We start from the raw sequence: 57,671 nt of genomic DNA on the forward strand, positions 1-57,671 counted from the left end.
CTTTTTTCACTGATTCTGCTGAAAAAACCTCATATCCGGATTTTTTCAGTGAAAATGTAATTCCACGATTTAAATTTTCATCATCTTCAACCACGAGTATACCTGGCATAGCATATGCACCTCTCTTTATTAACTATTTTTCCTCTTTGTTACATATTTGTTCTGCCTCAATATCCTCGGTAGTGACTTTCCCTGTAATATCCCTATAGGCTTCTTTTATTCCATTTTTGACCGCCCACTTAATTATAAAATATAATGCAAGTAAGACAATTAGTGCTGTGCCAAAACTAATTCCTAATTCTTCAAACATTTCATTACCTCTGTCAATTCCGATTTATCAGACTCTTTTTAGTTCTTCTGAATCATTTTAAAATGCTTCAATGCCTCCACAATTGCGCTCTCTTTATCTTCTGGACACTGCGGCTGCCTGCTATCTTCATTTTTAGGTAAATTATAATTCTTTCCAACCTCAATTCCACATTTTCTCTTTACCTGTGAGATATACAGATTGGAAACCTTCATGCCGGCATTATGTTCAGCCACATACTTCTTTATCTCATCATATGTTGCCTTAGTCTCTGCAGATGTTATATCCACATTATCAAGTTCAATCGTGACATTAATATAATCATCCGGCTTCTGTTTCAATTGGGACAAAAGAACAACTGTCTCCACATGAAAACTTCCGCCAAACATATCACATGCTCTGACTCTTTTTACCTCATATCCTTTATCCGTAAGCACCTTTACATCCCTTGCAAGCGTTCCCGGGTCACAGCTTACATAAACTATCCTCGACGGTGCCATCTTAACAACTGTATCAATCAGTTTCTCATCACAGCCTTTTCTTGGCGGATCAAGTGTTACTACATCTGCTCTCAGTCTGCCGCCACTCTTTTCATACTGCGTGGGAACAACATCCTCTGCTGCCCCGACAAAAAATTCCGCATTTGTTATATTGTTTAACTTGGCATTCTGCTTTGCGTCCTCTATTGCCTGCGGTACTATCTCAACTCCGCATACTTTCGCTGCCTCTCTCGCCATGAAAAGTGATATTGTTCCTATTCCGCAATACAAATCCCATACCACTTCGCCCTCTTTTATATCTGCAAATTCAAGAGCCGTCTGGTAAAGTTTTTTTGTCTGCTCAGGATTCACCTGATAAAACGAAAGCGGCGATATACGATATTTTATATCACCTATATAGTCCTCTATATATGACTGTCCGTAAAGTGTCTCTACTTTTTCTCCCAAAATAACATTCGTATTTTCACGATTTATATTAACAGTGATGCTCTTTATCTCAAGGTTAATTCCACAATTTTTTATCATTTCAACAAATTCTTCTGAATATGGCAGCTTTTTGGCATTTATAACAAGACATACCATAACTTCACCGGTTGCTTTTCCTACCCTTGTAAGTATATGTCGTACTATCCCTCTGTTCTTCTTTTCGTCATATGCCGTAACATTATATTTCTTCATAAATTCAAGAACAGTTTCTACAATCTGTTTGTTACATTCATGCTGTATAAGGCAGTCCGTCTGAGGTATAATGCTGTGTGTTCTTCCCGCATAAAACCCTGCAACAGGATTACCGTCTTTATCATACCCAACCGGAAATTGTGCTTTATTTCTGTAATGAACAGGTTTGTCCATCCTAAGAATAGGCTCCATTATTATCGGAGTCTTGCTTTCAGCAGTGTTTTCTGCATTTTGCTGTTCTTCCGCATTTTTATATTTCCTATATTTCTCCTCTGTGTAAACAGGAACACCGCCTATTCTTCTAAGACAGTTAGCTACTTTCTCTTCTTTCCATGAAAGCTGCTTTTCGTATGAACAATGCTGCAGCTGGCATCCTCCGCACTGCCTTGCCACCGGACATTCAGACTCAACTCTGTATTCAGACGGCTCTATTATTTCAAGCATTCTCGCATATCCGTAATTTTTCTTCGTTTTCATAACTTTAACTCTTACTTTGTCTCCGATAAGAGCATCTTTTACAAAAAGTGTGTATCCGTCAATCTTACCTATTCCCTCCCCTGTACTGCCAAGGTCGGTAATCTCAAGCTCGAACTCGTCATTCTTATTACACACAAATTTTTTTTCCTTATTCATAATATTTTTTCCTCTATAAAACCTCTTTAAAATATCCGCAAAATATCAACAAAAGCCGACAAACCAATTATAAACAAAATAATCAGCTTCTCAGCTTTTTCTTTTTTAATCATTTTCTCTTTGCCACACTACCTGTACTCTGTCTGATGTTTGAATCGACAAATCTGTTGAAGCCAAGCCACTCCGTTGTCGGATTTGCCTTGTCATATATCTCAGTCATGGTTTCAAGTTTTGCGTCTGTATTGTCCGCAAAATTAAGTGCCATCGCCTCCGCTATAGCAGGCTTTTTCGGTGAACCATATTCAAGTTCTCCATGATGTGCAAGTATGCAGTGGCGAAGTTCTGTTGCAAGCACAGGCGGAAATCCGCTTATCTGGCGTATCTTATTTCCGATTAGTTCAGCTCCTATAAATATATGTCCAAGAAGCTGCCCGTCATCTGTATAATCATTCATCGGAAAATCTGATAATTCAGTGACTTTTCCTATATCATGAAAAATTGCTGCTGTGACAAGCAAATCTCTGTCAAGTATAGGATAATTGTCTGCAAGAAATACGCACATCTTTGTGACTGCAAGTGTATGCTGCAAAAGTCCTCCGATAAATCCATGATGCACCGATTTTGCTGCCGAATGAACTTTAAATTCTTTTACAAATTCCCTGTCATTTATAAAACACTCTTCCGTAAGCTGTCTAAGGTGCGGCTCTTTAATGGTAGCTATAATACCTTTAAGTTCCGAATACATCTCTTCAATATCATACTTTGTTGCAGGAATGTACTCCTTAGGGTCATATTCTCCCTCCTGCGCCTTTCTTATACGATTTATGTTTACCTGACGTGCACCCTGAAATGAAGTAACGGTACCATCCGTCATAATAAAATCCATACTCTCAAATTCTGCTATACCGGCATTTAACTCCCAGACTTTTCCGTCAATAGTTCCGGTTTTGTCCTGAAGAATCAGTGAATAATATGTTTTTCCTGCCTTAGTTTTTAATATCTGTTTGGATTTGCACAAATAAATCCCTGAAAATTTATTTCCCTCTTTATACTCTTCTAAATATGTCATTTTATTCCTCGCCTAACTTTAATACTGCTTTTATCGATTTAGCGACCTTAGCTGCCTCATAAGGTTTTATTATAAAATCTTTTGCCCCTGCTGTAATGGCATCCAAAACTTTTTCCTGATATCCCATTGATGAACACATGATAATCTTTGCATTGTCATCAATTTCCTTTATCCTGCCTACCGCTGTGATTCCATCCATTTTAGGCATCGTAATATCCATAATAACCAAATCCGGCGAATATATTTTATATTTTTCTATGGCATCTTCTCCGTCTCCTGCTTCTATATACTCGAAACCCAAAGCCATATCATCAAGAATCTTTTTTAACGACATACGCACAAATGCCGCATCATCTACTAAAAGTACTTTCATTTATATATATCCTCCTAAATTTCTGCACAATATATTAAATATATTAGCACAAGAGCAGTTTATAAACAATCATTTTCATAACTTTTTCTCAGCTTCAAAAGTGCTGATTTTTCTATTCTCGATATATAAGACCTCGATATTCCGTATTCTGCTGCTATCTCCCTCTGCGTCTTTATATCATATCCCTCTATTCCATATCTCTTTCTGATTATATCCTGCTCACGTCTGCTCAAAACACTTTCTACCTTATCAGTAAGCCTTCTGATTCTCTCATCCTGCGTAATCTTTTCTACAACATCATCATCTTCATATTCTATTACATCTATAAGATTTATTTCATTTCCTTCTTTATCGGAACCGATTGAATCATATAAATACACATTCTTTGAACTTTTCTTTTCCGTCCGGATATACATAAGAATTTCGTTTTCAATACATCTTGCACAATACGTTGCAAGTCTGATTTTTTTTGAACCGTCAAATGAATCAACACCTTTTATCAAACCTATTGTCCCTATTGAAAGCAAATCATCAAGTTCTCTGTCAGATGTATTATATTTTTTCACTATATATGCGACTAAACGCAGGTTTTTTTCAATAAGAAGCTGTCTCGCACTCTTGTCTCCCGCCTGGTATCTTATGATGCATTCTTCCTCTTCTTTTGCACTCATTGGTTTTGGAAAGGATTGCACCGCAAGCACCTCAAAATATTATCATTTATATACTATGCTAAATAACAATACTTTGTGCATGACCACATATTTTTTTCATATCACGTCTTTACAAAATAGTTATAATAATATAACCAATCATTGCAGCTACAATCTGCATTATAATAAATCTGAATACTACCTGTGTATCTGACCATCCCTTATTTTTTCTTGCATGGTCATGAAGCGGTGTTCTCGTATTTACAAGTATTGAAATTTTGAGAAATCTCTTTAAAAATATCTTCACAAGTCCAAGTCCGCCGTCAACTATAAGCACAATTGCAAGTATTATGTAGCTTATAGGATGTCCTGTTTTCATTGCGATAATCGCAATATAAAAACCAAGTGCCCTCGAACCTGCATCCCCCATAAGCATACTGCTAGGCTTTGAATTAAAATACAGATATGCTAAAAGTGTTGCAACAAAAATAAAATCTGCAATTACATAATAACCAAGTTCATTTGCAAATATTACCGTAAATGCTGAAATAACAACACAGCAAAGGCTTCCTGAAAGCCCGTCCACTCCATCTGTACAGTTTGTTACATTGATTGAAACCCAGATAAGAATTATTCCGAGTACAAAATAAACCGGTACCGGAAGCTCAAATACATTACTTCCTATATGGATTGTTGAATTGTTGAAATTTAAAAATGTCCACATTGTAACAATTGACAAAACAAGGTCAATTGCACCTTTTTTATAATCCTGCCACGGTGTCTCTGCGGCATCGTCAAGATATCCGCTTAACATGATTGCAAATAACAATATGCAATATATGATAAACTCTCTTGTTATAGGCATAAAAAGCAATGAGCATATAATAAATGCTATTACAAATGTAAGTCCAACACCTCTTGTTTTTCCTTTTGACAAGGCACCGTTTACTGCAAATTCCCTGCCCTGATCTACCGGAAGAAACGGGAATGGAAATTTAAGACAGATAAATGTCAGCAAAAATGCTGCAAGAATACCTATCATTGTTATCTGATTTGGATTTAAGCAACCGCTTAATATATTGTACATAACTTATTCCTCCATATTCATGCTTATGATTTATTACTGTCCACACCTTTTTTGCACAGTAACTTTGATTTATCATTTTTTTGACGCACAGACAATTATACATCCCACAGACTTTTATTACAAGACCGATTCAGCTTTATTTCTATAAGTTCTTTTTTTCCAAAATATCTACCGTATGTGCTCCCGCACCTACAAGTTCCTGTCTCTCGCAGGTTGCCAGATGATACTCTACAAAAAGCTTAAATGTTTCCTCATCCATCGCATTTAAAACCGGTCTCATCAAATCCGCCTGTCCATCTGCCGAAATAAGCTTTATCCTTTTCAAGTCTGCTGCATCACGCACTTTATCTATATCTTCTATTCTTACATAATCGTACAAATCTTTCGGCTCAGGAATACAGTGAAAATCTTTTGTAACTTTTCCTGCCTCAACCACTTCCTTTATGTGATTTTGTTTAAATCCGTATGTAAGGATGCTGTACTCATTCATGCAATATGCAACAAGTATCTTTCCTCCCGGTTTTGTAACTCTTTTCGCCTCATTTAACGCTTTTATCTTGTCATCAAAACCAAACAGATGATACATCGGTCCAAACAAGAGTGTAACATCAAAGGTATTATCCGCAAGTTTTGAAAGTTTTAATGCATTACCCTGCATCGCTTTTACTGTGCTTTTTTTCGATTTCAGTATTCCAAGATTATATTTGACAAGTTCAACTGCTGTCACATCATGGCCTTCATTTGCAAGTGCAACGGAATATCTTCCCGTTCCTGCACCTATATCAAGTATTTTTACACATTTCCTGTCACCTATACATTCATGAATATATTTCATTGATGTAATAAATTCCACCTGTCCGTGCCGCCTTGTCAGTCTTTTATCCTCATTAAATTTGTTATAATATTTTTCCAAATCTGTCATTTCTTTCACAGATAAACCTCCGTCTGAATATAAATCAATCTGCTTTAAATCTTTCCGTCATTTCTTTAAGTGATATTGCCTGACCGGATAAAACCTCTGTAGACGCAGCCGTCTGTTCTGCTGTTGCTGTATTTGCCTGCACGACATCTGATATATTTTCAATTTCACATTTAATATTATTTGCATTTTTTGTCTGTATTTCATTATCTTTTGAAATTTCTTTAAATGCTCCTGCAATTTTTTCGGAATCATCAACAATATTTTTAAATGTCTCAGAAGTCACAACCGCATATTCCTTTGCACCTGAAATACCATTAAGACATTTTTCGATAAGTCCGGCAGTTTTCTTTGATGCTTCACTGCTTTTTGCTGCCAATGTTCCTATCTCCTGTGCCACAACTGCAAAACCTTTTCCTGTATCTCCTGCACGCGCAGCTTCCACTGAAGCATTAAGTGATAATATATTTGTCTGAAACGCAATTGAATCTATTGTTTTTACAATCTTTTTAATATCCTCAGACATTTCCTCTACTTCTTTCACAACACTTAATAATGCATGCATTTTATCGTCACCATCTTTTATTTCAATGTCAAGATTTAAAAGACTTTCATTTACAACATTGACCTTCTGTGAGTTTCTATTGATACTTTCAACAACATTGTCAACATCTGCAACCAGCTTCTGTAAAGACGCTGCCTGTGCTACTGTTCCATCTGAAACCATGCCTGCCGCCTGTGCAAGCTGTCTTGAACCACCTTCAACATTCACCGACGATGTCTGTATATTTATTATCATATTTTTCAAAATAGACTTAATCGAATTTATTGAAACCGCAAGATTATTAAATTCACCCGGATATTCTTTCATGTCTGCTGCCGTAAGATCATAAGCTGCCATACTTTCAAGTATATAGGCCGCTTCTCCAAGTATTTGCGACAATGTATTTGTTAATGAAGCTGCACTATTCTGAAGAATACCAAGTTCATCTTTTCTTCCTGTTTTCTCTATGTGTTTTGATAAATCTCCATCTGCCATGCCTGAAAGAACATTTTTCACTCTTATGATAGGTCTGCTGATACTTCTTGCTATAAAAGCAGCTGCCAATATTGCTATAATTAACGCAAATATGTCACTTATAACAAGTCTCTTTACAAACATAAGCACCTCTGACTCATATGCCGTTGTCGGAGAAACCATCACCACACGCCAATTATCAGTATTTCCTATTTTAGAATATCCGCAAATATATTTTTTGGAATCAATTTCATAGGTAAAACCTCCATTATCTGAGTTACTGCTGCTTTTTGTCAACTCATCCGGAACATTGCCCATATATTCTTCATTCATAATATATTTTGAATTTTTATGAGCAATCACATTATTTTTTTCATCAAGAATATATGCAAAGCTTCCGTCTCCTACTGATATATGCTTTACCATATCATTCATAAAATCAACATCAATTCTAAAATATACAACTCCAACTATCCTGCCTGATGAAATACGAGGAGCAGCTATACTAAGTCCGTAAGTTCCCGTATATTTGCTCAATGTAACATCTGAAATATTTGTTTTTCCCTGTAAGGCCTTTTTTACATAACTTCTGTCACTGAAATCAGTTCCGTCTTTAATGCTGATTCCTTTTTCATTTAATACATTCCCACTTGTAAAACCATATTGCTTTGCCAGCTGCTCTACCTTGGATACTCTTGCTTCATCCGGAACATTTCCAGTCAGTATCATGTCTTTGCCCGATGCCGCAGCAATATTTTTATAAGTATTTAATAATACCTCCAAATCATCTGATGTTGTCTTTGCTGCCGATTTTGAATTTTTTCTGACAAGTTCAATTGTAGAATTATAACTGTACATGCAAGACTCAGTACCTATTACATATACAAGCAGTATAATTATAATGCTAAATATAATCCCGATTTTAGTGCTTAATTTCATTTATTTATCCCCTTTCTGTACATAAAACATCTGTTTTCTCCCAAACAGTACACTCATTATATCTGTACTTTTCTCTGCATAATTCATTATATAGTAAATAATATTTTATTACAAACAATTTTAAAAATCACACATAATTTAAGTTTCATTTTAAGTTCGTGTTTTATTATGCAGATGTAAACAAAAACAAAGCAAATATTTAAAACAAATATTTTTAAAAGTAAGTAATATGAAAGGTTGTGATTTTTATGAGAAATTGGAAAGGTGTATTAGCAATGGGATTGTCAGCAGCTTTAGTTATCAGTGCTGCACAACTCATTCCTGAACAAAATGTAAAAAGTGCAAATGCTGAAACAATAGATAACTCGAGTGACAATATGACTCCTCCAAGCGGCATGCCGGAAGGAACACCTCCTGCAAAACCGGACGGAGATACAAGCGGAAAACCCAGCGGTTCTGCTCCGGGCGGCTCATCAAGTGCCGTTACAAGTTATGACTCAGTAAACTCCATTACATCTGATACTTCCATCTCAGGTGAAACAATCGAATCGACAGGCACAGATGAAAATGCCATAAACATATCAAACGGTGCCACAGCAACAATTGACAATTCAACAATAACAAGGACTTCATCTTCAAGCACAGGCGGTGATAACTCAAGCTTTTACGGTGTCGGTGCCGCCATCCTCAACACGGAAGGTACAGCAAACATCACAAACAGTACAATAACAACTGATGCTGCCGGAGGTGCAGGTGTATTCTCTTATAACAAAGGTGTAACTTATGTCTCAGATACAACAATAACTACAAACAAAGACACATCAGGCGGAATACATGTAGCAGGCGGCGGTACTTTATATGCATGGGATGTAACAGCAACTACAAGCGGCCAGTCTTCCGCTGCAATAAGAAGTGACAGAGGCGGCGGCACAATGGTAGTTGACGGCGGAACATACACAAGTAACGGTGTTGGTTCTCCTGCTGTTTACAGCACCGCTGATATTGCTGTAAACACTGCAAAACTTACTGCAAACGGTTCAGAAGCCGTATGTATTGAAGGACTTAATTCACTTCGTCTTTTTGATACTTCACTCACAGGAAATATGAGTGATGACAGCCAGAATGACTGTACATGGAATGTAATACTTTATCAGAGTATGTCAGGTGACTCACAGGAAGGAAACAGTACATTTGAGATGAACGGCGGAACACTTACTGCTAAAAATGGCGGCATGTTCTATACAACAAATACAGAGTCTACATTTATTCTTTCAAATGTAAATATTAAATATGCCGATGACAATGATTTCTTCCTCCGCTGCACAGGAAATAACAACCAGAGAGGCTGGGGTACATCGGGCAGCAACGGTGCTGACTGTCTCTTTACCGCCGACTCACAGGAAATGGAAGGCGATGTTATCTGGGATTCAATCAGCAAACTTGATTTCTATATGACAAACGGCAGCACACTCACAGGTGCTCTCATTGATGATGAAACATGTGCAGGTTCAGTCGGAAGCGGTTATGCAAATGTTTATATTTCAAACGACTCTACATGGATAGTAACTAAAGACAGCACTCTTTCAAAACTTTCATGTGAAGGAAAAGTTGCAGATAAAGACGGTAATACTGTCACAATCAAAGGAACTGACGGTACTATATATGTACAGGGAACTTCTTCTGTTACAGTAACAGTATCTGAATACAGCGACAGTGCAGACCTCTCAGGAGCCTCAAAAACAACAAGCTGGTCAGATTATAAAGCAGCCAAATACTCTGACAGTTCTTCTGACAACAGCAACTCTTCTGACAACAGCAACTCTTCAGATAACAGCAGTAATGACAGTGACAGCACTACTTCAACTCCGGCACCTACAGCTACACCTGATGCCACAGAAACACCTTCTGCTACTGCTACACCAACAGATTCAACAGTAACAGTCAAAGCTTCAAAAGTACAGAGTGCTAAGAGAAGCAAAAAACGCACAAAAGCTGTCGTAAAAGTAAAGAGCGTAAATGATATTACAGGTTATCAGATAAGCTATTCAACTTCAAAATCATTTAATACTGCCACAAAAACAGTAAATAGTAAAAAAACTAAAATTACTATTTCCAATTTAACCAAAAAGAATGTATATTATATTAAAGTAAGAACATACAAAACAGTAAACAAAAAGAAATATTACAGTAAATGGAGCTCAGTTAAAAAGCTTAAATAACAGACGCGGAGGACAGATACTATGAAACTATTGCTGGCTGAAGATGAAGTAGAACTTTCAAATGCACTTACAGCGATATTACAACACAATCACTATACGGTTGATGCTGTCTACGACGGACAGGCGGCAATAGAATATCTTTCGGTAGAAGAATATGACGGTGTCATCTTAGACATAATGATGCCAAAAAAAGACGGTATTGAAGTCATAAAAGAGCTCAGAGAGAGCGGGAATAATGTTCCCGTTCTCTTTCTGACTGCAAAATCAGAAATTGATGACAGGGTACTCGGACTTGACCTTGGTGCAGATGATTACCTTACAAAACCATTCGCCATGAAAGAACTGCTTGCAAGAATACGCTCCATAACACGCCGCAAAACAGAAAATGCAAGCACCGTATTAACCTACGGAAACACAAGTCTCGAGCAGACAACTGCTGCCTTGTCAGCTAACGGTTCCGATACTTCCATACGCCTCACAAACAAAGAATTTCAAATGATGGAAATGTTTTTATCGGCACCGGAAACAATTATATCCGTTGACAGACTTTTTGAAAGAATATGGGGATATGAAAGTGATACGGAAACAAATGTTGTTTGGGTAAACATCTCAACACTTAGAAAAAAGCTTACCTCACTTGGTGCCGACATATGTATAAAAGCAATGCGAAATCAAGGCTATATCCTGACAAAAAAATAATATGAAAGGATAATCTATGGTACAAAAACTAAGAAAACGCTTTATACTTGTTGCAATGCTTTCCACACTTATCGTTCTTCTGTCCATGATAGGCGGTATGAACATACTTAATTTTGACAAGTTAAAAAGCCAGGCAGATACAATGACACGCATGATATGCGAAAATGACGGTAAATTCCCACAAAGCAAAAATAATAATGAACCGGCTCCTGCTCCTGACGACAATAAAACTCCACCCGAAAAAAATAATCCGGATAATGCAAACCCACCAAAAATTCCTAACGGACAGATAGATGCCGAAACACCTTTTTCGACAAGATATTTTTCCGTTAAAATAAACAATAAAGGAACAATTACGGACTCTAATCTTGAAAGTATAGCATCAGTGACAACCGATGACCTTGACAGCTACATATCTGCCATAAAATCAAAAAAATCCGACACCGGATTTTACAGACAGTTCCGCTATAAAAAATATACGGCAGACTCATATACACTTTATATTTTCGTAGACTGCAATCAGAGCCTGTCAACCTTTAAAAACACCCTTTTCACAAGCCTTTTAATGTCCGGTATCGGTTTTATTGCGGTTCTCATTCTTGTCATAATATTTTCAAAGATAGTGCTTCGCCCCGTCGTGCAAAGCTATCAGAAACAGCGCCAGTTTATAACAGATGCAGGCCACGAATTAAAAACACCTCTTACAATCATTGATGCCAACATTGAAGTTATAGAAATGGAAAATGGAGAAAGCCAATGGACAAAGAGCATTCAAAACCAGATAGCAAGACTTACAACAATGGTTCAGCAGTTTATCACTCTCTCAAAAATGGAAGAAAAGAACGCGAACTTTCATAAAACCCATCTTCCACTAAATACTATATTGACGGAAAGCCTTGAACCCTTTGAGGTTATATTCTCATCAAAAAATATTGAAATTAACACAGCTCTTGAAAAGGAGGCATTTGTTTCAGGAGACGAAAAACTTGTCAGACAGTTATTTGAGATACTTATAGACAATGTAGCAAAATATGCAACAGAAAACAGTATCTTCAAAATCTCGGTAAAAAGAAAAGGCAGAAAAAATATTATTGTATTTGAAAATGAAAGTGACAACATCTTCGAGGGAAATCTTGATATGCTCTTTGACAGATTTTACAGAACAGACGCGTCAAGAAACTCCTCAACAGGCGGCTCCGGAATAGGTCTTTCCGTTGCCAAAACCATTGTTTCTCTTCACGGCGGTACTATTCACGCCAAAAGCGATGACGGGAAATGCATACAGATTATTATTTCTATGTAATTTTACATTACTATGTAATCTTGCATTACTATGTAATCTTGCATTAAAACCTGCATATACAAAAACACGGCTGTTAAACAAAACTTAGCAGCCGTGTCATTTTTAATCACACCTATTCTCTATGACAGTGTATTTTCCTTTTCAATCACAAACTCATTCATCGTTATGCCATGTGGTCTGTATGCCACTCTTATATAATGCTCTCCCACTCCAATCTTTCCAATAGGCATATCTTTCTCGTCAGCTTTTCCATTTGTTCCCTGGAATGAAAGCGTTCCACGATAATCATTGTCAACGAACAAAGATATAGGTATCTGTGTATATTCATTGTGCTGTGACGTAATATTTATTTTTACACTGTAATTTCCTTCCACTGCATCAACTGCATTGAAATACATTCCGTCATCTTCAAGCATTTTTAATGCAAGCTCATCTGATACAACAAAAGAACCGTTCTCTGCCGCAACTGTCTCCAGTTCACCCTCAGGTCTGTAGCTTGTATCCCACTCAGGTGCGTATTCTTCAAGAGTTACTTTTCCAAGTTTTATCTGCATTGCAAGACTGTTAAGTGCAAATTTAAGTACATTCTTTGCATTTCTCTGGAACTGCCCTCTTGTTATCTTTCCTATCGTATACTCTGCTTTGATATTGTCAAGAGCGTTCTCTCTTTCCGTATCAGGACACACCATAAATATATCATTCTGTGCCTGAACCATTGCCGCCCTGTTTCTTCTGTCCTGTGCTTCTCCTTCCCAGTTTGCAACTGCCCACCAGTCAGTCATTACGATTCCTTCAAATCCCCATTCTTTTCTAAGCACCGTTGTACAAAGGTCATAATTTCCCGATGTCCAAAGACCGTTAAATGGTCCGTATGTAGTCATTACAGAACTGCATCCCGTTTCTTTTACCACTATTTCAAAGCATTTTAGATAAATTTCCCTGAGTGCTCTCTCTGAAATCACGCCCATCGCATCTGCACGGCGAAATTCCTGATTGTTTGCACAAAAATGTTTTACTGTTCCCTCTACGCCCGCTTTATGCAGTCCTCTGAGTTCTGCCGCACATATTTTTCCGGTAAGAATCGTGTCCTCTGAAATATATTCATAATTTCTTCCATTAAGAGGATGCCTGTGTATATTCATTCCCGGTCCTAAAATAGTGTCAATACGGTTATATTTCATCTCTGCGCCAAAATATTCAAAAAGTTCCTCGATAAGTTCATCATTAAATGTAGCACCAAGCAATGTTCCTATCGGAAGTAAAAACGCCTTGGTTCCGCAATCCATTCTTATTCCGGAAGGCCCATCAGCACAGCAAAGTGCAGGTATTTCAAATCTTTCAAGTGAAGGAGTAAGTCCTCCAAATGCGGCAGCAGTTCCGGGCGTCACTTTCATACTGCACATTCCCTCACCTCTCATAAGACACATAAGGTCATCATCTGAAAGCTGTCCTATAAATTTGTCAATATCAATCTTTCCATCCGCAACGTCTTTAAGAGTGTATCCCTCATCACCCGTAAGAGGTATATCCTCCGGCATCTCACTCTCAATTCTCTCAGAAAGATTTACTGTTCTTGTAGGAACTTTTTGAAATTCCATCTCATATAGACCTGAATTTCCTGTATTATCTCCGCTGTCTTTTTCAGAATCATCTGCTTTATCAGCTGAAACCGGATGCATTCTCTCAAATTCTTCTATAGGTGCAAGTGCTTCTTCAAGCTGCTCTATCACCTGAAATTCCTGTGAAAAACTTCCGATATATTCAGCCTCCGCAACATTGTTTCCTGCATATACTTTGTATTCTCCCTCTTCCAGAATAAATGCAGATTTATGACCTGTAATTCCTGAATCGTCATATGACGCAAAATATGATTTAGGACAAGATATTGTAAGTTTCTGGCTATCCTGAGCCGCAAGCTCAACGGTCTTTGCATATCCGACAAAAGTACGTGCAGGTTTTCCAAGTTTTCCCTGTGGTGCTTCGATATAAACCTGTACAACCTCTTTTCCTGAACAATCACCTGTATTTTTTACTGCTGTATCAACAATTACACTGTTTTCATCAACATTTTTAACCGAACCTGTTATCTCAAAATCAGTATATGACATACCAAATCCAAACGGATACATCACTTTATCCGCTGCAGCCGTCTGAAAATACTTATATCCTACATATATATCTTCAACATAATAATTCTTATCAGCATCACCGAAATATGGAGCTGAAGGGTAATCTTCTATATTATAACAGATTGTATCAGTCAGCTTTCCGCTTGGCGCCGTCTTACCCGTAATTACATCAAGAACACCGTTTCCGCCTTCCTGTCCTCCCTGCCATACATACATAACAGCAGATGGTTTATATTCGTCTGTCCACTTCATATCTATGATATTTCCGACATTCAGAAGAACAATACTTTTTTCAAATGTATCTGTAACATTTTTTATAAGTTCTCTCTCTGCCTGTGTCAGATAATAACTTCCCGCATCTGCTTTGTTATCCTGATCTTCTCCTGCTGTTCTTCCTATGATAACAATGGCTGTATCATTTCTTTTTTCAGCCTCACTTATAATCTCCTTTGACAACGGCATTTCCTTTTGTGACCATGGAACACTTCCCCATCCGTTTCCCTCGTCAAAAGGATTTTCTTTAATCCACTTCTCGTAGATTTCAAGAATACCGTCATCTACTTCAATACAGTCACTTTCTTTTAATGCATCAAGAATGCTCACAACATACTTTGTATTTACAAGTCCTCCCGAACCGAGACCGCCCTTGTAATAATAAAATGCACCGATACCAAAAACGGCTGCTTTTGTACCTTTTTTTAGCGGCAGTATCTTTTCGTCATTTTTAAGCAGCACACATCCCTCTGCCGCAGCTCTCCTGGCAACCTGTGCATAATTTTTCTGATTTAATTCAAACATATATTTCCTCCATAATTTTATCTGTAGTGTCCATGATAATATATCTTTGGCAAAAATAAAACCTTAAATTTATTACTTTTTATATATTCATTACCTTATTGTTCTGTTTTATTTAAAATGCTCCCTCATCCAAAAACACAACGCTGTCACCAAGACTGTCGTCAAGAATATCCCATCCCTTTTTATCATTTACTGCAAGGGCACCGGAAATTCCTATTATCGGAAAACGGTCACATAGCTGCTTATAATAATCTGCCATCTCGGAAGATGAACGAAGTACAGATACAGATTTTGTATCAGGTGTTTCCGGCAGCAAATCGTCGAATATTTTATCACTCTCCTGCTCATACATCGAAACAATCGGATAGAAAGCTCTGTCAACACCACTTTCAAATTCAGGCAACTCCCTGTCACACTGGCTTTCCATGCTAAATGCCGGACTATCACAGCATGTCCTGTACTCAACACCCTCACACTGACATCCAACTTCTTTTTCGATATAGTTCTGCCATTTCTCCTCCGTATTTCCCTGAGAATTTATTTTCTCTTTCCTCTTAAATGTTTCCCCTGGAAAATAATACATATCCGATTCTTTCCTGTATAACTTTCCCGCATCCGCATCAAGCATAAACACTATATCCTTCCCTACCTCATATCCACAGCTTTTTATTGCAGCAGTCATCATTTCAAACACATCAAAAATATCATAAAGATAACCTCTTACATCCCTTGTTAAAATTGCATTATTTTCTTCAATAGACGACATTGTCTTATATCTGATTCTTTTCTTAATTTCTGTTACTATTTTTTGCCCCATGTTTAATGCATCAGAATAAGACGTTGCACCTATAGGCATAAAAACTATTTTCGAGAAATCAATGCTGCTCCCAAATATTTTTCCTTTTTTAAATACATCAACAATAGGTATCTTAAAACTTTTATCCGGAAATGCTGCCAAATAATTAAAAGGTATATTTTTCTCGTATTCATCTGTCTTTCTTATTTTAAATGCATTAGTCACAATATTTTCCATATTACCCCTCATTTCTGCATACGTTTTTTGTGCATAAATAATTTATTACCATATTTTATAATTAGGCAGCTGACTTCCCAAAAGAATATATTCCATGTAATCATGTAATACTATTACCGGACACGACAACAAAATCCACAAATTTGTATATAGCAGACATACCTGCCCCTTAAAATTATATTGCTGTCCTGAATAATCCCACACATTTAAATGCATCTGCCTGTTTACTATCATGCCGACAATAAACTCAACTCCCGTTATCATCAATCCGCATATTATCATTTGTCCTATAAGTGAAGCACCGTCACCCAGAATATTTTCAACTGCTCCTACAAGTACAAAACATAAACCGCCTGCAAATAACATGGATATATGTGAATATCCACGATACAAAATTTCTATACCACAATAAAGAAAACCACCTGTCAAAAACATTATCAGATAAACCTGAAAATGATTCATACCTGTTCCCATCATATGAACCTCCTTTGTAATTGCAATAAGTAATATGCTGTCATTTACACCTGTGATACTGTCAGTAACTCAGTAACAATGATTTTTAATTCATGCAGCTTTCTATATGATAGTATGTATTTTTTTATCTAACTTATACTACTATTGAACTACCAAAAATGCAGTATTTTTTTCCATTTCAGTGTGTTAATCTATTATATATAATGATGTTGGGGTCAAAAGGTATTTTGACCCTTGCACCATATAATACAAAAAATACGAATCGAGGGAAAGTATGAACACTGATATATTAAAAAGACTTGATGATGCCATTTCATCTACACTTATAGGTAAATCAGAAAATCCGGATTGTAATGTAGGTGCATCTATATGCATTATAAAAGACGGCAAAGAAGTATATCGAAATGAATACGGTGAAGCCGATAAAGAAAAACACATTCCCATGGAAAAAAATTCTATTTTCAGATGCTATTCCATGACAAAACCGGTTACTTCAGTCGCTGTTATGACCCTTGTCGAAAAAGGACTTATCGCTCTCTCTGACCCTGTAAGCAATTTTATTCCAAGTTTCAAAAATCAAACGGTGCTTACTGAAAAAGGATATGTTCCCGCAAAAAGAGAAGTTGTTATACAGGATCTTCTCAATATGACAGCAGGTCTTACATATCCGGACGCTTCTTTTCCTGCCGGAAAAGCAATGCAGGATATGATTGATAAATATTACGCTGATGTTGAAGCCGGTAAGCCTACATCTACATATGACCTTGCCGTACTGATTGGCGAACAGCCTCTTGAATTTCATCCCGGCGAGGGCTGGCGCTATAGCTTCTGTGCCGATGTTCTCGGTGCCGTAATCGAAGTTATAACAGGCAAAAAATACAGTGATTATCTCAAAGAAACAATATTTAAACCACTTGGCATGGATGATACTGACTTTTTCGTTCCTGAAGAAAAACAAAGCCGTTTTATGCAGAATTATCAGTATATGCCTGAAACTCAAACCATGGAACCATGTACATGGCAGCATTTAGGTCTTACATATATGCACAAAAAGAAACCTCTTTTTGAATCGGGAGGTGCCGGACTTGTCTCAACAATCGACGATTATTCAAAATTTGTAAATATGATGTTAAACAAAGGAACTCTCGGTAATGTACGCATACTTGGAAGAAAAACAGTTGAAATCATGACAAGGAACAATCTCACACCAAAACAGCTTTCAATGTATGATTGGGATACATTGAAAGGATACGGCTACGGAAACCTTATGCGTGTTATGATGGATGTTCCCGCAAGCCAGAGTTTTGGCTCAGAAGGAGAATACGGATGGGACGGATGGCTTGGAAGCTATGTTGCCATGGACCCAAAAGAAAACCTTGCAATAATATATGTCATACAGAAATGCGGCGGCAATGGTTACAGAGATATACAAGTTATACGAGATATTGTGTATTCCGCACTTTAATCATTTCCCACTCGAACTCGGCAAATTCAAACGAAAAAACTATTGACAGTTTATTTGATAATATTATAAAAATTTAAACCAAAATTAAACAGAGAATATGCAGTATAAATAAAATTTATCTTATGCATATTCTCCGTTTTTTATCCCAAATATAATATGAGACTTTTTATCAGACTTTTCCACTCATCATATAGTCAAGAATTCTGCTGGCATCTTCCGGTTCTGATGCTACAATCTCAAGTTCCTTTACATATGTTGTATTCATGAGCTGAGCCATCGCTACAAACTGTGTAAGTTTACTCTTAAGATTGATTCTGTCTCCCTCTGATGATGTAAGCTCCACACGACCTTTGCATTTATCAACTACTTTGAAAAATTCGTTGATATCTGAAATATTTGTTATCTTCATCATTCGCCTCTTTCCTGAACCACTTTATATTAAACAAATCTGCCAAGCGGTTCAAAAATTCAGATTTGCTTAAATTTACCAATTACTTCATTACAGATATTTTATTATATCATATTTATAAAATCAAGCTTTAAGCCCAAAGAATTATTTTCCCTAATTTTTATAATATATTGCCAATTTTTGTAATATGTGCTATATTCAAAATCAATATAGCATGCAGTTTCCATTTAATACTACTGCATATTATACAAACTATATTTCAACCAGAAAACATTGCTTAAAGACATAATTGCAGTTGTATGCGCTTGTTATACAAATACACATTCATACAACACTTGACTAGGAAGGAGAGAGCAACATGAAGGAAACAGGTATAGTAAGGAAATTAGATGAACTCGGCAGAATTACACTGCCAATTGAACTTCGCAGAACTTTAAACATTGCTGAAAGAGATTCTCTTGAAATTTCAGTAAAGGATGATATGATTATCCTGACAAAATATGAACCGGTTGACATATTCAACGGTTCAAAAGATGACCTTATTGAATATTGCGGAAAAAAAGTTTCAAAAAAATCAATTATTGAAATGGCAAATCTGGCAGGTTTAGCACTGTCAAATTGAATACTAACGAGCGGGCATCTGTAACAGATGTCCGTTTTTATAAAGGAGGAACATTTATGCAGCCTGATAAAAAAGACTTGGATTTATTTAAAAAATGGATAGACGAAAGTAATAATATAGTATTCTTCGGCGGTGCCGGTGTCTCTACCGAAAGCGGTATCCCTGATTTCAGAAGTGTAGACGGACTTTATCATCAGAAGTATGATTATCCTCCCGAGACTATTTTAAGTCATTCTTTTTTTATCAGAAATACAAAGGAATTTTACAAGTTTTACAAAGACAAGATGCTTGTTGAAAATGCAAAGCCTAATATAACACATATAAAACTTGCAGAACTTGAAAAATCCGGCAAACTTTCCGCTGTTGTCACCCAAAATATTGACGGTCTTCATCAGGCAGCGGGCAGCACGAAGGTTTATGAGCTTCACGGCTCTACTCTCAGAAATTATTGCGAAAAATGTCACAAATTCTACGACGCAGATTATATCAAAAACAGTCAGGGCGTTCCTCTCTGCGAATGCGGTGGTATCATCAAACCTGATGTGGTTTTGTATGAGGAAGGTCTTGACGATATAACCGTCAGCGCAGCCGTCAATGCCATATCAAATGCCGACATGCTTATTGTAGGCGGTACATCTCTTGCCGTTTATCCGGCAGCCGGTCTTATACAATATTTTAAGGGCAGACATCTGGTACTCATAAACAAATCTTCAACACCTCTTGACAGCAATGCAGATTTGTTGTTACAGTGTGGTCTTGGTGAAGTATTTTCACAAATTTAAACATTACTTATTTAAGATACAAGGAGGAACACTTATGAAACACACATACAGAACAAAAGGAACTTGTTCAACACAGATTGAATTTGATTTAAACGGAGACATTGTATCAAATGTAGAATTTACAGGCGGATGCAATGGAAATCTTCAGGGTATATCATCACTCGTTGACGGTCTTACCGTAGAACAGATTGAAAGTAAACTTAAAGGTATAAGATGTGGTTTTAAACCAACATCCTGTCCGGACCAGCTTGCCGTTGCAGTAAAAGAAGCATACGATAGTGAAAATGCATAAAAATTTTTATCACTGTACCAAATACAAAAATAAGCTATACACAAAATACATGTATAGCTTATTTTTAATTTATAATGTTATAATAGATAATTTACTATTTAACCATCTCTTTTATCTTTGCCTTGTCAGCAGCTGTAACCTTATCTAAACTAAGCACTGCATCAACAAAGTCTGTTACTGAATCATTGAACCAGAATTTTTTAGCCTGCTTTAAAATGTCTGTTCTGTAATCTACTTCACTTCTTACAGGTGTATAATATGTAATGCCTTTCTTTTCTGAGGTAACAAATCCTTTATTTATAAGATTCTTTAAGAAAGTATATACAGTCGTATCTTTATATATAAGACCATAGTCTTCCTTTAACTTCTCCATAACCTGTGCGCATGTAACCTCACTCTTAAGGTCCCAGATACACTTCATAACCGTAAGTTCACACTGTGAAATCTCAGTAGTTCTTCTGTTCATGAATTTAGCCTTCCTTTCGTTATTTTCTCTTTTAAATCACTATTGATATCAAAATCCCATATCGTTTTCATATTACCATAATCTCTTAAAAAAATAAAGCCAAAAATAAATTTTTATACCAAAAAAAGGTAACAGTTCAGCCTTCCGGCTGAACTGTTACTAAACATCTCGTCATCATCACATATACATACTTTGGTCTTTTTTAAATTTGTCAATATGTCCTCCCTCAAAACTACATCTATACCTGTTTGGACCCCAACTAATGCCACGGATTGCTTCATTGCTATCTGCTTTTGCCACTTGCATTATAATATTTATCCAACCTGTTTTTCTTGTCAAAAAGATAATTATATTGTATCATCTCATATTCCTTAATTTTCTCTGCATATTCCCCGGTTGCCTCCGATATTTTGTGCAAATCACCGTTTTTGTCATAAAATCCTGTCGCACTTATCGACGGAATATCATTGTATAAATCAAGAAGGTACCTGTTATAATTACTCATTTTTAAACCGGCTTTTTCAAGCAATATTGATGACAAATAATTTATCGATGTCCTCTCTATATATTTTTCTCCTATATCATAATTTGCCCATATCACAAACGGAACAAGATGTTCTTTCATGCTGTCGCTCTGGTCAAATTGCAGAGGTGTCTTTCCAAACACATCCTGATAAAAAGAATCCGGAAGATGCGGCTGATGGTCTCCAAATAATAAAATAATTGTCGGTTCTTTTACTTTTTTAAAATAATTTACCAGTTCTTTAAACGCATCATCAGACATCTTTATAAGAGAAAGATATTGACTTACCTGAGGCGATGTCTCAAAATTTGTAACCTCAACTTTCTTCTTAAATTTATAACTTGTATCATCATAAGGATTGTGATTTTGCATGGTTACATTGAACAGACATAATGAACTGTCCTTATCTTTATTTTCATATTGTTCCACAATCTTTTCATAGTCGGACTTATCACTAATATAATCTCTTACAAGTACAGAATTTTTAAAATCGTCTATGCTTAAAAATTTGTCAAAATAAAACAAAGGATATACTCTGTTTCTGTTGTAACCTGACGGATTGTACGGATGCATTGCTATGGCTTTTCCATATCCATTCTGCTCTTTTATATTGCTTATAATCGACGGCAGATAATCGTCCATATACTGCAAATAAGGATTTCCCGGCAAAAAAGCTTTGGTGCATCCGGTTAGAAATTCAAATTCGGAATTTGCCGTATATCCGCCATATACAGACGATTCAACATAACCTTTGACAACATTTTTATCCATACTGTCAAAAAAGGGCATAACTTCCCTGTTAGTTCTAAAATTGCCTAACACGCTCAAATCCGAAAACGATTCATTCATTATCATTATAATATTTGGCGACTTTGTATGAGATGTATAATTTATACTATCTTCATTATATTTAGATAATATCTCATCAACTTTTTGTACTGAATAACCGTCAGGCTCCTGTACTCCTGCCTCTCCTGCATTTGCAACAAAATAAAGTATATATCCGTAATCACTTATTCCTATGCTGTGGTCCCACGACAGTGAACTCACATTATTAAAAAATGCGGAGGATGTGTTCAGCCATACGATAAATACTGCCGAAGATAAGATTGCAACAACAGAACCGCACACATCCCTTAGATTTAAATATTTTCTTTTTTTACGAGGCATTACTGCACATACCGCAATGCCGGCAATACAGCTTACTATCCCTGCAAAAAAATAAATATCTATTCCATATTTATATGAACCCGCAACAGTTGCCGCCGTTTTTATAGCATAAATATCCATAAAAACAATGCCATAACCTCTGAAAGAAATAACAAAGTAATTTACAATTCCAATAAGTAATGTGCACACATATGTTATCATAAATGCCGGTTTCATTCTGTGAAACAAGCCTGTCAATATAACATTGACAACACCAAATAAAGCTATATTTTTTATTATAATACCAATATCAAAATCAGTTATCGTCTTTTTAAAAAACAGCTCCATCGTCGAAAACTGCCATACCAATAACGCCAAAAATAATAAAACGATAAGAATTTTTTTTATATCATTTTTAAATCTCTTTTTCCCGATGCTCTCCGAATTAAATTCTCTTTCCGTTACAGACAGATTTTCCCCTTCTTTATCTGCTTGCATTTTTTATTACCTCCCAATCCTTAAAATGCCAGCCGCACAAAAATGTACGACTGGCTTAATTATCTTTGTCTGTGCATAAAGCACTATGCTGTTTAATTTCCAAACGGATTAGAGAAGAAGTTTCCGAATCCGCTGTAATCTCCGTCATCGGAATCATCATTTCCATTTCCCTGATTATAACCGTTGCTTCCGTTGTTATTTCCGTTTCCCTGGTCATAACCATTATTTCCGCTGTTGCTGTCATTATTTGAATTTCCTGAGCTGCTGTTTCCCTGTGACAACCCATTCAAAGACTTTGAACCCTGAAGTTTAACTTTTACTTTCTTTTCTTTATATGTTCCGTCATCACTTCTCTCTAATGTAAGTTCCACTTCAGTTCCCTTACGGTAGCTGTTTGCTTTCTCTTTAAGACTCTCGATACTTCTTACATCCTGATTGTTTATTGCTGTAATTATATCTCCGACTTTAACACCGCCTTTTTCGGCTGCTCCGCCTTCTGATACCTCTGCAACATAGACACCACTTGGAATATTGTAACTGCTTGCTTCACTTCCAACTGTTCTTCCTGAAATTCCGAGATATCCTTTTTCTGAGTCTGATAAAATTTCCTTATCTTTAAGTTCATCTATAATAGGTGTTGCCTGTGAAATAGGTATTGCATAACCTACACCTTCTACTGATGAATCTGCAATCTTAGCTGAATTGATACCAACAACTTCGCCCTTGAGATTTATAAGCGGTCCACCACTGTTACCTGGGTTTATAGCTGCATCTGTCTGAATTGCTTTTATTGAATTTGTTGAACCATCTGTCTCTGAAGTCTCTGTAATCTCTCTGTTTTTTGCACTGATATAACCTACTGTTACAGACTGGCCATATCCTAATGAGTTTCCGATTGCGATTGCCATTTCTCCGACTTTAAGACTGTCAGAATCACCTACGTCAGCAATCTTTATCTTGCCCTTTGTTGATTTTTTTATCTTGCTAAGTTTTACTGCTACTACAGCAAGGTCATTGCTTGAATCTTTACCTTTTACAGATGCCTCATAAACCTGATCGTCGATAAACTGAACTGAAATAGTCTTGGCACCGTCAATAACATGATTGTTTGTTGCAATTAAAAGTTCACTCTTACTCTGTCCTATTATGAAACCTGTACCGCTGCTCTGTGTCTCCTGCTGCTGGCTGTTTCCAAACAGGCTGTAATAGTTAGTTGACTCACTTGTGCATGTAATAGCTACAACTGCAGGCATTGTCTGTTCAACTATTGATGACACATCTGTTGTTCCGCTTACCGCCGCCCCTGTTACAACCTTGTTATTGTTGCTGCTTGTTGTAGTTGTTCCTATCTGCTCACTTGTCGTTACAGAAGGTGTATTTATTCCTAAAACATTGCTTGAAATGTAACATACTCCTTCAAAACATACCGCAGCTATAACGCCAAACAATACCGCACACGCTGCACATACCAAAAGCTTTTTGCAAAATGAACCTTTCTTTTTACCGTCAGGCTTTTTCTCCTGACCCGCATTAAAAGAATATCCATTTTGATTATTATAAGAATTTGTGTTGTTGTATCCTGTATTTGCGTTGTTATCGTATGGATTTGTGCTGTTGTATCCTGTATTTGCGTTGTTATCGTATGGATTTGTGCTGTTGTATCCTGTATTTGCGTTGTTATCATATGGATTTGTTTTCTGCCCACTATCATAACTCTGGCTGTTCTGTGATGCATAATTTTCTGACTGAGAGCCTGCATAATAGTCACCTGAATGTGTTGACTGTGCATTATTCTCACCATCTTTATATGAATAACTGTAAATTGATGAGTCTAAAGTGTTCCCATCTCCTTCCACTGAGTTTCCGTATTCACCTGTATATCCGTCCTGAGACTGATTTTCATCTGTCCCGTTTAAATTATTATTCTCATCCATTATCGGTACCTCCCTTTATATTTTCTCTTACTTGTAAAACAAATTCTAACAGCTTTTTGTGTATAAGTTGTGAAGAAAATATAACTTTTTCATTTCATATATTATAAAAGATTTTATTGTTGCGCAAAATAATCATAACCTATATAATGATTAGAGCACAAACAATGTTGCTATTCACACTTATGATACGAACAGCAACTAAACAATTAACTATTTTATCATAATTTATATGATAAATCCAGTACAACATACTGGCGTGATGTATAATTGACATTTCGCCAAATGACTTATAAAAATTTTCGTTGTACCGTTATTGTTAACACACAAAAGCTACAAGAGATTGAGAGGATGAAAAATTGATTAAAGAAAATCAGCGATTATTAAATATACTGCATATTATTGTTGATGCAGTAATAATATACCTATCATTTAATTTGGCATATGTCCTTAGATTAGATGAATTTAACAGCCCGCTAATCAGATGGCACATTATCGCCCCACCAGCAGGTTATTATAAAGACCTTTCACAATATCAGAACCTGCTCACAATGATAGTACCCTGTTATCTGATTATTTACGGTTTCTGCGGCATGTATGATCCAAAGAGAACTAGCGGACGGCGTGCAGAGCTTTTCTGCCTTATCAAATCAAACTTTTTTGGCATTATCTACTGTCTTGCAGCACTTTATTTTTTCAAACAATGGGATTACGCAAGACTTTTACTTGGTATTTTCGTATGTATAAATATTTTTATTGATTATGCTTTCAGACTTGTTGTTATTTCAATTCTCAGAAAAATGAGAAAAGAGGGCAAAAATCTTAAGCATGTGCTTATTGTCGGATACAGCCGAACAGCAGAAAATTATATAAGACGTCTGAGGCTTCATCCTGAATGGGGTTACAAAATCCACGGCATACTTGATGACAACAAAAAAATAGGTCACGAATACAGAACCGTCAAAGTCGTTGACAGATTAAATTCACTTGAAAAATATCTTTCGTCCAATGAATTTGACGAGATTGTCATCACTCTTAGTATTGATGAGTATTCAAAACTTGAAGGACTTGTTGCCGTATGTGAGAAATCGGGAGTTCACACAAAATTTGCTCCTGATTACAATAATATTATCCCGACAAAACCTTATACTGAAGATTTAGACGGAATTCCTGTCATACATGTACGCCATGTTCCGTTAAGTTCATCATACAATATATTTTTGAAACGTGCAGTAGACATATTCGGTGCTACTGTTGCACTCATTCTTTTTGCCATACCTATGATAATAACTGCTATCATAGTAAAAGTGACTTCACCAGGACCGCTTATATTTAAACAAAAGCGTGTCGGTCTTCACAACAGGGAATTTGATATGTACAAGTTCCGCTCAATGAAAGTGCAGAAAGAAAGCGAAGAAAAGAAAGCATGGACCACCAAGGATGACCCTAGAGTTACTCCTATCGGTAAATTTATGAGAAAGACAAATATCGATGAACTTCCTCAGATATTTAACGTACTGAAAGGAGACATGAGCCTTGTCGGTCCAAGACCTGAAAGACCTTATTTTGTAAATAAATTCAAGGAAGAAATTCCACGATACATGATAAAACATCAGGTACGCCCGGGTATGACAGGATGGGCACAGGTAAACGGTTTCAGAGGTGATACTTCCATAACAGGACGTATTGAATGTGACCTTTATTATGTCGAAAACTGGACACTGGCACTTGATTTCAAGATACTTTTCCTCACGTTTTTCGGACGAAAAGTCAACAAAAATGCATACTAAATATAATTTTTATAAAGCTATTTGTTTCTGAGCAAAAACAAATAGCTTTGATTATTTACTTATACAATATTCTGCTCAGAAATGAGGCTTTATATGAAAATCAGAGGAAAACTTATAATTTCTTTTTTAATTATTGCTATTTTTCCGCTTTGTGCCGGTTTAGTCTGCTTTCATTTAATTGTGCAAAACCAAACCGACATATTATCTTCTTATTACAGTACACAGACGGAAAACAACTATGATTACGGACTTGTCCTAAATCCGGTTCAGCTTCTTTATAAGCTTACATTAAATGATTACAATAAACTTGTAAAAATTGCCGATGAAACTCCCGACAAGCTTCTTGATAAAAATTTTCTGGATGATACTTCACGTTCCATATCGTCTAAGGATTCTTTTATCGTAGTATTTAAAGGAAAGAAAGAATATTACATAGGAAACATGGATTTTTATGATTGTATTTCTACCCTTCCTTCTTTCAGCGAATATTCGCAGGGCAAAAACGACAATATCCTTATAGACCCAAAAAGTTCAACACTTACACGCAGCAAAGATTTCTATTTTTCAGACGGCACCTCAGGGCAGCTTTTTCTTATAACAAAACTCTCAAATCTCATACCAAGATGGGAAAGTTCCGTGAAGGACATAGCAATTGCTTTCACCCTGATTTTGTTTACAACAGCTTGTATTCTTTTACTATGGTTATACCACAGTATTATAAAACCTTTAAATATTCTTCGTATTGCCACGATGCAGATAGGCGAGGGTAATCTTGATAATCCCGTTCATGTAAACTCCTGCGATGAAATCGGTATACTGTGCCGTGATTTTGAAGAAATGCGTATCCGTCTCAAGTCAATGCTTGAAGAACGCATCCAATACGAAAATGATACACGTGAAATGATGAGCAACATATCACACGATTTAAAGACACCTCTCACAGCCATAAAAGGCTATTCCGAGGGACTTATAGACGGCATTGCAAAGACACCTGAGAAACAGCAGAAATATCTTAAAACAATTTATTCAAAAGCAAACGATATGACATATCTTGTAGATGAATTGTCACTCTTCTCAAAAATAGAGCAGAATTCAATTCCATACAATTTTATCACATTTGATATTGCTGAATATCTTGAAAATTATATTGATTCAATATCTTTTGATTACGAAGCAAACAATATGAATGTTTCCTACGAAAATACTGCTCCTGAGGGCATATTGGTATCTGCCGACCCGGAGCAGCTTCGCAGGGTTTTAAATAATATTACAGGAAATGCCCTTAAATACAAAGACAAGGAGCATGGTAATATAAGAATTGCTCTTTCGTATAAACCGCACAAACATAAAAAACCACTTTACAGGCAGATAAACAAAGATGGTACCGATGTCAATCCTCCTGTAAAACCTGAAGAATTTGTGCGTATTGAGATTTCAGATGACGGACCGGGAATTTCAGAAAAAGATCTTCCTAACATATTTGACAGATTTTTCAGAGCCGATGCTTCAAGAAATTCCGCTAAACGTGGAAGTGGTCTTGGACTTGCCATAGTCAAAAAAATCATACTTGACCACGGTGGAAATATATGGGCAAAAAGTACCCCGGGAACCGGAACAAGTATTTACTTTACTCTCAAAGTCAAGGATGACACCCGGTAAAGCAGGAATTTGGTTTGTTAAAAAGTCTAAAAAGCCGGACTATTATATCATCAAAACAGTCCGGTTTTATTTTTTTAATACAACTAAATTACACCTTAAATCTGTAACCTACACCCCAAATCGTCTCAATATACTGAGGTTTCGATGTACTCTCTTCAATCTTCTCTCTTATCTTTTTGATATGCACTGTAACAGTAGCTATATCACCTACAGACTCCATCTCCCATATTTCCTTAAATAACTCTTCCTTAGAATATACATGATTTGGATTTGACGCAAGAAATGTCAAAAGATCAAACTCTTTTGTTGTAAAGTTTTTCTCAACACCATTGATATAAACTCTTCTTGCAGTCTTATCTATTTTAAGTCCTCTTATCTCTATAACATCATTTTCCTGAGTTCCGGAAGAAGTAAGTCTCTTGTAGCGTGCAAGATGTGCCTTTACTCTCGCTATAAGCTCACTCGGACTAAACGGCTTAGTAATATAATCATCTGCACCAAGACCAAGTCCTCTTATCTTGTCAATATCATCCTTCTTTGCCGAAACCATAAGTATCGGTGTATCTTTTTTCTCTCTTATATACTTGCAGATTTCAAAACCGTCCATCCCCGGAAGCATAAGATCCAAAAGGATAAGGTCAAAATCCTCATCAAGAGCGTGAGCCGCACCCGAACTGCCATCTGACTCAATAGCAACCTCAAAATCGCTCAGTTCAAGATAATCCTTTTCAAGCTCTGCAATAGCCGCATCATCCTCGATTATTAAAATTTTACTCATATATGTCACCTTTCTGTCACTGTTAACCACTAGACTAGCCTAATTAAAGTACACCAGCTCATCTTCCGGTTTCTCTGCAAGTACAATTTCCTCCGCATAAAATACAGGACCTTCCTCGCCGTATTCAGCCATAAACTTGTACTCCATGCGTGCTGTCACAGTGACATACTGGCCGCTTTTAATCTGCGACCAATCGTCTGCTTTACACAAAAATCCCATAAACTGTACATCATCTGCACAGCAGGTCATTGCATATCTTCCAAATACCGCAAAACCTTTATCAAGTCCACCCGGTTTCTGAATCATTCCCGTAAGTTTAAGCGTTTTTCCGTCATAATTTTCCTGATGGTCTATCATATCAATATACCAAAGACCAAAATCGCCTTCGCTCACCTCAATAACATCCGCATTTATATCAAACGGCATTTCTTCTTTCATATCATAAAATGCATCGTCTTCCGACTCATATACTATCTGAGCACGAGGATTTACAGCTTTAACACTTCCTCTTATGGCAGATTTCTTTGTATTCTCTACAGTACATCTGTTGACAATTATCATTTCTGCTACTTTGAACTGCTCAACCATAAGTGAAGGCATGTTTTTCATATAAAGTGAGAATGTCTCATCGTTTACAACATCAAGTGTCTGCATTATAACTTCCCTGTCAAAACAGATTTCTTCAAGTTCGTCATAAAATTCAGGAATTTTTGCCGCAGACCACATTCCATTGTACTCAATAATTATTCTGTCCGGTCTGTGCTTCTTTAAGAATTTTTGGATAACTTTTCCGTTAAAAGAGTCCTCATCCTCAATATATTCGCATACAGCACATCCTTTTTTAAGGTCAGCCTCCTCAAATTCTTCCTCACCTTCCTCACATGCAAGAATAAGTGTCTTAATCTTATCATCAAACATGTCGTCAACGATAAGATCTCTTATAAGGCTTGTCTTTCCTGCCTCAAGAAATCCCATGACAACATATACCATCATTTCTTCTTTTTTCTTTCCAAACATATTAATCCTTCCTACATACTAACTGTAAGCTGCACATACCAAATAACACTCTACAAAACTATCAATAAATTTACTTAAGTCGTGCAAGTATATTTAGTTTTGTATCTGTTTATGCTACATGAAAAAGTTCTTTTATTGTAGCTTCGTTAAGATTTGAACCTATTACGCATATTCTTCCTGTATAGTCTGCTGCGCCTCTTCTAAGCTCTGTCTCTTCAGGTACAAGATCAAAATGGAACCACTCTCCCTCATCTGAAGCAACAATTCCTTTAGCACGGAGAACATCACCAAATGATTTGTCGCTTGCAAGTTTTGATATAATGTCCTTAAGTTCTTCCTCTGTAAATTTATGGGCAGTCTCAACTCCCCAGCTTGTAAATACATCATCTGCATGGTGGTGTCCATGGTCATGGTGGTGTCCACAACAACACTCTCCGTCGTGGTCGTGATGATGCTGCTCATGGTCATGTCCGCAGCCACACTCTCCATCGTGGTCGTGATGATGCTCATGGTCATGTCCACAGCCACACTCTCCGTCGTGGTCGTGATGATGATGTTCATGGTCATGTCCGCAGCCACACTCTCCATCGTGGTCGTGATGATGATGCTCCTCGAGAAGTTCTTTTTCAAGAGTATTTACTTTCTCCATTGCCTCAAGTACAATCTTTCCGTCTATCTCATCCCACGGTGTTGTTATAACAGAAGCCTCGTCATTTCTTTCTTTTATCATTGTAAGAACTTTTGCAAGTTTTTCTTCTGATATATTTTGTGTACGGCTTAAAATTATTGTTCCGGCACTCTCAATCTGGTTATTGTAAAACTCACCATAATTCTTCATATACATCTTGCATTTTGATGCATCAACTACAGCTGCCGTACTGTTTATCTTTACATCATCCCCGATATTTTTAACTGCCTTTATAACATCTGAAAGCTTACCTACACCTGAAGGCTCAATGATAACTCTGTCAGGACTGTATTTTTCAAGCACATCTTTAAGTGCATTCCCAAAATCACCTACAAGTGAACAGCATATACAGCCTGAATTCATCTCTGTTATCTGGATACCTGACTCTTTAAGAAATCCACCGTCTATTCCTATCTCACCAAACTCATTTTCAATAATAACAAGTTTTTCACCCTGAAATGCATCTGCTACAAGCTTTTTGATAAGTGTAGTCTTTCCTGCTCCTAAAAATCCTGAGATAATATCAATTTTTGCCATTTTTATAACTTCCTTTCTATATTTTAACCTAAATATCTATAGTAATTACCATGCATATATTTTTTGTGTGGTAATCAGAAATCCGCCTTAGTTGCTTCATACATTGCTATACTTGCAGCTATAGGAAGATTTAAACTGTCTATTCTGGCTGAATGAGGGATAATAACAGACTGCCCTATATTTGAAAATTCATGCGGAAGTCCCGTAGCTTCATTGCCAAATATAAGAGAAAACTTATCCTTGGGACTGACATCATGAAGTTTCATCTTTGCATCAAGCATAAAAGGATACAGCTCCCTGTCACCATATTCTTTCATATATTCATCAAATGAATCAAAATATACAAACTCAGTTGAAAATATCGCTCCCATGGATGCCCTTACCACTTTAGGATCAAATGCATCAACGGCAGGTCTTATTATCGCCATTCGATTCATTCCAAAACCGAGAGCACTTCTCATTATAGTCCCCATATTTCCGGCATTTGAAGGATTTACAAGAACTATATGCGAACTTTCCTTATCAAGCTTTGATTCAAACTTTCTAAATTCGCCTATCACATAACAATTTTCCTTTTGCGATAAAACATTAAAAATCTTGTCCACATATACAACCTCTATATCTGAGTCTTTACAAAGTTTAAGAAGTTTGTCGAGCGTATCTCCCTGCTTCATTGCAGAATGAACATATACCCTGTTTACATACTCTGTTTTAAACTTTAAGAGTTCAAAAGTAAGTGTGATACCCAGTGAATATGACACACTGTCCTCTTTTCTGTATCTTTTATATGTCGCCACCTCATCACTTCCTTTCATCTGGTTTCAAGTAAAAGAGAGGATATAAAAATCCTCTCCCAATTCATCAACATTTCAATATCGTTTCCACATCTGCAGCCTGAAAGCTACCTACTCTTCAATAAATACATTTATTGATAGTTCTCCTATATCAGACGCAAACGGTATGCAAAACATCTGCTTACTGCTTGTCTGATATTCTTTGCCTGTACAATAATCAGGTGTTGTAATATCTATAATAATACTGTTATTGGCAAATACCGTAGCCGCATTGCCCGCAATCATATTTCCAAGCTCTGATATGGCACTCTGCCCTATAGCATCAATCTCAGCAACTGGCATCATCATCATCTTTGATATAACCGCAAGTGCTGTTTCATAGTGGAGATTCAGAACAACTTCACCCTTCAGGGCACCGATAATTCCGAGTTTTATCAAAGAACTATCTTCCTCGTATTTATCATCTTTTATAAAAGGTTTGCCAATCTTCAAGTCAAGCATACAAATATCTTTCATAATCTTACTGACTGAAATGATAAATGGATTTATATGTTCCGCCTTCACTTAATCACCTACCTTTTCTTCGGTCTCATTATATAATTATAACAAATTGCAGTGTTTATGTAAATGAAAAAAAACATGAACTTTTAATAAACGGTAACCATTCAGCCAAAAAATATAAAATACAAAGCCAAACTGCTATATTTTTCCAGCTAACTAATCGTAAAGACATCCCAAAACTTATTACTTATGTCTACTTTTGACTCTGAAAGCCACTCTGCGTATTTTTCTTTAAACATTTTTGTCTGTCTCTCGTTTATAATTTCCTCTTTGCGCGCATATGTCGCATCTTCATCATTGTCATTTACACAATAGATAATATAATATCCTGTCTTTCCCCCTATTACATTACTCATTTTTCCTTTTTTCAAAGAAAATGCAGCATCTATTGCTTCCTTGTCTAATAATTTTGTGTCCTTCCCTATTGTTGCCTCACTTGTGCTGCTGTCAGTATTTGCTTCTGCATAATCCAAAAAACTTTCTGATTTTTTGGCTTCTTTAAGCATCTCTTTAATGCGTTTATATGTTTTCGCCTTATCTGATACTCCCATATTGATTTTTCTGCCATTTTTGTCTGTTCCCTTTGTTATCAGTTCTAAATACTGGATTTTAATCTGTTTTGCCTCGTCATCAGTGACATTTGTATCTGCCGCATCTGTGGCAACATAGAACATTTTATTGGCAAGGATATTGTCCTCAAACATCCTCTGCACATTCTGAACAGTAAGCGCATACTTTTTCTTTTCTTTTTTATCTGCCTTATTGACAAGTTTTTGTGCGTCCTGCAATGCCTGGTCTTTCTCGTCACCGTCAAGCGTAATACCCTGTTTTGCAGCATTCTCACCGATAATCTTAAGCTGGGTAATCATACTAACTATTTCTTTTTTTGCCTTGTCCCCTATATTTGTTTCGTCATCTATCTTATAATTCCATAATGCTTTTCCGAAACTTCCCTCATATTGATTTTTCAGAAGATATGCATAATTCAATACTTCCTCATATTTTACGCCTGTATTTCCAATCTTCATAATGACAGAATTCTGCGTAATATCCCCTGTTTCAAGACGCACACTTTTTACTGTTTTTGTATTATTATCTGATGTCTCAGCACTTTTTCCACATCCCGACAACAAAACTGATGCCGCAAGCATAACGCCCAGTGTACATTTAGTAAATTTATTTTTTATCATATAATCCTCCAATGCTTTTAATAACACATTCAACAATATTAAAAATTTCATCCGCTGTCAACTTTTTTTCGCTTTTTATCATGTTTTTTGACGGCATTCTGTAAAAACTGCCCGATGGTGCGGCTTTTTTATCCTTTTTCATAACATAAAGAAGATACGGTTCTTTGTTTCCGACATACTTTATCTTTCCCTGATATTCGTCAATCAGCTTCTTTAATTTTTCTGCATCAGGCTTCTTTCCGTCATACAGATAATATCTTATGCCATCTTCTTTTTGAATTATACGATTTATATATGCTTTATGTGCATCAGCCTTAAGCAGCGCAACACGCAAAAGATTTTCTGCTGCCACCGGCATGTCACCAAATCTATCAATAAGCTCTTCCTGCATCTCGCTGTATTCTTCGATATTTTCAATTGCGGCTATCCTCTTGTACATGTCAAGCTTCTGATATTCACTTTTTATATAAGTATTCGGAATATATGCATTTACATTTATGTCTATCTCTGTTTCAAATTCCTCTGAAACATCAGTTTCTCCCTTTAAATGTCTTACGGCATCATTGAGCATTTTACAATAAAGGTCATATCCGACTGCTTCCATATGTCCCGACTGTGCTTCACCTAAAAGATTTCCCGCACCTCTTATTTCAAGGTCACGCATTGCTACTTTTATTCCTGAACCAAGTTCAGTAAATTCTTTTATTGCAGCCAGTCTCTTCTCCGCAATCTCTTTCAGTACCTTATCCCGCTTATACATCAGAAATGCATATGAATTTCTGTTTGACCTTCCAACTCTTCCCCTTAACTGGTAAAGCTGTGAAAGTCCCATCTGGTCAGCATTATCAATAATAATGGTATTTACATTTGATATATCAAGACCTGTCTCTATTATTGTCGTTGCTACAAGAACATCAATCTCCCCGTTGATAAATGCCATCATAATTTTTTCAAGCTGTCTCTCGCTCATCTGTCCGTGTGCATATGCAACATTTGCATCGGGTACAAGTTTTTGAATTTCCATAGCCATCCCGTCTATTCCTTTTACCCTGTTGTACACATAAAATATCTGTCCGTTTCTCGCAAGTTCTCTGTTTATTGCCTCCCTGATAACCTCTGAATTGTGTTCCATGACAAAAGTCTGAATAGGCAGTCTGTCAACAGGAGGTTCCTCCAATACACTCATGTCCCTTATTCCTGCAAGGCTCATGTGAAGTGTTCTCGGAATAGGTGTTGCGCTCAACGTAAGCACATCCACATTATCTTTTATCTGCTTTATTTTTTCCTTATGTGCAACCCCAAAACGCTGTTCCTCATCAACTATCAAAAGTCCCAAATCTTTAAAGACAACGTCCTTTGACAATAGCCTATGTGTACCTATGATTATATCTACCTGACCTTTTTTCAATCCCTCAAGCGCCTTTTTCTGCTGGGCGGGCGTCCTGAATCTTGAGAGCATCTCAACTCTTACCGGATAATCTCCAAGTCTCTCTTTAAATGTATTGTAATGCTGCTGTGCAAGTATTGTAGTCGGCACAAGAAAAGCAACCTGTTTTCCGTCATTTGCGGCTTTGAATGCAGCCCTTATGGCAACCTCCGTCTTTCCGTATCCAACATCCCCGCAAATAAGGCGATCCATAATTTTTTCGCTTTCCATGTCTTTCTTTGTCGCATCTATCGCATCGAGCTGATCTGTCGTTTCATCAAACGGAAACAGATCTTCGAATTCCGTCTGCCACACTGTATCTTTTCCAAAACGGTAACCCTGCGTCTGCTGTCTTTTGGCATATAACAGCACAAGTTCCTGTGCGACCTCATTTACGGCATGTTTTACCCTGCTCTTTGTTTTCTTCCACTCGGAAGAATTGAGTTTATTTAATTTCGGCTTCTTAGCAACATCCTGTGCGGCATACTTTTGCAATACATCAAGCCCGGATACAGGTACATACAGGTTTCCGCCGTCACCGTATTCTATCTTGATAAAATCTTTAGTGACATTGTTAACTCTTATTTTTTCTATACCTTTGTAAATTCCAAGTCCATGTTCCTCATGTACTACATAATCGCCTACATTCAATTCGTTAAAGCTTTGTATTGCCTTGCCGTCAAACTTTTTCTGTTTCTTTTTCCTGCGTTTCTGCTTCGCACCGAACATATCACCTTCGGTTATAACCACAAACTTCTGTGCCTTATACTCAAATCCTCTGCGAAGCCAGCCATAACTTGTCATAACCTCACCGGGGGTTATTTCAGCCTCAAGCTTTTCACGATAAAACGCCGGTATCTCATACTCATTTAAATCTTTTGCAAGTCTCTCGGCTCTTATCTTTGAGCCCGACAAAATAAGTACACGGTACTTTCCTTCACGCCATTTCTTTATGTCTTCTATAAGAAGTTCAAAATGCTGATTATATGATGTAAGTGACTGCACGGATATGTTTAGTTCGTCCTTAACCTTTATTCCCTTTGGCAGCACGTCAAGCAGTGACAGATAAACTGTACGCTTATTTTCAAGCCTTGCCATTACATATTCCGACGAATAGATAACATCAAGCTGTCCCGGAAGAATATATCCATTCTCAAGTCTGCCCTGCATGCTCTCCCTGAATTCGCTTTCAACAGCTTCGATTTTTTCTATACAGCGAACAGGCTCATCTACAAAAAATATTGTCTTTTCCGCATCGAAAATATCAAAAAAACTGCTTGTCGGTATGTCAAAATATTTTGTAAAACCTTCAAGTCCCATACGTCCGTGATACATATCAAAATTCAATTTAATCTGTTCCACTGTATCAGTCAGCCTGTTTATTGCATCATGATTTTTATTTTTTCTGAAAGTTTCGAGCATTTTTTTATACTCTTTTTCTATTTTGGAAAGCGCCTTTTTCAGCTGCTCTTCTGACAATGTCATCTCAGATGCAGGTGTTATCTCAACCTTATCCATTCTCTCAATCGAACGCTGGCTTTGTACATCAAAAGCCCTTATCGTGTCTACCTCATCATCAAAAAACTCTATGCGGACGGGACAATCCATTGTAATAGGAAAAATATCCGTTATACCGCCACGCACCGAAAAATCACCCGGATTTTCAACCTGTGTCTGCCTCTCATATCCCATATCCACAAGTTTCTTTTCAAGTTCTTCCAGATTAACAATATCAGCTTCGTTAATAACAAATCGTACATTTTTTGATGTCTGGCTGTCCATTATGCAGTCAAGACCTGCATCTATTGTTGTAATGACCGTTCCCTTTTCATTTTTTAACAATGCATCGACAACTTTCAATCTTTCCGTACTTATCGCATTTCCCTGAATATCCGCTCCAAAAAAAATAATATCTTTTGGAGGATAATACATTACACTCTTATCAAACAATCTGTAATCATCATAGATTTCCCTCGCCCTTATCTCGTTCTCGGCAATTATCACTCTCCAGTTTTCAGACTGTGACAATCCGTATATCATATGACATTTCTGCGTATCTATGCACCCTGAAACATGCAGCGGAAACTTTTGTTTTTTTATGTCATCCACTGCCTCTTTATATGCATTTATCTCCTCTAACGGTGCCGTAAATGCCCTCATCAGTTCACTCAATATCTTAACCCCCTTCCTCGTTACTAATTGCTTTTTTATAAAATTTTTTTACGATTTATGACAACAAAACTCACAGACAAAAATGTCTGTGAGTATATTTAATTAAACTTATTCATCGCCGTTCGTATATCATCATTTACAATAATATCACAAGCCTGCGTGACATTGTCAAGTGCTTCTCTTATAACAGGTTCTTCGTCTTTTGAAAATCTTCCGAGAACATAATCTGCGAGATCCCATCCTTTTGGCTTTTCACCTACACCTACTCTTACTCTCGGAAATACCTGCGTTCCAAGATGGCTGATGATGTTTTTTATACCATTGTGCCCTCCCGCACTTCCCTTTTCTCTTATACGAAGCCTGCCGGGTGCAAGATTAATATCATCATATATGATTATAAGTTCTTTTTCAGGATCTATCTTGTAGTATTCAACAAGTTCTCTTATACTTTCCCCACTCAAATTCATATATGTCTGAGGCATGGCAAGAATAACTTTCTGACCTTCTATATAACCCTTACCGCATATCGCTTTGTGTTTTTTTATGTCTAGCGATATGTCATACTTATCTGCCAAAACCGTTATGGCTGAAAATCCAATATTGTGCCTTGTTCCATCGTACTTTCTCTCAGGATTTCCAAGACCTGCTATAATGTACATATTGTTCCTCTTTTCTGTCTTCTTTTATTTTTAACCCATGTTTATTATTTTGCCTGTGTACTGCTTAAGCAGATCACTGTCAACCACATGACGGTTATCCATTGTTTTCATGATGTCTTTTATCTGCATACTGCGGGCAACTGCACTGTCTCCGAGATTATAAAGTTTATTATCCTTAAATGATAATACAAATGGCTCAAGCACGTTGCTGTCATTGGCTGTTACCACAAGACCCTTATCTCCGTTTGTAAACTCTACGCACACTCCCGGACTTAATATGTTGATACTATCCAAAAGAGCGTCAACAACCTTTTTGTCAAACTCATCAACATGTTCTAAAAGGTATCTTACTGCCGCTATTTCCGATAAAGGTTCGTCGCCAAACTTCATTGCTGTCATATTATCAAAATTATATGCAACCTTAAGTATCTCAGCACCTATAACCGTAGGCATTTTTGCTGATGCTGCCGGTATGTCAGGATGAAGAACTGCTATTGAAGCTGAAAGTATTCTCTTTATGTCAGTCGAAAGATCCGTATTATCTTTAAACGCCATATATGAATTTTGATAGCACTGTGATATTTTCTTCTCATCATCTTCCGTAATGTCAGATTTGCGCTTTCTTCTGATATTGCCCGGTATCATAAGACCACCTACATCATGCAAAAGTGCAGCTGCCACAATGTCAAGCTGTGATTTAAATTCAAGGCCCAATCTGCTTGATATGAGTGCACATAATATAGCTGTATTGAGAGAATGTTTGTAAATGTAATCTTCATTGCTTCTAAGATTCTGTATAAAGTTTATTTTGTGGTGAAGTGAACCATATTTCTTTAAAAGCTGGTTTATAAACTGATACATATCCTTTTCTTTCTGATTTTTTGAATATGCGTCAAGTATCTCTCTTATGGTAAATACAGACATTGCCTGAAATCTTTCAAATTCAATATCATCCTCGGACATCGGCGGAACAGGTTCAGCCGGTTCAAGTATATAAATACCGATTAATCCAAAGTTATTTACACTTATTATACCCTGACTTGTTATCTTAGAATTTCTGTCATACAGCATTACACCGTTTTTATTATAAATCGGCTTCGCCAGTCGCATCCCTGCTTTCAAATCTTCCGTTTTTACAAATAACATATTGTGTGCCCTCCAAATTTTTTTAACCTCTCTAATACAACGAATAAAATAATTGATATAATTTTCGTTTCAGCAGTCTCGTAAATTACTCTTTTTCCTTACGCTTCTCTGCAAGATTGTTAGTTACTCTGTTGTAAAGTTCTACAGCCGCATTATATCCCATCTTTTTCTGACGATGGTTAACTGCTGCCGATTCACATATGATTGCAACATTTCTGCCCGGTCTGATTGGTATTGAATGGCATACAACTTTACTGTCAAGAAATTCTATATACTGCTCTTCAAGTCCAAGTCTGTCGTATTCCTGCTCCTTATTAAACTCTTCAAGTTTTATGACTAAGTCAATCTCCTGCCAGTCCTTAACACTCTCAACACCGAAAAGTGCCTTTGCATCAATAATACCTATTCCTCTAAGTTCAATAAAATGTCTTGTAATATCAGGTGAACTTCCAATAAGCGAATTGTCACTTACCCTTTTTATCTCAACAACATCATCTGACACAAGACGATGCCCTCTGTGAATAAGTTCAAGTGCTACTTCAGATTTACCGATTCCACTTTCACCCATAATCAGAACTCCTTCACCATATATATCAACCAGAACTCCATGAACCGAACATCTCGGTGCAAGCTCTGCGCCAAGCCATCTTATGAGTTCTGCCATAAACGGTGATGTCGCCTTACGGCTTCTTAAAAGAGGTACATGATACTTGTTTGCAAGTGCGACAATCTCATCCTCTATCCATATCTCCCTGCAATATACAATACATGGCGGCTGTCCCTTGTCCTCACTTCCTGCCATAATCCTTTCCATCATGGCTGCACTGTGTTCCATACCCTTCTGCTGCATATAAGTGTGTTCTACATGACCTATAATCTGAATACGGCTTGAATCAAAATAATCAAAGTATCCGGCAAGCTGTAATGCCGGTCTGTTTACTTCATTCTGTGTAATCATAATATCATCAATATCAACATCAGGTGTACAATTTTCCAATTTTAGTGCCTCTATCATATCCTTAAGATATACACTATATTCTCCCTGCATCATTCATTTTTTCCTCCTTTATGAAAAAATTTATATACATTTTCAGCAGCTTTCCCGTTCATTCCATCCACTGCGGCAAGTTCATTAACCGATGCATTTTTTATTGCATCCATAGAGACAAAATGTCTCATGAGAGCCTTACGTCTTTTTTCTCCAATGCCGTCTATATCATCAAGTATTGACCTTACCTGTTCCTTGCTCCTCAGAGAACGATGATACTCTATAGCAAAACGATGCACCTCATCCTGTATTCTTGTCATGAGGCGAAATCCCTCACTGTTTATATCTATAGGTATCTCACGTTCATCAAAAAACAAACCTCTTGTCCTGTGGTTATCATCCTTAACCATTCCACATACCGGAATGGTTATATTTAACTCTGAAAGAACTTTCATTGCTATATGAACCTGACCAACACCTCCATCCATCATGATAAGGTCGGGAAATCTTGTAAAACTTCCAAATTCAGTTGAAAGTTCCTTCTCGTCAAGCTGCTTTATTTCCAAAAGTCCGTGACTAAATCTGCGTTTAAGCACTTCATACATACTCGCATAATCATTTGGTCCCTCGACAGTTTTTATTCTGAATTTTCTATAATCACTTTTCTTAGGTTTTCCGTCATCAAACACTACCATTGAACCAACTGACTGAAATCCGCTTATATTTGATATATCATAGGATTCTACACGTGATATATCTTTAAGTCCGAGCCAGCCGCATATCTGTTTCATCGCACCTGTCGTTCGTTCTTCCTCACGCTTTATCTTTTCCATATCTTTTGTGAGCACCATTGCGGCATTTTTATGAGCAAGTTCGACAAGTCTTTCTTTTTGTCCCTTTTTCGGCACAATTATGCTGACTTTTCCACCTCTTTTTTCACTAAGCCATTTTTCTATCAAATCTGATTCAGTCACTTCATATTCTACCATGACTTCACGAGGAATAAAAGGTGTTCCGGCATAAAATTGTTTAATAAATGCCTGAAGCATATCATCTTCTTTCTCGCCGTAACTGCCCTTGAGATGAAAATGGTCTCTACCTATCAGTTTTCCTTCTCTTATAAAGAAAACCTGCACAACCGCTTCCTCGTTTGTTCTTGCAAGTGCTACAACATCCCTGTCCATTCCGCCAAAATCATTTATCTTTTGTTTAACGGACATCTTTTTAACGCTCTCTATCAAATCCCTGTAGCCCGCCGCCTGTTCATACTCCATTTTTTCAGACGCAGCATACATCTTTTCTTCCAGATATTCGATTACCTGTCTGTAATCCCCTTCTATAAGCTTTAATGCCTTGTTGAAATTTTCTAAGTATTCCTCTTTGCTTATATATCCCTGGCACGGTGCACTACACTTTCCTATATGATAATTAAGACATGGTCTTTCTTTTCCCGTATCTCTTGGGAGTACTTTCCTGCATGTCCTTATCTTATAAATTTTATGTGCAAGTTCAAGAGTATCTTTTGCCGCCGTCACGTTTGTAAACGGGCCAAAATATTTGCATTTATCCTTTTTTTGCTGTCTTGAATATATAAGTCTCGGAAAATCTTCATAAACCGTTGCTTTTATATAAGGATATGTCTTATCATCCTTTAACATCGTATTGTACTTAGGTTCATGCTCTTTTATGAGATTGTTTTCAAGTACAAGTGCTTCTACCTCAGAGTCCGTGATTATATACTCAAAATGATGTATCTGGGAAATCATTCTCTCAATCTTCGGCGAAACCCTTCTGCCTGCCTGAAAGTATTGTCTGACCCTGTTTTTCAGACTTATAGCCTTTCCGACATAAATAATGGAATCACTCTTATCATGCATCAGATAAACACCGGGTTTGGCAGGCAATTTTTTTAATTCTTCCTGAATATCAAACATTGTCGTCCTTTTCCTTAGAAGCAGGAGTCATAAATTTATCTATGACATTTGCAACTCCGTCCTCATCATGCGAAAGTGTAACATAATCTGCTGACTGTTTTACCTTATCCTGTGCATTGCCCATTGCAACACCCATTCCAGCATATCTTAACATCGACATATCGTTTATGCTGTCACCTACGCAGATGACCTTTTCCCTGTTTATGCCAAGATAACGCATAAGTTTTTCAACGGCAACTCCCTTGTCAACATATTTTGGAAGAAGTTCAACAAAATGAGGGTCTGAACGAAATACATTCACCTTGTCTCCGAACATTTCAAGCATATGCTTTTCTACATTCTTCATGTTGTCAGGCTCACCGCTGAGCAATATCTTATTGAATCCAAAATTAACAGTTTTCACAAAATCATTTGATTCTTTAACTGCAACATCGCAGGCAACGGCATCAAATTCAACATACTTGTTTAAACCGTTTCCGACAATGATTTCTTTTGCAGCATCATTGTAAACAGCTATTGAAACTCCCGATTTGACAGCTTCATTATAGACCTGGCTAAGTATTTCTCCCGGAACCATCTGATTGTAAATGCATTCACCGGTCTTACAGTTTACTACTGTAGTTCCGTTATATGCTATAACATATCCACCATACTTTTCGAGCTGTATCTTTGCGACGTTCTTTCTTATACCGGCTATTGAACGTCCTGATGCAATCGCTATTTTTTTGCCTCTCTTCTGTGCATCGACAATCGTCTCGACAGTCTTTTCACTTATCTGTTTCTCAGAATCAAGCAAAGTTCCGTCAACATCTATTACTATCGCATCATAAAGGTCACCTTCCGGTTCCTCTATTCCCTTAACTTTTCGGAATATCTTCATAAACTCTTTGCCCGTGATTGTCTCATGCTCAATAAGAAATTCAGCAAGCTTGTCAAGTGCATCCCTGTCACCTCTCAAAAGTTCCTCTGCTTTCGCATAGCACTCTTTAAGAATACGCATAACTTCTTTGTCTATCTCTGCCTCAGTCGCATCACCGCAGTTTAACACTGTTCTTCCGTCAAGATATTTATTCTGAACCGATTCAAGTCCTATCATTCCAAATTTGTCGGTCATTCCATACTGTGTTACCATCGCTCTCGCAAGTGATGTAGCCTGCTCTATATCGTTTGACGCTCCTGTTGTGATTGAGTTAAATACAATCTGCTCTGCGGCACGTCCACCGAAAAGTGTCGTTATTCTTGTCAATATCTCATCTTTGCTCATAAGATATTTTTCTTCTTCCGGAACCTGCATTACATATCCAAGCGAACCCATTGTTCTTGGAACAATAGTAATCTTTTGTACCGGCTCTGCATCCTTTTGTAATGCTGTTACAAGTGCATGACCTACCTCATGATAAGCAACTATTCTCTTTTCTTCTTTTCCTAATATCCTGTCTTTCTTTTCCTTACCTGCTATTACGACCTCAACAGCCTCAAAAAGGTCTGCCTGGCTTACGGCTTTTCTTCCTGCACGGACTGCCATTATGGCACCCTCATTTATCATATTGGCAAGGTCTGAACCTACCGCACCGCTTGTTGCAAGTGCAATGGCATCAAAATCAACGGAATCATCCATAAGTACATCCTTTGCATGCACTTTAAGAATATCTACACGACCTTTCAAATCAGGTTTTTCAACAATTATTCTCCTATCGAAACGCCCCGGACGAAGAAGTGCCTTATCAAGCACCTCAGGTCTGTTTGTAGCTCCTAGTATTACAAGTCCCTTTGATGAATCAAAACCGTCCATCTCTGAGAGCAGCTGGTTAAGTGTCTGTTCTCTCTCGTCATTGCCACCACCATACTGACTGTCTCTGCTCTTTCCTATCGCATCTATCTCGTCAATAAAAATGATACAAGGTGCCATAGACTGTGCCTGTTTGAACAAATCTCTTACTCTCGATGCACCTACACCTACAAACATCTCAACAAAGTCTGAACCTGAAAGGGAGAAAAACGGTACACCTGCCTCTCCTGCAACCGCCTTGGCAAGAAGAGTTTTACCTGTTCCCGGAGGTCCTACAAGAAGTGCACCTTTCGGAAGTTTTGCACCTATCTCAGTATATTTTCCGGGATTATTCAGAAAATCGACAAGTTCATTCAGGGATTCCATAGCCTCTTCCTGTCCTGCCACGTCTTTAAACGTAACTCCCGTTGCTTTTTGGACATACATCTTTGCGGTGCTCTTTCCAACCCCCATAACTCCGCCTGAGTTTTTTGACATCATGCGGAACACAAAGAATAAACCGCCCCAAAGCAATAATATAGGAAGAAATGTCGTGATAAGCATATACATAAGGCTTGATGAACCTGATGTTACCTCTTTTGAAAATTCGACATTTGCTTTTTCAAGTCTTGTTATAAGGTTATAATCCATAGATATAACCCCTGTGTAATATGTGACTTTATAAATATTATTTGCCTGCTGTGCCGGTGTTATCTTAATCTCATCTGATGTTATGACAACTTTTGATACCTGTCCATTATCTAACATATTTAAAAACTGGTCATATGTTATTTCCTTATTTGAAGCTTTTTCTACCTGACTGTTCATAAAAGAAAACATTAGAAAAATTACTAATGCAACAATTAAACAAACTACGATGCTTCTTCTATTCTGATTTTTTTTCGGATCCTGGTTGTTATTTTCCATTCTGCAAGACCTCCCCATTTTATTATTACGATGTATCCGCTTTTTTATCCATTTCTAACGTATATCTAATCATCGTTCTATCCGTATCATTATAAAGCTAGTTTCCATATAAATCAATAACCTACAATCTGAATAAATTGTGAAATAATCTTTATAAACTATAAACTTGGAATCTTTTTTGTATATTTTCCACAAAAAAAACTTCAATAACTGACATAATTACTAATTGAACATTATATACTTTATGAGTTATAATAGAAGATATTTGTTATTGACAGATTATGTTGATGACAACCTGACAATATTTATGAACATACAATTTTAAATTTCAAAATACAAGGAGGATATTTTAATGGCAGTCAAATATGTATTTGTAACTGGTGGCGTTGTTTCCGGTCTCGGAAAAGGTATCACAGCAGCTTCTTTAGGCAGATTGCTTAAAATGCGTGGATATAGTGTAACAATGCAGAAGTTCGATCCATATATCAACATTGACCCAGGTACTATGAACCCGGTGCAGCATGGTGAGGTTTTCGTAACAGATGATGGAGCCGAGACAGACCTTGATCTTGGACATTATGAGCGTTTTATCGATGAGAGCCTTACAAAACAGTCAAATATTACAACAGGTAAAGTTTACTGGTCCGTTCTCAACAAAGAACGCCGCGGAGACTACGGCGGAGGTACAGTTCAGGTAATTCCTCATATCACAAATGAGATAAAGAGCCGTTTCTACCGCAATGACGGATGCAAAGATACTCAAATTGCCATCATAGAAGTAGGTGGTACGGTTGGTGACATCGAAAGCCAGCCTTTCCTTGAGTCTATCCGTCAGTTTCAGCATGACATAGGTCATGACAACGCAATTCTTATCCATGTAACACTTATTCCTTATCTCAAGGCATCAGGAGAAATGAAAACAAAGCCTACACAGGCTAGCGTAAAAGAACTTCAGGGAATGGGTATCCAGCCTGACGTTATCGTATGCCGTACCGAGCTTCCTCTTGAAGAAGGCCTTAAAGATAAGATTGCACTTTTCTGTAATGTACCTACAAAGAGTGTTTTACAAAATCTCGATGTTGAAACACTTTACGAAGCACCTCTTGCCATGGAAAAAGAACATCTTGCAGATGTTGTTTGTGAAAAACTCGGTCTTGACTGCCCAGAACCTGACATAACTGAGTGGCAGAATATGGTTGACACACTTAAAAATCTTGATAAAGATGTAACTGTTGCCCTCGTCGGCAAATACACAACACTTCATGATGCTTATATCAGTGTTGTTGAGTCATTAAAACATGGCGGACTTGCACATAAGAGCAATGTCAAAATCAAATGGATACCTTCAGAGGACTTAACTGAGGACAACGCTTCTGAGCTTCTTGGCAATGTCAGCGGAATTCTTGTTCCGGGAGGATTTGGTGACAGAGGTATTGACGGTAAAATTGTTGCCATCAAATATGCGAGAGAAAACAATATTCCATTCCTCGGCCTCTGCCTTGGAATGCAGCTTGCAATTGTAGAATTTGCAAGACATGTTGTAGGTTTCCACGATGCACACAGTATAGAGCTTGACCCTCAGACTACACACCCTGTTATTCACCTTATGCCTGAACAGGATGGAATTGAGGATATCGGTGGAACATTAAGACTTGGTTCATATCCTTGCGTCCTCGATAAAAACTCAAAAGCATATGAACTCTATGGTGAAGAAACAATTCATGAGAGACACAGACACCGCTATGAAGTAAACAATTACTATCGTGAAGACCTTGAAAAAGCAGGACTTCTTCTCTCAGGACTTTCTCCTGACGGCAGAATTGTTGAAATGTGTGAAATTCCAACCCATCCTTGGTTTATTGCTACACAGGCTCATCCTGAATTTAAGTCAAGACCAAACAGACCTCATCCTTTATTCAAAGGTTTTGTCGGTGCGGCACTTAAATATCAGTCAGACAACAACTAATACTGAATATTATATGTATAAAATGAAGTGCCTGCCTCTTTTTTAGAGACAGGCACTTCAGCTAATGTGTTATATAATACATCTGTATATTATCTTTGATTTAGGCAAAATAATGGGAATGAGGGGAAATAATAATGATAACTAACAATCAAAAAAATAATTCTTCCGGTAAACAGCCGCTTTTTATGGCAGTCGCACTTCTTTTGTGCTGCTCCATCATAATAAGCATTGTAGAAAAAAAACATACTGAATTTAATTCTTCGCAATATGACAATACATATTCAAATGCTGTATATGCTGCAAGTACAACAACTATTCCTGATGATTCATCCTCTGCCGGAGACGAAGTTTCAAGCGGAAGTGCTATCTCAACCGGAAGTTCTATCACAGGCGATGAAGTACGCGGTGTATGGATTTCATTTTTAAGCTACAGCAGCAAAGGTTACACAAAACAAAGTTTTACAAACTATGTAAATACCATGTTTAAAAAATGTAAATCTAAAGGATACAATACAGTCTTTGTACATGTCCGTATGTTTTCAGATGCCATGTATCCTTCAAAATATTTTCCGTGGTCGGTTTATTCGTCAGGTAAAGCCGGAAAAAATCCCGGATTTGATCCACTGAAAATAATGGTTGACCGCGCTCATTCCATGAATCTCTCGATTCATGCATGGCTTAATCCATACAGAATATCATCATCAACTACAAATGTTAATTCACTTCCGAAAAATTCATATGCCTATAAATGGGCAAAATCGTCTTCAAAAGCGAAGCGCAGAAATGTCCTTAAATTTAACGGAGGATTATATTACAATCCTGCCAAAAGCGATGTAAGAAATCTTATAACTAAAGGTGTGAAAGAGATTGTCACAAACTACAATGTTGACGGCATACATTTTGATGACTATTTCTATCCAAACCTCGGAAGTAAATACAGAAAAAATTTTGACAGAACCGAATACAATTCATATGTCAGAAACAGAAAGAAAAATAACAGAAAATATTACGGTATCGTAAACTGGAGACGCCAAAATGTAGACCTTCTCATAAGCAATGTATATAAAACCGTAAAATCCACAAAGAAAAAGGTAAAGTTTGGTATCAGCCCCGCCGGAAATATAGATAATCTTTATCTTAGCTGGAGTTACTACTGTGATGTCAAAAAATGGATGAATTCAAACAAATATATTGACTATATCTGTCCTCAGATATACTGGACCTTCACCAACAAAACATGCCCTTTCAAGAAGACATGTTTAAGATGGGCAAAACTTCCGAGAAATAAAAATGTAAAACTTTATATAGGTCTTGCAGGATACAGAGCAGGCTTATCAAAATCGCAGGCAAAAGCAGTCTCAGATATTGGCTGGTCTAAGAGCAATACAATACTTAAACGTGAAGTCCTATATGGAAGAAGTACTAAAAAAGTCAGCGGCTATGTGCTTTTCTCGTATGCAGATTTAAGCCGTAAAGCAGCATCAAAGGAGATAGCTAATCTAAAGAAAATATTTAAGTGATTTGAAATTTGTAATTTTGAATAAAAACATGCAACAGGAGAGGCAGTATATATACAGCCTCTCCTGTTTGTTTAATATTTTTTATTCTATTAATAATTTTAAATGCACAATATCATATAAAATCATGCATCTGTCCTGCAAATCAGCCCACAAGACACTCTCTGTTTGTACCGTAAAATATATCAGCTTTTCCTGACATCATCTTACAAAATTCTTCTATTCTGTCCCAGTTGTTGTTTACGTCAAATTCATAACTGTGACCCCATACATAAAACAGCATCTGCTCATTCTCTTTTGGCTCAGCTTTGAGGAACTTTTCAGCAAGTTCAAACAGCATGTCATCATCATGATGGCATGTTGCCTTTAATTTTAACGGCTCTTTCGGTATCTCAAAGGAATGTGACGCTTCGACAGTTCTTCCGTATTTAATACCTATAGATTTAAGATATTTCACCACTTCATCGTCTACACAGCCGTATGCGTATGCCATTCCTACAGGATATGTACCGTATATACGCTCTATATTGCTCATATCAGTAAGGAATTCTTTGTCAAGCTGTTCCTTTGTCATTCCTGTAGGCGCTGCATGTGTAAGACCATGTGTGGCTATCTCATGTCCCCTGTAAAGCTCTTCAAGACCTTCCTGCTTCATTCGGTTTATATATACACCTTCTATCTCAAAATTGCTTTCAGGTGTCTGAATACCCGTATTCAAGTTGAATGTCGCTTTCATTCCGTATTTGTTGAATATCTCGACTAACTTTCTGTCCTGCTCTATACCATCATCATAACTGAATGTAAGAGCCTTTCTGTACTTTCTCATTTTAAGCCTCATTTCTGCGATTATTGAATTTCAATTAAAATTTAAACTTGTCTGCAAAATAAGCTTCAAGTTCATCAATCTTGATACGCTCCTGTTCCATTGAATCTCTGTCACGCACTGTTACTGCTCCGTCTTCTACAGAATCAAAATCGTATGTGATGCAGAATGGTGTTCCGATTTCGTCCTGACGGCGGTATCTCTTTCCGATATTTCCTCTGTCATCAAATTCACAATTATATGTTTTGCTGAGTTTTGTATAAATTTCCTCAGCCTGCTCTGAAAGCTTCTTTGAAAGTGGAAGTACAGCTACCTTTACAGGTGCTATTGCCGGATGGAAATGCATTACTGTACGAACATCACCGCCCTCAAGTTCTTCCTCATCATATGCACTGCAGAGGAAAGCAAGTGTAACACGGTCAGCTCCGAGTGACGGCTCTATTACATATGGAATGTATTTTTCGTTTGTTGTATCATCAAAGTAGCTCATATCCTCTCCTGATACATTCTGATGCTGTGTGAGGTCATAGTTTGTACGGTCAGCTATTCCCCAAAGTTCACCCCATCCGAATGGGAAAAGGAATTCAATATCAGATGTCGCTTTGCTGTAGAATGAAAGTTCCTCTTTCTCATGGTCACGGACACGCATCTCGTCTTCCTTAATACCAAGTGTTTTAAGCCAGTTAATACAATAATCCTTCCAGTATGCAAACCACTCAAGGTCTGTATCAGGTTTACAGAAAAATTCAAGTTCCATCTGCTCAAATTCTCTTGTACGGAATGTAAAGTTACCCGGTGTAATCTCATTTCTGAATGATTTACCAATCTGTCCGATACCAAATGGTACTTTCTTACGTGATGTACGCTGAACATTTTTAAAGTTTACGAAAATACCCTGTGCTGTTTCAGGACGGAGATAAACCGTATTTTTTGCATCTTCCGTAACACCCTGGAATGTCTTGAACATAAGGTTAAACTGACGGATTTCGGTGAAATTGTGCTTTCCGCATGAAGGGCAGGCAATCTCATGTTCCTCGATGTACTTCTGCATTTCTTCATTTGACCAGCCGTCAACGCTTCCTTCTATCTCAATGCCGTTTTCCTGCATATAATCTTCAATTATCTTATCTGCTCTAAATCTCTCATGACAATCTTTACAGTCCATAAGTGGGTCTGAAAAGCTTCCAAGATGACCTGACGCTACCCATGTCTGCGGATTCATAAGAATTGCACAGTCAATTCCTACATTGTACTTGCTTTCACGGATAAATTTTTTCCACCATGCCTGTTTAACATTATTTTTAAGTTCAACACCAAGATTTCCATAATCCCATGTATTTGCAAGTCCGCCATATATTTCTGAACCCGGGTAAATAAATCCTCTTGCCTTTGCAAGTGCAACCATCTTGTCCATTGTCTTTTCCATGTCGTTTATTCCTCCAATTTCTATTAATTGATTTAAAATTATTGTGCATATCTTAAACACTTATACAAAAATATACCATTGAACCTCATTTATTGCAATGTTTTCAGACAATAAAGTCCAAAGTCTTAAATTTATGAGGCAGATACCTAGCAAGATAACTCTTCATAAACCTTTTCAATTCCTCCAAAACTTTGTCTGTAACAGTAAAAGCATAAAGCTTTTCCATAGGGCTTGTCAAAATATACTGCAGAGTATATTTTGCATCTGCTCCCAGTTTCAAAGGATATTCATTTGCAAACTTTTTTTCTTTCGCAGCACATTCGGTACATATAAGTCCACCTTCAGATAAATATACACTATATGCTTCTTTATTTCCGCATCTTAAACAGCCGAACACCTCGATACTCTCGCCTTCTATCATCATAAGTCTCATTTCAAATATTACTCTGATAAGTGAAAACGATATAAGCCGGTGTTTCAATGCACGCATGGTAACATACATGAGTATAAGTTCCTCTGCCGCCTCTATCCCTTCCCTTGAAAAATACTGTATCATTTCAGCAAAATATGAGGCATAACAAAGCGCATCATAGTCGGTAGTTATCTCTTCAAAATATGTACCTATCTCACCACTGACAAGATTATATGCGTTTCTTCCCTCATAAAACGTGAATTTTCCAAACGTAAACGGAACCGTACATGCCGAGAGGGCGCTGTTTGGCTTTCTTGCACCTCTCGCAAATGCCGAAATACGCCCTCTCTCCTTTGTGAGAACCTCTATTCTTTTATCGTATTCTTTCATCGGTGATGCAATCAGAACCATCCCTGTAAATGTAACTGTCTCTGCCATTGTCTCTTTCCCTACCAAATAAATCTGTACCAGAGGAACTGTTTTTGGTTTCAGTTCTGTATTTCAGATAATCCTCAACTTTACCTGTACTCACAAATTTTGTCCATAAATCTTCACTCTGTTTCATCATTTCCATACTCATATAAAGAAGCCTCCCTTGTGGCTGCCGTATAGCGTTTCCATGTACAGCCAGCCTTTTTTATCAACAGACAACGACTGTCTGTCCGTATTTTCGTTGTTCAAGCTATACTTATATGATTTGTATGACGGAACAATTATATTCCTGCATTTATTTCCATATATGGAGTTTTCATACTATATGCCTTGCCGGCACATAGTATGAATCTTATAATTTTTAAAGTTTCAAAATATCATAATTTCAAAATCTTACTCGTCTATTTCTTTACTGTCATATCCGAAGTTTTTCATAAGAAAATCACTGTCTCTCCAATCCTTCTTAACTTTAACCCAAAGTTTAAGATTAACTTTACAATCAAGCAGATTCTCAATATCCTTTCTCGCATCCGAACCTATCTTTTTGAGCATACTTCCCTGTTTACCTATAATAATGCCTTTATGCGAATTCCTCTCACATACTATAGTCGCATCTATATCTATGATATTATTTCCTCTGCGCTCTCTCATTCTGTCAATGCCTACTGCAATACCATGAGGTACTTCCTCACTCAGATTTCTCAAAGCTTTCTCTCTTATAAGCTCTGCCACTATCTGTCTCTCCGGCTGGTCAGTAATAGTATCTTCATCATAATAACACGGACCTTCCTCAAGATGACTGAATATTGTTTTCATAAGGTCATCAGTATTTTCGCCTTTAAGTGCTGATACCGGAACTATATCATCAAAATCAAGCAAATCCTTGTAAGTTGAAATAAAAGTGAGTATCTCAGCTTTTGATACCGTATCTATCTTGTTTATAACAAGCACAACGGACGTATCAACATTTTTTAACTGCTCAGCTATATGTTTCTCCCCTGCACCGATAAAAGTTGTCGGCTCAACAAGCCATAAAATAACATCAACTTCCTTTAATGTGCGCTCTGCAACAGAAACCATATACTCACCAAGTTTATTTTTAGCCTTGTGAATACCCGGTGTATCCAAAAAGATTATCTGTCCTTCCTCACCGGTATAAACAGTCTGGATGCGGTTTCTTGTCGTCTGTGGCTTATTTGACGTAATTGCAATCTTCTGACCGATAAGTCTGTTCATAAGAGTAGACTTTCCAACGTTAGGCCGCCCGATAAGCGTAACAAAACCTGATTTGAATTTCTTCATAAAATCTGTAATCCTCCGTATATTTTATTGTAAATTTTTCTCCAATCAAAATAACTTATATTATGACAGCGGTTTAATACTTTCAAACAATGAAGCCTCGTCTTTTATACGCTTTTCATTTCCGATAACACAAATATTTTCCGTATTTGCAATCTTCCTAACCGCATCAGCCGTATTTCTTATATCATCTTTTGTGCATGCAAGCACCTGATTTCTTTCTTTCTGTATAACTTCAAGCGGTGTCTTTGTAAGGTACATTGACATTGAGCGTTTTCCGTCCATCGAAGGTGTGAGCGGTGTATCAAGTCCGCTTATTGTTCCTATGATAGTCTTTGTGACCTCTCTCTCATCCGCATCATAATTTTCAAGGAAATCTGCCGCCTTTTTATATACATCATAAGTCGCTGACAGATTTGGATCTCTGTACGATACAAAACTTCCCGAACCTGCTCTTGAAAATCTGCACATAACACCGTATGCCCCGCCTTTAACTCTTACCTCATTCCAGAGATAACCGTAACTCAAAAGATGCTTCACTACCATCATTGCACCGTCGTTTACATCCGGCACATCTTTATATGAACCTGATACAGCGGCATACTGCACCTCAGCTGGAGTAGAAAATGCTGTCTTTCTGTATTTCACATCAGGCTTATAGCACTCAAGTCCCAAAATGTCTGCACTGTTTTCTTTCTCAAAGTTTTCAAGTTCACTATCAAATTCCGATATTGCACCTCCAAGCAAACCATAATCGTTTTCATCACACGTGCATGATATAAGCATTTTTTCCTTTTTAAACATAGCCTTCACAAGCTCTTCGCAGCCTTTTATGAGTTTTTCTTTTTCGCTGTCAAAGTTCTCATCAAGCTTTACAAGATAATCATAATAACCTATTCCCATTGAATAATCGTTATACCATCCGTCAAGTGTAAGTCCTGCCATGCTGTAACTTACTGCTGCCTGATGACCTGCTGACATAAGACGTACTTTAAGTCTGGAACGTGTTTCTGCCACAACTTCTCTCAAATGTTTCTCATCTGTAAACAAAGTCTTAAACATCATTTCCGCCATAAGCTTTGTCGTATCTTTTATACGTCCTGCAAGAGTTTTTGTCCTTACAGTGAATTTAAGCTTAACCGCATCAGTATCATATATGGAATAGATATTTAAATCAGAACCTATTCCACCTGAATAGAAGTTAGTCTCCGTATCAAATTCCCTGTAAGTATGCTCTGTTGTATCCATATATCCGAGTAGTGTTGCAAGAAAACTCATCTGTGGCACATACTCTGAAAGACTGTCAACATCAAACATCATATCAAGATATATAATTCCGTTTGTGTGTACATTATGATGTACGGTCTTTATGCCGCACAACTCTTTTTCTTCATTGTGCACAGGTCTTACATTCTTTCCTATATCTTCTCTTTCCAAAAGGGGTATCTTCTCAAGTATTTCCTTAGGCGAAGGCTCTTCCTGATATGCCTTTAATGCCTTTGTCTGTGCAATAAGTTCAGCTATCTGCTCTTCACTCAGCGATGCCTTATATTCTGCAAGTTTCTTTTCAAGTGCTTTCTCATTTTCAATCGCAAGTCCCGGTTTTGGATTCATATCCACGAGTACGGCATGAGGATTGTTAAGGATATATTCATCTATAAGTTTCTCATAATAATCTGTTTCAAGTTTCTCCCTCAAATTCTTATAAACATCCTCATATACAAGACCGTCATATGGCTTGCTGTCGTCATAAAGCCATGTCTTAAATGTTTTTAATACATATAACAGACCCTTTGGAAAGCCGCCAAAATCAGCTTCCCTTTCTCTAAACTCAGTTCCGTTTATCGCTGCCTCAAGATCTTTTCTGTTTATTCCCTCAGCCACAATTTCCTTAAGCTTGGAAATTATTACTTCATAAAATTTCTCTCTGAGTCCCGGTTTTGCATTTTTTGTGGTAATGCTGAACATGCTCTGTCTTAAAATATCACAGAAATCTACATCTATATCCGTTCCTATACCTGCGTCGAGAATTGCCTGTTTAAGCGGTGCCCCCGGCATTTCAAGAAGTACATACGAAATAAGCTCAAACGCCTTGCATTTTTCCTGGTCAAGTGTTATGTCCATAGCCGTGCAGAATGAATAATAAGTCTTTTCGGAGCAGTCTGCATCTGTCGCTACCGCATATTCAGTGGAAAGAGTTTTCATCCTGTCAAACGGCTTTTGAAGTTCAATATGCGAATCAACAATTATTGCTGGAAAGTTTTTAAGATAATTTTCATCCATCCAGTTAAGTCTTTCCTCTATATCGACATCACCGTAAATACAAATATAACTGTTTACCGGATGATAATATTTCCTGTGAAAATCAAGATAATCCTCATAGGTAAGGTCAGGAATATTCTTCGGGTCTCCGCCTGACTCATGAGCATAAGTATTGTCAGGAAAAAGACTGTTCATTGTAAATCTCTCCAAGACACTTTCCTCGGAAGAATACGCACCTTTCATCTCATTGTAAACAACACCGTTGTAAGTGATAGGTGCGTCTTTGCTTTCAAGCTCGTAATGCCATCCTTCCTGTTTAAATATCTCTTCGTGTTTGTAAATATTAGGATAAAAAACAGCATCCATATATACGCTCATAAGATTTGCAAAGTCTTTGTCATTATAGCTTGCAACAGGGTACATAGTCTTATCAGGATATGTTGTCGCATTAAGGTAAGTATTTAGTGAACCTTTCACCAATTCTACAAACGGATCCTTTGCCGGATATTTTTCCGAACCGCATAAAACAGTATGTTCTATGATATGCGGAACTCCCGTTGCATCTTTTGGCGGTGTACGGAAAGCAATATCAAATACCTTATTGTCATCCTGATTGCTGAATATAAGCACTCTCGCACCACTCAATTTATGCTTAAGCGTAAGCATAAAGCTGTCAACTTCTTTTACATACTCTCCATTTACCAACTCATATGTCTTAGGAATTTTCACTTCTTCAAGACTTTTTATACTCTTTGCCATCTATAGCCTCCTAATTTATTATTTATTACTTTTCTCATTTTGAGCATCTATAAACCTTATAAAATCTTTCTCATTCAGAGGTTTTGAATAATAATATCCCTGAAGGAAATCTCCACCCATCTTTCGCAATATCTCTATATGCCCTTCTGTTTCTATGCCTTCGGCGATAATCTTTTTGCCCTCACTTCTTATCATTGGCATAAGTTCATTTAAAAATTCATTGTCACCACTCGCATACGACCATAAAAGACTCTTGTCAATCTTTACAAAATCTATCGGCATAAGCATGATACTGGCAATATTGGAATATCCTGTTCCAAAATCATCAAGTGCCACCTTTGCCCCACATTTTCTAAGCTTTGTCAATGTGTCAAATACAGCATTTGCATCTGTAAGCTTACTCTCTGTTATCTCAAAATGAAAACGCTTCAACGGTATCCTGTATTTTGCCGCAATACGCTTCAGTTCATCAACAAGATGCTCATCCTGACATTGAATAGGTGATATGTTTATATTCATATCATTTATTCCTCTGTCAAATATATTATTGTTTGCCGCAAACCGGCATGTTTTCTCAAACATCTGCCTGCTAAGCTGTATTATTGTATGGTTTATCTCTGCAACATGAATAAAATATTCAGGATTTATGTATCTGTGATTTTCGTCTTTAAGCCTTGAAAGCACTTCAAGCGATGTTATCCTGTTTTCCGCAAATGAATATATCGGTTGAAAATTCAGTTCCAGCGAATTGTCAAGAATTGCCTCCTCTATCCTGTGGGCAACCTCCTTAAATCTTGTCGCATCGGCAAGAGCCTCAGTGCGCAGATGTATAAGCTCATTCGGCTTATGGTGGCCTTTGTGGTCTGACCTTGCATAATGAATACGCTGTATTATGTCCTCAATGTCATCCGAATCCTCCGGAAATGTCACATAATAATAACTGTACTCATGAGAAACCGCTTCTCTCTTTAAATTCCACTGATAAGGCATAACTTTCACCAGCTTATCATAAAGTTCTTTGACTTCCTCAGTTCCGTCCACCAGAACGGCAAATGTGGCAGCACCTATGTGATATATATCTTTGTCACCCGATTTAAATTTGACTATCTCTGCAATCTGTTTCTGAACTTCCTGAAGACTTTCTTCATCATATATCCTGCATATCGCATGATAATTTTTTACTCTTATAATAAAACATGAAACGCTTTCATCATAATCATATTTTTCTCTAAGTACCTCTATAAAACCATTAAGATTAAATCTGCCTGTTCTTATATCGACGTAATAATCAGGACTTCTAAGTGAAAAATACACAAGATACGCACACAGATTAGCCACTACCATAGTCACTTCCATGTTCATCTTTAAAATGTTTCCGAGTATTTCTGAAATTGTAATAAGTATATCTACTATCAAAATAAGCCGCAGCAGCCCCGGATTTTTTTTCTTTCCTTTATCCCATGCTACATATAATGTAAGAAATATTATAAACAGATACAAAACATTCATAATGTTTCTTGCCATACCTGCCCGAAAAGTTCCTGTCTCATCCACATAGAAATATAAATCTGTAAACGGATTAGTCCAGACAAAAAGAATAGCAATTATTATGACAGAATAACTTATTATACAATACGCATTTATTTTCTTTTTATAATGAAACAGAGACAATACATAATTATTGTACATTGCAATAAATATTATTCCCACAGTAAAAGCTGCTGAATTTACAACATATGCAGCAAATGAAGACATTATATCATTCCGGCACTCATA

45 protein-coding genes and 1 pseudogene (1 of these 46 running past the window's edge) are annotated in these 57,671 nt (G+C 37.1%); 11 read left to right on the top strand and 35 right to left on the bottom strand.

Annotated features, from left to right (window positions below; all coding sequences use genetic code 11):
• The 9 genes and pseudogenes from ACZLXV_RS06910 to ACZLXV_RS06950 all read right to left on the bottom strand — a co-directional run.
• Window positions 1–109 (bottom strand): annotated as a pseudogene (locus ACZLXV_RS06910) (response regulator transcription factor); the annotation flags it as partial.
• Window positions 110–133: 24 nt separating this feature from the next.
• Window positions 134–310: a DUF6019 family protein gene (locus ACZLXV_RS06915; RefSeq protein WP_022204168.1), complete on the bottom strand. Its 177-nt coding sequence runs from the start codon at window positions 308–310 to the stop codon at window positions 134–136.
• 38 nt (window positions 311–348) lie between these two features.
• Entirely contained in the window at window positions 349–2,118 is a 1,770-nt protein-coding gene (rlmD, locus tag ACZLXV_RS06920; RefSeq protein WP_482382905.1) for a 23S rRNA (uracil(1939)-C(5))-methyltransferase RlmD, read from the bottom strand.
• Window positions 2,119–2,227: 109 nt separating this feature from the next.
• Window positions 2,228–3,187: a 3'-5' exoribonuclease YhaM family protein gene (locus ACZLXV_RS06925; RefSeq protein WP_367336134.1), complete on the bottom strand. Its 960-nt coding sequence runs from the start codon at window positions 3,185–3,187 to the stop codon at window positions 2,228–2,230.
• A gap of 1 nt (window position 3,188) precedes the next feature.
• Window positions 3,189–3,560 carry a response regulator gene (locus ACZLXV_RS06930; RefSeq protein ID WP_482382906.1) on the bottom strand — a complete coding sequence of 124 codons (372 nt, stop codon included), beginning with the start codon at window positions 3,558–3,560 and terminating at the stop codon, window positions 3,189–3,191.
• 59 nt (window positions 3,561–3,619) lie between these two features.
• Window positions 3,620–4,252: an RNA polymerase sporulation sigma factor SigK gene (sigK, locus tag ACZLXV_RS06935; RefSeq protein WP_482382907.1), complete on the bottom strand. Its 633-nt coding sequence runs from the start codon at window positions 4,250–4,252 to the stop codon at window positions 3,620–3,622.
• Window positions 4,253–4,340: 88 nt separating this feature from the next.
• The gene (locus tag ACZLXV_RS06940) at window positions 4,341–5,297 is read right to left on the bottom strand and encodes an MraY family glycosyltransferase (protein WP_022225127.1); all 957 of its coding nucleotides are present in this window, start codon (window positions 5,295–5,297) and stop codon (window positions 4,341–4,343) included.
• Window positions 5,298–5,439: 142 nt separating this feature from the next.
• Window positions 5,440–6,219 (bottom strand): class I SAM-dependent methyltransferase, encoded by a 780-nt coding sequence (locus ACZLXV_RS06945; RefSeq protein ID WP_482382962.1) that lies wholly within the window; start codon window positions 6,217–6,219, stop codon window positions 5,440–5,442.
• 34 nt (window positions 6,220–6,253) lie between these two features.
• On the bottom strand, window positions 6,254–8,173 hold the full coding sequence (locus tag ACZLXV_RS06950; protein ID WP_022225129.1) for a methyl-accepting chemotaxis protein: 1,920 nt from the start codon (window positions 8,171–8,173) through the stop codon (window positions 6,254–6,256).
• A 248-nt stretch (window positions 8,174–8,421) separates the two neighbouring features.
• Here ACZLXV_RS06950 and ACZLXV_RS06955 point away from each other — a divergent pair, with 248 nt between their 5' ends.
• Genes ACZLXV_RS06955 through ACZLXV_RS06965 form a run of 3 tightly spaced genes read left to right on the top strand, consistent with a single transcriptional unit; the run spans window position 8,422 to window position 12,394 of the window.
• Window positions 8,422–10,392, top strand: a complete 1,971-nt coding sequence (locus tag ACZLXV_RS06955; RefSeq protein ID WP_022225130.1) for an autotransporter outer membrane beta-barrel domain-containing protein — start codon at window positions 8,422–8,424, stop codon at window positions 10,390–10,392.
• Window positions 10,393–10,413: 21 nt separating this feature from the next.
• The gene (locus ACZLXV_RS06960) at window positions 10,414–11,091 is read left to right on the top strand and encodes a response regulator transcription factor (protein ID WP_022225131.1); all 678 of its coding nucleotides are present in this window, start codon (window positions 10,414–10,416) and stop codon (window positions 11,089–11,091) included.
• Window positions 11,092–11,107: 16 nt separating this feature from the next.
• Complete coding sequence (locus ACZLXV_RS06965) at window positions 11,108–12,394, top strand: sensor histidine kinase (RefSeq protein ID WP_022225132.1); 1,287 nt, start codon at window positions 11,108–11,110, stop codon at window positions 12,392–12,394.
• 119 nt (window positions 12,395–12,513) lie between these two features.
• On the opposite strand, the gene ACZLXV_RS06970 is transcribed toward ACZLXV_RS06965, so the two are convergent.
• The 3 genes from ACZLXV_RS06970 to ACZLXV_RS06980 all read right to left on the bottom strand — a co-directional run bounded on the left by ACZLXV_RS06970 (window position 12,514) and on the right by ACZLXV_RS06980 (window position 16,831).
• The gene (locus tag ACZLXV_RS06970; RefSeq protein ID WP_482382908.1) at window positions 12,514–15,321 is read right to left on the bottom strand and encodes a glycoside hydrolase family 3 protein; all 2,808 of its coding nucleotides are present in this window, start codon (window positions 15,319–15,321) and stop codon (window positions 12,514–12,516) included.
• Between the two features lie 112 nt (window positions 15,322–15,433).
• Window positions 15,434–16,354 (bottom strand): phosphopyruvate hydratase family protein, encoded by a 921-nt coding sequence (locus tag ACZLXV_RS06975; protein WP_482382909.1) that lies wholly within the window; start codon window positions 16,352–16,354, stop codon window positions 15,434–15,436.
• Window positions 16,355–16,399: 45 nt separating this feature from the next.
• On the bottom strand, window positions 16,400–16,831 hold the full coding sequence (locus tag ACZLXV_RS06980) for a putative ABC transporter permease (RefSeq protein ID WP_367336129.1): 432 nt from the start codon (window positions 16,829–16,831) through the stop codon (window positions 16,400–16,402).
• Window positions 16,832–17,102: 271 nt separating this feature from the next.
• Here ACZLXV_RS06980 and ACZLXV_RS06985 point away from each other — a divergent pair, with 271 nt between their 5' ends.
• The gene (locus ACZLXV_RS06985; RefSeq protein ID WP_367336128.1) at window positions 17,103–18,293 is read left to right on the top strand and encodes a serine hydrolase domain-containing protein; all 1,191 of its coding nucleotides are present in this window, start codon (window positions 17,103–17,105) and stop codon (window positions 18,291–18,293) included.
• A gap of 169 nt (window positions 18,294–18,462) precedes the next feature.
• On the opposite strand, the gene ACZLXV_RS06990 is transcribed toward ACZLXV_RS06985, so the two are convergent.
• Entirely contained in the window at window positions 18,463–18,702 is a 240-nt protein-coding gene (locus ACZLXV_RS06990; RefSeq protein WP_022225137.1) for a hypothetical protein, read from the bottom strand.
• Window positions 18,703–19,060: 358 nt separating this feature from the next.
• Between ACZLXV_RS06990 and ACZLXV_RS06995 the strand changes: the two genes are divergently transcribed.
• Genes ACZLXV_RS06995 through ACZLXV_RS07005 form a run of 3 tightly spaced genes read left to right on the top strand, consistent with a single transcriptional unit; the run spans window position 19,061 to window position 20,398 of the window.
• Window positions 19,061–19,324: an AbrB/MazE/SpoVT family DNA-binding domain-containing protein gene (locus tag ACZLXV_RS06995; protein ID WP_022225138.1), complete on the top strand. Its 264-nt coding sequence runs from the start codon at window positions 19,061–19,063 to the stop codon at window positions 19,322–19,324.
• Window positions 19,325–19,380: 56 nt separating this feature from the next.
• The gene (locus ACZLXV_RS07000) at window positions 19,381–20,106 is read left to right on the top strand and encodes an NAD-dependent protein deacylase (protein ID WP_482382910.1); all 726 of its coding nucleotides are present in this window, start codon (window positions 19,381–19,383) and stop codon (window positions 20,104–20,106) included.
• A gap of 34 nt (window positions 20,107–20,140) precedes the next feature.
• Window positions 20,141–20,398, top strand: coding sequence for a TIGR03905 family TSCPD domain-containing protein (locus tag ACZLXV_RS07005; RefSeq protein WP_022225139.1), 258 nt, complete (start codon window positions 20,141–20,143; stop codon window positions 20,396–20,398).
• 94 nt (window positions 20,399–20,492) lie between these two features.
• On the opposite strand, the gene ACZLXV_RS07010 is transcribed toward ACZLXV_RS07005, so the two are convergent.
• The 3 genes from ACZLXV_RS07010 to ACZLXV_RS07020 all read right to left on the bottom strand — a co-directional run bounded on the left by ACZLXV_RS07010 (window position 20,493) and on the right by ACZLXV_RS07020 (window position 24,968).
• Entirely contained in the window at window positions 20,493–20,864 is a 372-nt protein-coding gene (locus ACZLXV_RS07010; protein ID WP_022225140.1) for a BlaI/MecI/CopY family transcriptional regulator, read from the bottom strand.
• Window positions 20,865–21,147: 283 nt separating this feature from the next.
• Window positions 21,148–23,034, bottom strand: coding sequence for an LTA synthase family protein (locus ACZLXV_RS07015; protein ID WP_482382911.1), 1,887 nt, complete (start codon window positions 23,032–23,034; stop codon window positions 21,148–21,150).
• A gap of 92 nt (window positions 23,035–23,126) precedes the next feature.
• Entirely contained in the window at window positions 23,127–24,968 is a 1,842-nt protein-coding gene (locus ACZLXV_RS07020) for a trypsin-like peptidase domain-containing protein (protein ID WP_482382912.1), read from the bottom strand.
• A 356-nt stretch (window positions 24,969–25,324) separates the two neighbouring features.
• Here ACZLXV_RS07020 and ACZLXV_RS07025 point away from each other — a divergent pair, with 356 nt between their 5' ends.
• Both ACZLXV_RS07025 and ACZLXV_RS07030 read left to right on the top strand, forming a co-directional pair.
• The gene (locus tag ACZLXV_RS07025; RefSeq protein WP_022225144.1) at window positions 25,325–26,755 is read left to right on the top strand and encodes an undecaprenyl-phosphate glucose phosphotransferase; all 1,431 of its coding nucleotides are present in this window, start codon (window positions 25,325–25,327) and stop codon (window positions 26,753–26,755) included.
• 93 nt (window positions 26,756–26,848) lie between these two features.
• Complete coding sequence (locus ACZLXV_RS07030; protein WP_482382913.1) at window positions 26,849–28,414, top strand: HAMP domain-containing sensor histidine kinase; 1,566 nt, start codon at window positions 26,849–26,851, stop codon at window positions 28,412–28,414.
• An 88-nt stretch (window positions 28,415–28,502) separates the two neighbouring features.
• Here the strand turns inward: ACZLXV_RS07030 and ACZLXV_RS07035 are convergent, their stop codons facing one another.
• The 12 genes from ACZLXV_RS07035 to ftsH form a co-directional block, all read right to left on the bottom strand.
• Window positions 28,503–29,192 carry a response regulator transcription factor gene (locus ACZLXV_RS07035; RefSeq protein WP_482382914.1) on the bottom strand — a complete coding sequence of 230 codons (690 nt, stop codon included), beginning with the start codon at window positions 29,190–29,192 and terminating at the stop codon, window positions 28,503–28,505.
• Window positions 29,193–29,231: 39 nt separating this feature from the next.
• Window positions 29,232–30,209 (bottom strand): TIGR03943 family putative permease subunit, encoded by a 978-nt coding sequence (locus ACZLXV_RS07040; RefSeq protein ID WP_482382915.1) that lies wholly within the window; start codon window positions 30,207–30,209, stop codon window positions 29,232–29,234.
• 109 nt (window positions 30,210–30,318) lie between these two features.
• Complete coding sequence (locus ACZLXV_RS07045) at window positions 30,319–31,434, bottom strand: CobW family GTP-binding protein (protein WP_482382916.1); 1,116 nt, start codon at window positions 31,432–31,434, stop codon at window positions 30,319–30,321.
• A 74-nt stretch (window positions 31,435–31,508) separates the two neighbouring features.
• On the bottom strand, window positions 31,509–32,231 hold the full coding sequence (locus ACZLXV_RS07050; RefSeq protein ID WP_482382917.1) for a TrmH family RNA methyltransferase: 723 nt from the start codon (window positions 32,229–32,231) through the stop codon (window positions 31,509–31,511).
• A gap of 108 nt (window positions 32,232–32,339) precedes the next feature.
• Window positions 32,340–32,792 (bottom strand): chemotaxis protein CheX, encoded by a 453-nt coding sequence (locus ACZLXV_RS07055; RefSeq protein ID WP_022225150.1) that lies wholly within the window; start codon window positions 32,790–32,792, stop codon window positions 32,340–32,342.
• 149 nt (window positions 32,793–32,941) lie between these two features.
• Window positions 32,942–33,979: a peptidylprolyl isomerase gene (locus ACZLXV_RS07060; protein ID WP_482382918.1), complete on the bottom strand. Its 1,038-nt coding sequence runs from the start codon at window positions 33,977–33,979 to the stop codon at window positions 32,942–32,944.
• The gene (gene mfd / locus ACZLXV_RS07065) at window positions 33,966–37,565 is read right to left on the bottom strand and encodes a transcription-repair coupling factor (protein WP_482382963.1); all 3,600 of its coding nucleotides are present in this window, start codon (window positions 37,563–37,565) and stop codon (window positions 33,966–33,968) included. Before mfd ends, ACZLXV_RS07060 begins: the two co-directional genes overlap by 14 nt.
• Before the next feature lie 110 nt (window positions 37,566–37,675).
• Window positions 37,676–38,236, bottom strand: a complete 561-nt coding sequence (gene pth, locus ACZLXV_RS07070; RefSeq protein ID WP_022225153.1) for an aminoacyl-tRNA hydrolase — start codon at window positions 38,234–38,236, stop codon at window positions 37,676–37,678.
• Window positions 38,237–38,266: 30 nt separating this feature from the next.
• Window positions 38,267–39,382: an HD-GYP domain-containing protein gene (locus ACZLXV_RS07075; protein ID WP_482382919.1), complete on the bottom strand. Its 1,116-nt coding sequence runs from the start codon at window positions 39,380–39,382 to the stop codon at window positions 38,267–38,269.
• A gap of 85 nt (window positions 39,383–39,467) precedes the next feature.
• Window positions 39,468–40,433 (bottom strand): HPr(Ser) kinase/phosphatase, encoded by a 966-nt coding sequence (gene hprK / locus ACZLXV_RS07080; RefSeq protein ID WP_022225155.1) that lies wholly within the window; start codon window positions 40,431–40,433, stop codon window positions 39,468–39,470.
• Entirely contained in the window at window positions 40,430–42,304 is a 1,875-nt protein-coding gene (gene uvrC / locus ACZLXV_RS07085) for an excinuclease ABC subunit UvrC (protein WP_482382920.1), read from the bottom strand. The genes hprK and uvrC overlap by 4 nt, the downstream gene beginning before the upstream one ends.
• Complete coding sequence (gene ftsH / locus ACZLXV_RS07090; protein WP_482382921.1) at window positions 42,297–44,999, bottom strand: ATP-dependent zinc metalloprotease FtsH; 2,703 nt, start codon at window positions 44,997–44,999, stop codon at window positions 42,297–42,299. The genes uvrC and ftsH overlap by 8 nt, the downstream gene beginning before the upstream one ends.
• Before the next feature lie 352 nt (window positions 45,000–45,351).
• Here ftsH and pyrG point away from each other — a divergent pair, with 352 nt between their 5' ends.
• Window positions 45,352–46,965, top strand: coding sequence for a CTP synthase (gene pyrG / locus ACZLXV_RS07095; RefSeq protein ID WP_482382922.1), 1,614 nt, complete (start codon window positions 45,352–45,354; stop codon window positions 46,963–46,965).
• Window positions 46,966–47,099: 134 nt separating this feature from the next.
• Window positions 47,100–48,485 (top strand): glycoside hydrolase family 10-like protein, encoded by a 1,386-nt coding sequence (locus ACZLXV_RS07100; protein ID WP_482382923.1) that lies wholly within the window; start codon window positions 47,100–47,102, stop codon window positions 48,483–48,485.
• 142 nt (window positions 48,486–48,627) lie between these two features.
• Here ACZLXV_RS07100 and ACZLXV_RS07105 read toward each other — a convergent pair whose 3' ends face one another.
• From ACZLXV_RS07105 to ACZLXV_RS07135, 7 genes are all read right to left on the bottom strand, one after another.
• Entirely contained in the window at window positions 48,628–49,308 is a 681-nt protein-coding gene (locus tag ACZLXV_RS07105) for a polysaccharide deacetylase family protein (protein ID WP_482382924.1), read from the bottom strand.
• Window positions 49,309–49,342: 34 nt separating this feature from the next.
• On the bottom strand, window positions 49,343–50,731 hold the full coding sequence (locus ACZLXV_RS07110) for a glycine--tRNA ligase (RefSeq protein WP_022225161.1): 1,389 nt from the start codon (window positions 50,729–50,731) through the stop codon (window positions 49,343–49,345).
• A 103-nt stretch (window positions 50,732–50,834) separates the two neighbouring features.
• Window positions 50,835–51,581, bottom strand: coding sequence for a DNA repair protein RecO (gene recO / locus ACZLXV_RS07115; protein WP_482382925.1), 747 nt, complete (start codon window positions 51,579–51,581; stop codon window positions 50,835–50,837).
• Window positions 51,517–51,723 (bottom strand): hypothetical protein, encoded by a 207-nt coding sequence (locus ACZLXV_RS07120; protein ID WP_482382926.1) that lies wholly within the window; start codon window positions 51,721–51,723, stop codon window positions 51,517–51,519. The genes recO and ACZLXV_RS07120 overlap by 65 nt, the downstream gene beginning before the upstream one ends.
• 245 nt (window positions 51,724–51,968) lie before the next feature.
• Entirely contained in the window at window positions 51,969–52,877 is a 909-nt protein-coding gene (era, locus tag ACZLXV_RS07125; RefSeq protein ID WP_482382927.1) for a GTPase Era, read from the bottom strand.
• Window positions 52,878–52,937: 60 nt separating this feature from the next.
• The gene (locus ACZLXV_RS07130; RefSeq protein WP_482382928.1) at window positions 52,938–55,895 is read right to left on the bottom strand and encodes an insulinase family protein; all 2,958 of its coding nucleotides are present in this window, start codon (window positions 55,893–55,895) and stop codon (window positions 52,938–52,940) included.
• A gap of 18 nt (window positions 55,896–55,913) precedes the next feature.
• Window positions 55,914–57,671, bottom strand: partial view of an EAL domain-containing protein gene (locus ACZLXV_RS07135; RefSeq protein WP_482382929.1) — the 3' portion only. 165 nt of this gene lie beyond the right edge of the window; only the last 1,758 of its 1,923 coding nucleotides appear in the window; the start codon falls outside the window, past its right edge; its stop codon occupies window positions 55,914–55,916.

Source organism: Butyribacter sp. (assembly GCF_056818865.1).

What these genes read in the sequence shown, in the direction of transcription:
- ACZLXV_RS06915 (WP_022204168.1), bottom strand. Translation starts at nt 310, where the DNA reads ATGTTTGAAGAATTAGGAATTAGTTTTGGCACAGCACTAATTGTCTTA.
- ACZLXV_RS07020 (WP_482382912.1), bottom strand. Translation starts at nt 24,968, where the DNA reads ATGGATGAGAATAATAATTTAAACGGGACAGATGAAAATCAGTCTCAG.
- ACZLXV_RS06995 (WP_022225138.1), top strand. Translation starts at nt 19,061, where the DNA reads ATGAAGGAAACAGGTATAGTAAGGAAATTAGATGAACTCGGCAGAATT.
- ACZLXV_RS06980 (WP_367336129.1), bottom strand. Translation starts at nt 16,831, where the DNA reads ATGATGGGAACAGGTATGAATCATTTTCAGGTTTATCTGATAATGTTT.
- ACZLXV_RS07030 (WP_482382913.1), top strand. Translation starts at nt 26,849, where the DNA reads ATGAAAATCAGAGGAAAACTTATAATTTCTTTTTTAATTATTGCTATT.
- ACZLXV_RS06945 (WP_482382962.1), bottom strand. Translation starts at nt 6,219, where the DNA reads ATGACAGATTTGGAAAAATATTATAACAAATTTAATGAGGATAAAAGA.
- uvrC (WP_482382920.1), bottom strand. Translation starts at nt 42,304, where the DNA reads ATGTTTGATATTCAGGAAGAATTAAAAAAATTGCCTGCCAAACCCGGT.
- ACZLXV_RS07045 (WP_482382916.1), bottom strand. Translation starts at nt 31,434, where the DNA reads ATGGCAAAAATTGATATTATCTCAGGATTTTTAGGAGCAGGAAAGACT.
- ACZLXV_RS06925 (WP_367336134.1), bottom strand. Translation starts at nt 3,187, where the DNA reads ATGACATATTTAGAAGAGTATAAAGAGGGAAATAAATTTTCAGGGATT.
- ACZLXV_RS06950 (WP_022225129.1), bottom strand. Translation starts at nt 8,173, where the DNA reads ATGAAATTAAGCACTAAAATCGGGATTATATTTAGCATTATAATTATA.
- ACZLXV_RS07015 (WP_482382911.1), bottom strand. Translation starts at nt 23,034, where the DNA reads ATGCAAGCAGATAAAGAAGGGGAAAATCTGTCTGTAACGGAAAGAGAA.
- ACZLXV_RS07100 (WP_482382923.1), top strand. Translation starts at nt 47,100, where the DNA reads ATGATAACTAACAATCAAAAAAATAATTCTTCCGGTAAACAGCCGCTT.
- rlmD (WP_482382905.1), bottom strand. Translation starts at nt 2,118, where the DNA reads ATGAATAAGGAAAAAAAATTTGTGTGTAATAAGAATGACGAGTTCGAG.
- pyrG (WP_482382922.1), top strand. Translation starts at nt 45,352, where the DNA reads ATGGCAGTCAAATATGTATTTGTAACTGGTGGCGTTGTTTCCGGTCTC.
- ACZLXV_RS07040 (WP_482382915.1), bottom strand. Translation starts at nt 30,209, where the DNA reads ATGTTTGGAAAGAAAAAAGAAGAAATGATGGTATATGTTGTCATGGGA.
- ACZLXV_RS07010 (WP_022225140.1), bottom strand. Translation starts at nt 20,864, where the DNA reads ATGAACAGAAGAACTACTGAGATTTCACAGTGTGAACTTACGGTTATG.
- ACZLXV_RS06960 (WP_022225131.1), top strand. Translation starts at nt 10,414, where the DNA reads ATGAAACTATTGCTGGCTGAAGATGAAGTAGAACTTTCAAATGCACTT.
- ACZLXV_RS07035 (WP_482382914.1), bottom strand. Translation starts at nt 29,192, where the DNA reads ATGAGTAAAATTTTAATAATCGAGGATGATGCGGCTATTGCAGAGCTT.
- ACZLXV_RS07110 (WP_022225161.1), bottom strand. Translation starts at nt 50,731, where the DNA reads ATGGAAAAGACAATGGACAAGATGGTTGCACTTGCAAAGGCAAGAGGA.
- hprK (WP_022225155.1), bottom strand. Translation starts at nt 40,433, where the DNA reads ATGATGCAGGGAGAATATAGTGTATATCTTAAGGATATGATAGAGGCA.
- recO (WP_482382925.1), bottom strand. Translation starts at nt 51,581, where the DNA reads ATGGCAGAGACAGTTACATTTACAGGGATGGTTCTGATTGCATCACCG.
- ACZLXV_RS07120 (WP_482382926.1), bottom strand. Translation starts at nt 51,723, where the DNA reads ATGAGTATGGAAATGATGAAACAGAGTGAAGATTTATGGACAAAATTT.
- ACZLXV_RS06940 (WP_022225127.1), bottom strand. Translation starts at nt 5,297, where the DNA reads ATGTACAATATATTAAGCGGTTGCTTAAATCCAAATCAGATAACAATG.
- pth (WP_022225153.1), bottom strand. Translation starts at nt 38,236, where the DNA reads ATGTACATTATAGCAGGTCTTGGAAATCCTGAGAGAAAGTACGATGGA.
- ACZLXV_RS06965 (WP_022225132.1), top strand. Translation starts at nt 11,108, where the DNA reads ATGGTACAAAAACTAAGAAAACGCTTTATACTTGTTGCAATGCTTTCC.
- ACZLXV_RS07005 (WP_022225139.1), top strand. Translation starts at nt 20,141, where the DNA reads ATGAAACACACATACAGAACAAAAGGAACTTGTTCAACACAGATTGAA.
- ACZLXV_RS06990 (WP_022225137.1), bottom strand. Translation starts at nt 18,702, where the DNA reads ATGAAGATAACAAATATTTCAGATATCAACGAATTTTTCAAAGTAGTT.
- ACZLXV_RS06955 (WP_022225130.1), top strand. Translation starts at nt 8,422, where the DNA reads ATGAGAAATTGGAAAGGTGTATTAGCAATGGGATTGTCAGCAGCTTTA.
- ACZLXV_RS07105 (WP_482382924.1), bottom strand. Translation starts at nt 49,308, where the DNA reads ATGAGAAAGTACAGAAAGGCTCTTACATTCAGTTATGATGATGGTATA.
- era (WP_482382927.1), bottom strand. Translation starts at nt 52,877, where the DNA reads ATGAAGAAATTCAAATCAGGTTTTGTTACGCTTATCGGGCGGCCTAAC.
- mfd (WP_482382963.1), bottom strand. Translation starts at nt 37,565, where the DNA reads ATGAGGGCATTTACGGCACCGTTAGAGGAGATAAATGCATATAAAGAG.
- ACZLXV_RS07060 (WP_482382918.1), bottom strand. Translation starts at nt 33,979, where the DNA reads ATGATAAAAAATAAATTTACTAAATGTACACTGGGCGTTATGCTTGCG.
- ACZLXV_RS06970 (WP_482382908.1), bottom strand. Translation starts at nt 15,321, where the DNA reads ATGTTTGAATTAAATCAGAAAAATTATGCACAGGTTGCCAGGAGAGCT.
- ACZLXV_RS06930 (WP_482382906.1), bottom strand. Translation starts at nt 3,560, where the DNA reads ATGAAAGTACTTTTAGTAGATGATGCGGCATTTGTGCGTATGTCGTTA.
- ftsH (WP_482382921.1), bottom strand. Translation starts at nt 44,999, where the DNA reads ATGGAAAATAACAACCAGGATCCGAAAAAAAATCAGAATAGAAGAAGC.
- ACZLXV_RS06985 (WP_367336128.1), top strand. Translation starts at nt 17,103, where the DNA reads ATGAACACTGATATATTAAAAAGACTTGATGATGCCATTTCATCTACA.
- ACZLXV_RS07000 (WP_482382910.1), top strand. Translation starts at nt 19,381, where the DNA reads ATGCAGCCTGATAAAAAAGACTTGGATTTATTTAAAAAATGGATAGAC.
- ACZLXV_RS07075 (WP_482382919.1), bottom strand. Translation starts at nt 39,382, where the DNA reads ATGTTATTTGTAAAAACGGAAGATTTGAAAGCAGGGATGCGACTGGCG.
- ACZLXV_RS07130 (WP_482382928.1), bottom strand. Translation starts at nt 55,895, where the DNA reads ATGGCAAAGAGTATAAAAAGTCTTGAAGAAGTGAAAATTCCTAAGACA.
- ACZLXV_RS06975 (WP_482382909.1), bottom strand. Translation starts at nt 16,354, where the DNA reads ATGGAAAATATTGTGACTAATGCATTTAAAATAAGAAAGACAGATGAA.